This window comes from Streptomyces sp. NPDC001599 (genome assembly GCF_042893535.1).
Taxonomy (GTDB): Bacteria; Actinomycetota; Actinomycetes; order Streptomycetales; family Streptomycetaceae; genus Streptomyces.
Genome location: NZ_JBIAVA010000013.1, coordinates 57,672 through 114,492 on the forward strand (window position 1 = coordinate 57,672; position 56,821 = coordinate 114,492).

The window sequence follows — 56,821 nt, forward strand, 5'->3', positions numbered from 1 at the left end:
CCCCGCGCTCCCGGTCGTGGCGGAACGCAGTTCGAGGACCACGGCCGCCGTTCCGAGCACCGGTACGTCGACCGGTATCGCACCGTCCGGTTCCGGGCCGATCTCCCGCAGGGGCTGGCCCAGGTAGGTGGTGCGGACGGCGCTGACCACGGCGAAGGGTGTGGTCAGGCGACAGGTGACGGGGACGTCGGACAGGGACTGCAGACGCACGAGGAGTTTGCCGCCGTCGGGGACCGTGACTCCGACGAGCCGCACCCGGGGATCGTCCAGGGCCAGGAATCGCGCCTGCGCCGGGGATGCGGCCCCTGCTCCGGCGCGGGCGCGCACCGGCACGAGGGGGTGGCCGGTGACGGCGGCGACGCGTACGGCGAGTTCGTCGGCCCGGGCCCTGTCGTTCTCCTCGGTCGTGGTGAAGCCGACGCTGTAGCGGAAGACGTGGTCGAAGGCCTGCTGGGCGGGGAAGTTGGTGTCCCAGATGTTGTTGTGCACCCAGGAGAAGACGGTGGCCGGCTCCGTCCGGGGCAGCGACTGGGGGTAGGGGACGTAGGGGATCGCGATCCCGCCGAGCTGGACGAGCGGCGCGTCGGCCGTCGCCAGTGCCGCGTGGTGGGCGCCGTCGCTCAGGCTGATCCAACGCCGGACAGCGCGCATGTGGGTCGCGGAGCCCGGCACGGTCTCGCGGTCGGTGCCCAGGACGCCGCCCGTGGCCTCCGTGTGCACGGCGGGTTCGTCGAGGGCGAAGGGGAAGGCGAAGAAGGCACTCTCCTTGGTGAGGGTCGCGTTCTTGTCGATACGGTTCTCGATGTCGATGCGGGCCGCGCGGTGCGGCAGGTGCACGCGCACCCGCAGCCGACGGGTACCGGCCGGGGCGCATTCGTAGACCAGGGTCTGCCCGGTGGCGTCCGTGGTGCGGTCGACGAGTGCGGCGGGCGGCGCGGTGCTGCGGGAGGCGAGCAGGTGCATCGAGTCGTCGGCCACGGTCTTGCTGGACTGGTGGTTGAACGCGCCGGCCGTGGCGTACTCGTCGTAGACGTAGCCGTTGAAGCCGACCACGGCGTCCTGGCGGACCATCTCGCGTCCGGTCGCCTTGTCGACGATGGACGAGATGCACGCCCCGTGCAGGTCGACCGTCACGCGCAGGTGGTCGTTCTCCAGGACGGTGGCATCGGCGGGCGGGTTCGCCCCGTCGGCCGGTGCGGGGGAGTCGTCGCCGGTGACGACGTCCAGGCGCACGGCTCCGCAGGCCGGTACGTCCGCGACCGGCACGTGCAGGAACCGCCCGGCCGCGCGGTGGCGTTCGTTGCTCTGTGCCTCCTCCGCGAAGGGCAGGGGCTCGCCGGTACGCCCGTCGAGGACCCGTACCGCGTCGCCGAGCGCGACCGTGCTCTCCGGCAGGAAGAGGCGTGCGGTCTCGGTGCGCGGCCAGCTGCACGTGTTCACGACGTAGAACGAGGCCGGCGCGTCGTCGGACGGGGCGAAGGCTTCACCGAGCAGGGCGGAAGCGGCGTCCAGGAGCGTCTCGGCGTCGTCGTGTGCGCGCATGGCCTGGGAGTACTTCCAGTGCCACTGCTTCTCGCCGGAGCCGTGGCCGTGGTCGCCGTGGGTCCAGGGGTCGCCCGCGCCCCACGTGTGCTCGTTGAACAGGGACGCGGACCGGTAGACGTCCGGTGCGGCCGAGGTGACGGCCGTGCTGCCGGGTACGCCCATCAGGTGGGCGTACCCGGCCACGGTCTGTGCCTCGGCGAGGGCCGCCTGCCCGCGCCGGGTGGCCGCCAGCGGTACGGCGCCCGCGCCGACGCCGTCCACCCACCAGTCGCTCCAGTCACCCCGGTAGATCTCCAGGCGGTCTCCGACGCGCTTCTCGGCGTCCTCGAAGAAGTCCTGGTTGCGTGAGGCGCGCAGCCGCGGGTAGGCCCACTGTTCGTTCCAGCGGCGCACGGTGTCGGAGATGATGCGGCGCGGCGGGCCGTTGTCCGCGAACTTGCCCAGCACCCGCAGGTGCAGCACGTCCCAGGGGTAGGGGTCGGCGGTGCCGGGCAGGTCGAGGGCGGGGAAGCCGGGGATCCCGCGCCCCTGGTGGGGGTAGGGGAAGCTGGCCAGGGCGCCGAGGTAGGCGGGCAGCAGGTCGTCGACGTGGTCGTAGGACTCGTCGAAGCCGAGGATCGAGCCCTCCATGTAGGCCAGGCCGTGCGGTGTGTCCGTCCGCCAGACCAGGACGCTGTTCCCGCTCGGCGCCTGCCAGCGGAACAGGCGGGGCAGGTGTTCCCCGCCGACGAGGTGGGGCACGGCGCGGCCGGCCCAGTTGTGCGCCACGGACAGGTAGCGGATGCCGTGGTCCGCGAGCACATCGGGCAGTCCCACCACCTGGCCGGGCACGTCCGTCTGCATGGCGGTCGTGATGCCGATGCCGTGCCGGTCGCGCAACGCGGTCACCGGGCGCAGCAGTTCGTGCAGTTCGTCGGTGGAGCAGGTCTCGGTGTGCAGGTTGAACGGCATGGCCGTGAGTTCGACGCGTCCCTCGCGCACCCGCTCCAGGAAACTCTCCACCTGGCGGCGGGGCCGGTTGGCCCGCCAGTCCTGGAAGGAGTGGAAGCCTTCGACGGCCCAGCGGAAGCGGGCCGCTTCCGGCCAGTCGTCGGTGTCGCGGCACAGTTCGAGGAGCGAGTCGAGGTAGGCGCGGCTCTCGGCCATCACCCGGCCCTGCGGGTCGGTGTAGCCGATGTCCAGGTGGGAGTGCTGCACCAGGTGCAGCGTCCAGTGGCGCTGCGGCCGGGCCTCGAAGGCGACCTGGGTCCCCTCTTCGAGTTCCGGGAGCTCGATCAGGAGCGGGGTGGGTGCGTCCACTTCCGGGACCAGGAGACGGGTGTCGTCTCCCGGTCCCGGCATGACCTCGCAGCGGACGGGGGTGCCCCCGGCGGTGCTCACGCGGGCCCGGGTGACGCGCTGTCGCAGGTGCGCGCCGCCGGGGTGACGTACCCCGACCCGGATGGACTGCAGCAGTCCGCCCGTCCCGTCGTGACGCAGCAGCGGCTCTCCCGACAGCCGCACCTGGCGGCCGCCGAGGCCGACGGTGGTGGCCACGCGCTCCTTCAGGAGGTCGCGCGCGATGTCGGAGTCCCACCAGGACGGCCGGGTCAGCGGTGGCTTGGGCATGGTGCGTGAATGTCCTTTGCGTCGAGGGGAGCGGGGGCGCGGTCCGCCGCGTCAGGAAGTCCGGTCGTGCGGTGGGTGGCGTCGGCGAGGGTGGCGAAGATCTGGACCATGGCCGACTGGTTGAGGGTCGCGGCCGGCGCGCCGGGGTCGTAGTCGCCGCCGTTGGAGGGCTGGAAGCGGAACAGGCCGGTGGAGGCGTCCCGGTTGGACTTGTAGGTGCTGTCCGCGTATGTGCTCATGGCCTTCAGATAGGCGGGGTCCGGGCGGACGGAGTCCAGGTCGAGGAGGTCCTTGAAGTAGAAGGCGTTGAAGACGGCCGGCTGGTCGTGCAGGCGGGTGCCCCCGGTCCAGTACGCCAGGGAGCCGCGGGCGTCCGCCACCGCCTTCTTCAGGTACCGTGCGTCACCGGTGCCGCGGTAGAGCGCGGTGGCGGTGCCGATCATGGCGCCCGAGTTGTAGGTCCACAGCGTCTCGTTGGTGCTGCCGTCGTCGCCGCGGTCGTTGGCGTACAGGCCGGGTGCCTTGCGCATGCACGAGTACACCCAGCCGTACCACCGCTCCGCCTTGTCGAGGTAGACCCGGTCGCGGGTGTGTTCGTAGAGCCGGGCGGCGAGCTGGGCCGACAGGGCGGTGACGTTGGTGGCACGGATGGTGTTGCCGGGCGCGTCGTACCAGTCCATGCCGCCCGGGCACGTCTTGGTGGCGTCGCCGTCCCAGGCCCGGGAGACGACGGGCACGACCCGCTCGGCCCGCTTCAGGTACCGCGCGTCACCGGTCTCCTCGTACTGGTCGAGCTGGCTCAGGGCGACGACGGCGTTGTCGTCGTAGTACACGTCGCCGCCCGTGCCGAGGGGAGCGGGCAGGTACGACTGGTAGCCCGGGCGCTCGCCGCCGGTGTGGTACAGCTCGGCCGTGTCGAACCGCTCGGCCGCGTCATGTCGGTAGGCGGCCCCGGTGCGCGGCAGTCGCTGCATGTCGACGGCTGCCTGGGCGGCCTCGCGGAACGGCCACAGATAGGAGTGCTCGGGGTCGGCGGCCTGCCGGGGTGTGTGCTCCAGGTACAGCCCGTGGGCGCCGGGGCCCTCGTACAGGTGCCGTTGCAGGGCGCGGTAGGTACCGGTGGCGCGGTCGGCCCAGGTGTCGGAGGAGACCGGACGGGCGTGTCCGGGGCTCTGGGCGTGTGCGGGGGCGGCGGTCCAGAGCAGGCCGGCGCAGACGACGGGGGCGGTGGCGCGGACGAGCAGCGATCGCAGCACGGGTGTTTCCCTTCGCGACGGTGACGGGGGAGGCGCGGGCGCGCGGGCTCAGCGGTGGATCTTGAGGCTGCTGACGAAGAAGCGCTGGGCGGAGAAGAACAGCACCACGGTCGGCAGCGACACCAGGAGGGCGCCGGCCAGGACGATGGGCGGGCCGACGTTGGAGTAGTTGCCCTGGAGGTCGGCGAGCGCGGCCATGACGGGCCGGATGTTGCGGCTCGTGACCATGGTGATGCCGAACATCAGGTCGTTCCAGACGGCCACGAACTGGAACACGAACACGGCGATCATGGCGGAGCGGGTCAGCGGAACGTGGATCTGCCAGAACACCCGCCACCACGACGCACCGTCCATGCGGGCGGCCTCCACGACCTCCCGCGGCAGCGTCAGGGCGTAGTTGCGCATGACGAAGAACGCGAACGGGACCGCGATCGCCGTGTAGATCAGCATCAGGCCGGTCTGGGTGTCGTAGAGCGAGGTGTGTGCGTAGGACAGGAACAGGGGCCTGATGAAGACCTGAAGGGGCAGCAAAGTGCCGGCGTAGATCACCCAGAACCACAGAGCCTGTCGTTTGACGGGCATGACGATCGTGGCGAAGGCGGCGAAACCGGCGATCACCGCGGCCGCCGCGGCGCTGACCACGGAGTACAGGAGGCTGTTGCCGAGAGCCGGGCCCAGGTTGGCCTTGTCCCAGGCCTGGGACATGTTGTCGAACAACCCGAAGTCCTGCGGCAGCCAGTGCGGACTGCCCGAGTAACTCCCCGAGGGCACCAGCGCGTTGACGACGAGGAGCCAGGTGGGCACCAGCCACAGCAGGGCCATTACCGCGATGACGGCGTTGCGCAGAACTCGGCCGAGGGACATCGTCACACGCCTTTCACGTCGAGCTGGCGGCGCAGGTAGAGCCAGGAGGCGGCCAGCACGATCACGGTGAGCACGACCGCGATCGCCGCTCCCGCGCCGGGCCGCAGTTCGAGGAAGGTCTCGTTGTACATGGACACGGCGAGTGTTTCGGTGGCCCGTCCGGGGCCGCCTTGCGTGAGCACCCAGATCAGGTCGAAGGACTTCAGGCCGTTGACCAGGCTCATACCGATCACGATGATCGACACCGGGCGGAGCTGGGGCAGCACGATGTGGCGGAACTGCTGCCAGCCGCTCGCCCCGTCCAGGGCACCGGCCTCCAGGGTCTCGGGCGGGATGGACTGAAGTCCGACCAGGAAGAGGATGACGGCCACGCCCGTGGCCTGCCAGGCGTTGGCGAGGATCATCACCACGGTGTTGCCCGGCCAGGTCAGCAACCAGCCCTGGGCCAGCGAGTCGAGCCCCAGGCCGGTCAGGACCTGGTTGACGGCGCCGTCGGTGGTGAGCATGAAGTTCCACACCACCGCCACCGCGGACCCCGAGAGCGCGTAGGGCAGTACGACGCACAGCCGCGCGAGGCGGGAGAGGCGTCCGGCGTTGGTCATGCAGGCGATGGCGAGTCCGAGCACGAACGGCAGCGCGACCGTGCCCACCACCCACATCAGGGTGTTCTGGATGGAGCGGGACAGGGCCGGGTCGGACGCGAACAGCGAGTAGTTGTCGAACCAGCTGAACGGCGAGGTCCGCGTGTCGCTGAAGAAGCTGCGGTAGACGGTCCACACGAAGGGGGCCAGCAGGAACAGCGTGACGAGGAGGACGGCCGGAGCCATGAACCCGCCGGCCGTCAGACGTTCACGCGCGGTGGCCCACGTACGCGTCGAGGGGGGCCGCCGCATCGTGCGCCGGGGCGCTCCCGGTCCGCCGGCCGGGGTCGGCGGGCGCCGGTCGGTCACTGAGGTGCTCATGCTTCGTCTCGCTTCCAGGCCGCCCATTCGTCGTGTGCGCGCTCCTGCATCCGGCGCAGTGTGGTGGCCGGCGAGGTCTGTCCGGCCATGAAACCGCCGAGGTCGTTGGTGTTGCCCTGAATGAGGCTCGGCGGGCTTGCCTCCCAGTAGCGGACCAGCGCCGTCCGGCGGTTGCGGGCGACGTCCCGCTGGAGCCCGGCCACCACCGGATTACTGGCGCGCACCTTCGGGTTGGCGGAGCTGTCCTGGAGGAAGTCGCTCCACACTCGCTGGACGGACGGGTCGAGCCAGGCCGCCACGTTCGCCATCGCCGCCTTGTGCGAAGAGGCGCGGCCGGGCACGGCGAAGACCCCGGACTCGGCGATCACGCTCTTCGGGGTGGAGGGGCGCACCGTCGGCAGGATGAAGGCGCCGTAGTCGGTGCCGGGCTTCATCCCGGCCGCGGACATGCCCGACGCCTGCCAGGTGCCGTGCAGGAACATGCCCACCGTGCCCTCCTTCAGCGCGCCGGGGCCGCGCGCCTGGTCGAAGTCGGGCGAGGTCATCCAGCCCTTGCGCATGAAGTCGTGCCAGATGTCCATGGCCCGGAGGGCACGGTCGTCGGTGTAGGAGGCTTCACCGGCGACCAGCTGCTGGTAGAAGCCGGGGTCGACCTTGCTGACCAGCTCCTGGAACCACTCGATCGCCGGCCAGCCCCCCACCTGGCTGGCGAGGAAAGGCGTGATCTTGTTGCGCTTGAGGACCTCGGCGCAGTGCAGCAGTTCGTCCCAGCTGCTCGGCGCGGACAGACCCAGCTTCCCGAACACCGGCTTGCTGTAGAAGAGCACGTAGTACGACTCGTACAGCGGGATCCCGAAGACCTTGCCCCGGTAGGACACGGACTCCCGCGACGTGCCGCGCACCCACCCTTTGGCCCCGTACCCCTCCCAGACGCGCGTCAGGTCGGTGAGCCCGCCGGCGCGCGCCAGACGCTTGAGCTGGTAGCCGGACGCCCACTTGACGAGGTCGGGGGACTTCGAGGTCTGCAGGGTCATCTGCACGACCTGTTGGTAGGAGGTGACCGACGGATTCGACAGCGGCCTGAGCGTGTATCCGGTGATCCTCTTCAGTTCGCGGCCGGCCGCGCGGTAGCCGTCGTCCCAGGTGGCGTTGTCGTTGGAAATGCTCGTGGTCCCCGGCTGCGCGGACGTGCCGGCTCCCCGCGCGCAGCCCCCTGCCGTCAGAGCGGCCGCGCCGGCGGCCACCCCGGTGAGGAAGCGGCGCCGAGCAAGCGGCAAGGCCGCACTGCTGGTCCTGCCCGATGCTGACATTGATCACCTTCACGGAATCGGGCCACCTGCATGGCCGGATGTGAATCACAGGACGTGTGCGGCGTCGGAAGACCCCGGAGCAGCCCCGGTGCGTGTTGCGTGGAGGTTAACGACACCATTCCGTCGGTAGCAAGGGTGTGAAGGGAAAAGAATCTCCATTACCGGAAAGGGGTTAGAGAAATGCCAGGTCAAAGGCCCGTGTGTCGCTTCGGGGGATGACGGATCGGTCGTGGACACCTCCAGCCAAGGACTGTTATCGTTAACATATCCGTGGAGCCGAGTAAGGAGCAGCTGTGCCCGCGTCTCGTTCGTACGACCCCCTCCCCAGCTACCCGCCGGTTGACGGCACGGTGGCCGTCGGCTGGCCGGCCCTGACCGCGGAGCTGCCGCCGGGTCCGCTCGTCCTGGCCGTCGACGGGCCCGCGGCCCTCGACTGGACCGCGCTGGCCGACGGCCTTGCGGGAGCCGTACGCGCCACGGGTCGCGACGTCGATCCAATCGATGTGCGCGACCACTACGCGGCGGCGGCCGGCGAGCGGATCGCGGCCCCGCCCGCACCCGCCGACGACCCGTTCTTCACCCCGCTGTCCCAGGCGCAGGTCGCGGACCTGTTCGACTCTCCGCCACGGCCCGAGCGGCCCGTGCGGGACGGAGTGGTCCTGGTCCATGGTCCGGGCGCGTCGCTGTGCGAGCCGGATCTGCTGTGGTACGCGGACCTGCCGAAGCGGTACGCCGAGGCGGCCGTGTCCAAGGGCGAGCTGCCGGTGGGCGTCAACCTCGGGCGCTCCGCCGCGCCCGGCGATCTGGTGCGCCTGTTCTACACCGACTGGCCGGTGCTCGACCGGCACCGCGACGCGATCGCGGGACGAATAGACCGCTGGATCGACGTGCAGGACGCCACCGGCCCGGCCTCACTCGACGCCGCCGCACTGCGCGGCACACTGGCCCACCTGGCCCGCGGCCCGGTACGCACCCGTCCGTACTTCAACTCCACCCCGTGGGGCGGTCAGTGGGCGGCGAGCGAACTCGGCTTCACCCCGCGGGCGGGAAACACGGCCCTGGGCTACGAGCTGATCGCGCCCGAAGCGGGAATCCTGATCGGTGCCAAGGGCGCGGCCCAGGTCGAGGTCCCCTTCCAACTGCTGTGCGCCGCACACCCCGAGGACATGCTCGGTCAGGACGTGCACCGCGAGTTCGGCACCTCCTTCCCGATCCGGTTCGACTACCTGGACACCATGGGCGGCGGCAACCTGTCCCTGCACCTCCACCCGCGGGAGCGGTACATGCGGGAGGTGTTCGGCTGGCCGTACACCCAGCACGAGACGTACTACGTCACCGCGAGCGAGGACGGCGCCCGGGTGCTGCTCGGCCTCACCGAGGAGGCGGACCTCGACGTCATGCGGAGCCAGGTCGAGGACGCCATCCACCACGGCACCCCGATGCCCGTCGAGGAACACATCCAGTCGCACCCCGCGACGGTGGGCCAGCTGTTCATGATTCCGGCGGGCACACCGCACGCCTCCGGCGCGGGCAACCTGGTGCTGGAAGTGAGCGCGACCCCCTACCTGTACTCCCTGCGGCTCTACGACTGGCTGCGCAAGGACGCCGCCGGGGCGTCCAGGCCCCTGCCCTACGAGCACGGCTTCGCCAATCTGGACACGGCCCGGCGCGGTGACGACGTCACGAAGGACCTCATCCAGCAGCCGCGAACGCTGCGTTCCGGTGAGGGCTGGCGCGAGGAAGTCGTCGGCGCACTGCCCGAGATGTTCTACGCCGTGCACCGCCTCGTCGTGTCGCAGGGCTGCGACATGCCCGACGACACCGCCGGCCGCTTCCACATCCTCAACGTGGCCGCGGGCGAAGGCGCCGTCATCGAGACCCACGACGGCCGCACCCACACGCTGGCCTTCGCGGAGACCATCACCGTCCCCGCCGCGGTCGGCCGGTATCGCGTCCGCGCCCTGGGCGGCGACGAGGTGCGCATCGTCAAGGCGCTGGTGGTCGAACCATGACCGCGGCCGCCGCGAGGCAGTCCTCGCCGCCGGTCCCGGTGCTCGACATCGGCGGCACGCACGTCACCGCGGCCCTCGTCGACCCCACCGCGAGCCGAGCCGTGCCCTCCCCGGTGATCCGCAGGCCGCTGAGGGCGCACGCGGAAGCCGACGACATCCTCGACGCCGTCGCCCGGGCCGCCCTGGCGCTCCCGGCCGGTCACGACCCGCGCTGGGGTGTGGCGATGCCCGGCCCCTTCGACTACGCCACCGGCGTCGGCCGCTTCGCCGACGTCGGCAAGTTCGAAGCCCTGAACGGCGTCGACGTCGGCGCGGGACTGCGCGAGCGGCTGGCCGGCCGGTGCGAGCGGCTGCGCTTCCTCAACGACGCCGACGCGTTCGCCGTCGGCGAGTACGGTGCCGGTGCCGCCGCGGGACACGAGCGCGTGATCTGCCTGACGCTGGGCACGGGTGTGGGGTCCTCGTTCCTGTCCCGCGGCCGCCCTGTCCACACGGGTGCCCTCGTCCCGCCCCGCGGACACGCGTACCGCCTGACGGTGCACGGACGGCCACTGGAGGACACGGTCTCGCGCCGCGGCATCCGCAGGCACTACGCCCGTCTCACCGCCGCGACGGGGGATCAGCACCTCCCCGACGTCCGCGACATGGCCGCACGCGCCAGGAAGGGCGACGCCGCCGCGGTGGAAGCCTTCCGCTACGCTTTCGACGCACTCGGCCAGGCTCTGGCTCCATGGATCGACCGCTTCGACGCCACCGCGGTGGTCATCGGTGGTTCCATGGCCCGGTCGTGGGACTTGATCCACCCTGCGCTCACCACAGGGTTGGCGCCGGCCCGCCGACCGGACGTACCCGTTGTGCCGGCCCGGCAGCCCGAGGAGGCCCCCCTGCTCGGGGCCGCGCACTGGGCACAGGGCACGCCGGAGACGTCGTGAGGACGGCGCACCGGTGCAGGACGGCAGAGGAAGGGGCAGGAGCATGACCGCTCGCCGGGGCAGCGGGCCGACCATGCACGACGTCGGCAAGCTCGCGCAGGTCAGCGCCATGACCGTCTCACGTGTGCTCAAGAACGACCCGGGCGTCTCGGAAGCGACTCGCGAGCGCGTCTTCGCGGCGGTCGACCGACTGGGGTACCGCCGCAACCAGACCGCACGCAGCCTCCGCCTCGGGGGCAGCGGGATGATCGGCCTCGTCGTCACCAACCTCGCCAACCCGTTCTACTCACGCCTCGCCCTCGGCGTCCAGGAAGTCGCGACCGAGTACGGCCTGCGCGTGCTGCTCAGCAACTCCGGAGAACAGGCCGACCGAGAACCCGGGCTCATCGACGGACTCGTGGACCACCAGGTGGAAGGGCTGATCGTGGTCCCGGCCGGCAGCCGGCAGCAGCATCTCGCCCGTGCCATGCGGCACGTCCCCGTCGTTCTCGCCGCACGCCCGCCCGCCGGACTCGACACCGACTGCGTCCTGGTCGAGGACTTCCACGGCGCACGCGAAGCCACCGCATGCCTCCTCGCCGACGGACAGACCCGCATCGCCTTCCTCGGCAACCCGCCGGCCCTGTACACCGGTGCCGAACGCCTGCGCGGATTCTGGGCGGCACACGAAGAAGTCGGCATCGAACCGGACAACGTCCTCATCCGCCAGGGCCTGGTCGACTCAGCGACGGCGGAGCGCGCCACCCTCGACCTGCTCGGGCTGGCCGAACGCCCCACCGCGCTGTTCTGCGCCAACAACCGCATCAGCCAGGGCGCCATCCGGGCCCTGTACAAATCCGGCACCAGCCTGCCCGTCGCCGGTTTCGACGACTTCGAGCTGTCCGACGTGCTCGGTCTGCCGCTGACCCTCGTCTCCTACGACGCCGACGAGATCGGCCGCCAGGCCGCGCGGCTGCTGATCGACCGACTCGAACAGGACGACGACGCGGCGCCGCGGGCCTCCCGCCGCGTCACCGTCCCCACCCGCGTCGTCCGCCACGGCGCACCCTCCGGCTCGGACGGGCCGGGGGGCCGCCCGCCCGCCAGCGCCTGACGCGCCGTCAGGGAACCTCCGCCCGCAGCCGGTAGCCCGCAGCCGGTCGCCCCCGCAGTCCTCCGTCCGCCGAAAGGCCGCCCCATGGGCTTTCCCACCAGCATCAAGGACCACCCGATCGTCCAAGAGGCCGTCCACCGGCTGGACACCCTCGGTGACCCGCGCTTCGGCCGGACGCTGACCCGCAGCCTGGACGACACCCTGGCCCGCACCATCCGGCGGATGGCCGACGGCACCGCCTTCGTCGTGACCGGTGACATCCCCGCCATGTGGCTGCGCGACTCCTCCACGCAGATGATGCCGTACCTGGCTCTCCTGAAGGAGGACGGCGGCCTGCAGGACCTCCTGCTCGCCGTACTGCGCCGCCAGTTCCAGCAGATCGCACACGATCCCTACGCCAACGCCTTCAACGCGGAACCCTCCGGGCGGGCCCACGACCCCGCCGACCTGTGCGAGGACCCCTGGGTGTGGGAGGAGAAGTACGAAGTCGACTCCCTCGCCTTCCCCCTGCTCCTGGCCCACCGATTCTGGGCGGCGAGCGGGCGGACCGACCACGTCGCCGGGGCGCTGCGGACCGCGCGCACCGCCATCTCGGTGTGGCGCACCGAGCAGGACCACGAACGCCTCTCCACCTACCGCTTCCGCCGCGAGAACGGCCCACCGGGCGACACGTTGCCGAACGCGGGACGGGGAACGCACGTCACCCGGACCGGGATGACCTGGAGCGGCTTCCGGCCCAGCGACGACGCGTGCGCCTTCGGCTACAACATCCCGGCGAACCTGTGCGCCGCCGCCGCCCTCGACGGCACCGCCGAACTGGCCCACCACGCACACGACACGGAACTCGCCGAGAACGCCGACCAACTGGCGGCAGAGCTGCGAGCGGCCGCCGTACGGCACGGCACCGTGCGGCACCCCGACTTCGGCATGATGTACGCCTACGAGGTGGACGGCAACGGCAACGCGCTACTGATGGACGACGCCAACATGCCCGGACTGCTCTCACTGCCCCTCGTCGCGAACATCCCCACCACCGACCCGGTGTACCTCGCGACCCGGAGGTTCGTCCTCTCACCGGCCAACCCCACCTGGCACCGGGGAACAGCGGCCGAAGGCATCGGCAGCCCGCACACGCCCGACGGGCACATCTGGCCCATCGCCCTCGCCGTACAGGGGCTGACCAGCAACGACACCACAGAACGCCTGAGGGCTCTGACGACCCTCCTGTCGACCGACGCGGGCACCGGCCAGATGCACGAATCGTTCCACAAGGACGATCCCCGCCGGTTCACCCGCCCCTGGTTCTCCTGGGCCAACGCGATGTACGCCGAACTCGCCCTGGACACCGTCGGACTCGGCACCCGGCCCCTGTGGCAGGCGGGGACCTGATCCCGGCACGGAACGACGGCCGGGCCAACCCGCTCATGGTGTCGGTCCGGGCTCCTCATGGAAATCGGCCGGCACCACCGCGATGCCGCGGGCGGTGAACGGTGCCACGTCGGCGTCCGTCGCCGAGGCGTCGGTGACCAGGGTCCAGCCGGGCGGGAGCGTGGCCCACGCGTGGAAGGGCGCACGGCCCAGCTTCGCCGCGTGAGCCAGGACGTACGTGCGGGCGGCGCGGCGGGCCATCAGCTCCTTGAGCCGGGTCTGACGCAGATCCGCCTCGCAGAGACCGCCCTCGGCCGTCACACCGCCCGCGGACAGGAAGACCCGGTCGAACGTCATCCGCTCCAGCGCCGCCTCCGTCAGCGGGCCCACGAAGGCCTGGCTGAGCGGGCGCAGTGTCCCGCCGAGGCACTCCACGCGCACGGTGTCGACGTCCGCCAGTTCGTGCAGTGCCGTCAGACCGGTGGTGGCGACCGTCAGGTCCTTGGCGGTACGCGTACTGGACGAGCCCGCCGTCCACGGCGCGGCACTCGTCCCCACCGCCGAGGCGAAGGGGCCTTCGTCGAACCGTCCTGGGAAGCCGAGGACGCCTGGAGCGCCACCCTGGCCGAACACACCCCCGACCACGCCTGGTTCCACGCCGAATGCACCCCCGGCTACTACAACGCCGAGGGGCGCGGCAGGCCGAACGGCCCCACCGCCTGCCCCCATGGCGCCGCCGCCTTCCACCAGCTCTCCGGCGGTGGCGCGAGGAGTCCATGGACGAGCTCCTGATCCCCAGGACGGACGCCTGGGCGGGCTCGGGTTCCTGATCGGCGCACCGGGCCTCTCCGTAGCGGCAGAGCCCTGCTAGTGGCCGATCTTGTCCAACTCGGTGAGTTCCTCGTCGGAGAGCGCGAGCCCCGCGCCGGTCACGTTCTCGCGCAGGTGCGCCACCGACGAGGTGCCGGGAATGAGCAGGATGTTCGGCGACCGCCGCAGCAGCCAGGCCAGGGCGACGGACATCGGCGTCGCACCCAGCCGGGTGGCCACGGCGGACAGGGCCGTGGACTGCAGCGGGGTGAAGCCGCCCAGCGGGAAGAAGGGCACGTAGGCGATGCCCTTGTCGGCGAGTTCGTCGATCAGCTCGTCGTCCTGACGGTAGGCGAGGTTGTACATGTTCTGGACGCACACGATCGGCGCGATCGCCTGTGCCTCGGCGACCTGCTCCGCGGTCGCGTTGCTCACTCCGAGGTGCCGGATCAGGCCCTGGTCCTGGAGTTCGACGAGGGTCTCGAAGGGCTCGGCGAGCGAGCCGGGCCGGGGGCCCCGAGCGTCGCCGAGCCGGAGGTTGACCACGTCGAGCGAATCGAGTCCGAGGTCCTCGAGGTTCTCGCGGACGGCAAGGCGCAAATCCTCGGGCCGACGGGCAGGGGGCCAGCCGCCCTGCTGATCGCGGACCGCGCCGACCTTGGTCACGACGTGCACCGACGCGGAGCCGGGGCGCAGCGCTTCACGGATCAGCCGGTTGGTGACACGAGGTCCGTATGCGCCGGCTGTGTCGATGTGGGTGATCCCCAGGGCGGCGGCCTCGCGCAGGACGGCGAGCGCGCCCTCCTGGTCGGCGGGCGGGCCCATGACCCCGGGGCCGGCGAGCTGCATGGCGCCGTAGCCGAATCGGGTGACGGTCAGGTCGCCCAGGGCCCAGGTGCCGCCGGGCAGTGAGGCGGAGGGTGTGTTCACGGTTTCGCTCATGCAGAACATGCTCGCTCGCCGAGCGGCTGCGCATCCAATACCGATGCGGTGCTCTGTCATACCCGGCAGGTATCACCGAGGTACGCTGTGGCCGTGGACGACGCCCTGGAGACCCGCGAGCTGAGGTACTTCGTGGCCGTCGCGGAGGAACTGCACTTCGGTCGTGCCGCCGAGCGCCTCGGCATGGCCCAGCCACCGCTGTCCCGGGCGATCCAGCAGCTCGAACGGCGCCTCGGCGTACGTCTGCTGAAACGCAACCGCCGCGGTGTCGCCCTGACCGGCGCCGGAGAGATGCTGCTGCACGAGGGCCGCGCCGCCCTCGACGCGACCACCGCGGCCGCTCGCCGCACCCGTCGCGCCGGCGGCGCCGACAGCCCGGACGGCGGCCCCCGCAACCGCCTGGTGCTGGCGGTGAAGGCCGGTGCGTCCCACGAACTGCTGCACAAGCTCCTCGGCGCCTACGCGGCCGAGCCCGACGCTGCCGAGATCGAAGTGCTGCCGAGCGGCACGTGTGAGCAGGAAGGGATGCTGCGCGACGGCCGCGCCGATGTGGCGCTCATGCACGCGCCGTTCAACTCCCTCGCCGGGTTCGACAGCGAGGAGCTGATGACCGAGGGCCAGATCGCCGTGCTGCCCGCCGGGCACCCTCTCGCCGCCCGGACGACCCTGTCACTCGCCGACGTCAGCGACATCCCCGGTCTCCCGCTCGCCCGCTGGTCCCGCCACGGCACGTACCCGCCCGGCCCGGGCCCGGAGATTCACGACCAGACGCAGCTGGCCCAGCTGATCGCCCTCGGACGCACGGTGGCCGTCTACCCCGACTCGGCCCGCGCCTGGCTGTGGGCCGAGCACGCCGCCGTCCCCCTGACCGATGCGCCCTGCGTCGTCACCCACATCGCCTGGCCCGCGCACAGCAGTTCCCCCGCCCTCGCCGGGCTCATCCGGACGGCCACACGGCTGTGACTGCCCGGCGCGGGCGGCCGGGACCGCCCGCGCCGGGAGTCGCGTCGGCCGCATCCCGGACCGTCAGACTCCGATCAGGCTGTACGTGCCCGTACCGTCCTGCCTGCCGCTGGCGTACTGACGTATGAACTCCCCGTCCGCGTACCGGTCGTGGCCCATCATGGAGCCGGTGTACTTGTTTTGCACACCGATCTGCGAGCTGCCGGGGACGTCGCGGTAGATGTAGAACCGCTGGAGGTCGTCCTCCGCGCAGGGGACCGTCATCAGGATCGCCCGATCGGTGGCCGCGTTCTCCTCGGCGATGGTCGCGCATCCACCGTTGCCCCAGTTCCACAGGGACGCCTCGAGGACCCCGTCGCGCTCCGTCACGTTGCACAGGCGCCAGTTGTCCAGGTGGGCGCTGAAGATCGACGAGGGCCGCAGCCGGACACCGTCGTCCGCCAGGAGCGGTGCGCCCCAGGACAGGGGCTTGCCGGGTACGGCGATCTTGTAGGCCTCGGCCGAGCAGTCGAGGGCGGCCCGCGCGCTGTGCCCGGTGGACCTGGGCCGTGCGCCGGCGGCGCCGCTCGTGGGGGCCGGGCGCTGCGCGAGCGGCGCCGCCGGCTGCTGCCGCGCGGTCGGGGCCACCGCACCCGCCGGGTGGTCGGCCCGGGCGGCCGAGCCGCAGTCGAGGAGGGTTTGGGCCTTGGCCATGATGCTGTCGGCGGGGACGCTGTCCTGGCAGCGCACCGCGCCTTCCTCAAGGGTGGTGAAGGTGGTGAAGCTGCCGCTGCCCGGCCCCTCGGTCCACTCCAGCGCCCAGCCCCCGTCGTCCTGTTGGGCGCGGTTGCAGTTGAGGCTGCCGTACGTGCCGGTGACCTTCTTCGTGCCCTTGTAGAAGCCGTAATAGCCCGGCTGGGTCAGGTTCCAGGTGACCGAGTTCGACTCTTCACTGGTGGAGGTGTACTCGAGCTTCACGTCCAGACCGACGGTCGCCTTGACGTTGCTGAGCGCCTCGACTTCGAAACTGGTCTCGATCGTGTCGTTGAGGCCGACGGAGACCGCGATGACCGTCGTGGTGTCGGTGCTGACGGTCTGCTGGCCGGTGGTGCCCTCGGTGACGTACCAGCCCTTGAAATGGGTGATCGTCGGCGACACTTCGGTGGTCTTGATGTACGGGTGGCGGGTGCCGAGGTCGGCCGCCGTACAGGTGTCGCCGGGCCGGGGCGCCGTCGTGTCGGTGGGCGCCGCGGCAGCCGGCGGGGCGGCGAGGCCCAGGGCGGCAGCCGCCCCGGCGGCCGTCGCGGCGGTCACCGCCATGAGTGATCTGCCGATGCGACTGACGGGTCCTGTGGAGCGCATCGTTGCCTGTTCCCCCCTGGTCGAGTGGGTTCGGTCGGGGTGAATGTATCGGCCGCACGGGGTGGCGGTGTGAGGCCCGAACTAGCCACAAATGATCACGGAGGGGCCTGTTCCGCCCCTGCCGCGGACCGTCGCCGGGGGGCGCACGGACTAGGTTTCCGTGTCCCCCAGCAGCCGGTCGACCAGCCCGTCGACGTAGTCGGGGGCGAGCGGCACCACGCCGAACAGGACGCGGATGTACATCGGGGCGAGGACGTGGTCCAGCACGTCGAGCGCGTCGGGTGCGGGCTCGCCGCGGTCGCGGGCGCGATCGAGCATGGACTGCAGTTGCCGGGTGCGTTCGGCCCGCAGGTCTGCCCCCGCCTGCCGGCCCTGCCGGCCGCTGCCGGACAGGGCGACCGCCAGATGCAGCACCGCCGGACCGTCGGGCCCGGTGATCTCCCGGGCCACTTGGGCCGCGTACGTACGCAGGTCCCCGGCGAGGCTCCCGGTGTCCGGCATCGGGGACTGCGCATTGAGGCGGGTGAGCGCCACGTCGGTGAGCAGGGTCTCGAGGCTGCCCCACCGGCGGTAGACGCTGCTGTCGGCCACGCCCGCGCGGTCGGCGACGTCGCCGACGGTGAACTTGCCGTAGCCGCGCTCACTGATCAGATCGGTGACGGCCTGGTGTACCTGCGCGCCGACACGGGCACTGCGGCCGCCGGGTCGCCGGACTCGCTGTTGCTCGTTCATGCCCTCCAGCTTAACGCAGTCGAGACTTGCGTTTGTGGAGGAGCCTCTCTATAGTCACCTAACGCAGTCGATGACTGCTTTAGGAGTGCTCGGATGTCCGGGCGCAGCCAACGACGGAGGGGGATCCCATGGCCGCACCGCATGCGACCGCAGGCAGTCGGTCGGACCGGGCCGTGCTGCTCGCGGTGACCTGCCTGGGGCAGTTCATGGTGCTGCTCGACAACACGATCGTCGGAGCGGCCCTGCCCGACATGCAGGAGGGCCTGCACACGCAGCTGACCGGACTGCAATGGATCGTGGACGCGTACGTACTGCTGGTCGCCATGCTGCTGCTGTCCGGCGGGGTCTTCGCCGACCGGTTCGGCCGCAAGCGGGTGTACCTGACCGGTGTGGCCGTGTTCACCGTCGCGTCGTTGCTGTGCAGCCTCGCGCCTTCACTGGGCTGGCTGGTCGCCGGCCGGGTGTTGCAGGGCATCGGGGCCGCGGCGCTGAGCCCGGCCTCGCTGGCCCTGCTCGCCGCCGCCCACCCCGTGCCGCAAGAACGGATCCGGGCGATCGGGCTGTGGGCCGGAATCAGTGGAATCGGTCTGGCCGCAGGCCCCGTGGCCGGGGGCGTACTGACGGACGCCTTCGGCTGGCCCGCCATCTTCCTCGTCAATCTGCCCGTCGGAGTGGTCCTGGTGCTGGTCGGCCTGCGTCACCTCGGCGAGTCCCGCAACGCCGGCGCGCCCGCGATCGACGTCCCGGGCACGGCGCTGTCCGTGCTGGCAGTGGGGGTACTGACCTACGGGCTGATCGAGGGAGGCGCCCGCGGCTGGACCTCACCGGTCATCCTGGGCAGCTTCGCCACCGCGGTGATCCTCCTCGCCGCCTTCGTCGCCGTCGAAGCCCGTCGCGACGCTCCGATGCTGCCGCTGCGGCTGTTGCGGCAGCGCCTGTTCACCGTGTCCAACACCGCCATGGTCGTGGTGGGGTTCGCGCTCATGGGTTCGTCGTTCTTCTTCTCCCAGTTCTTCGTGTACGTCCAGGGCAGCTCGATCCTGCGCGCCGGCCTCCAGACCCTGCCGGTGTCCGTGGCCATGGTGATCGTCAGCCCGTACGCGGGCCGGCTCGCCGCCCGGTACGGCTTCCGTGTCGTGGTCACCGCCGGCCTCGCCCTGGCCGCCCTGGGACTGCTGGCGCTCGGTACGGTGCACGCCGACACCGGCTACGCGAACGTGTGGTGGCGGCTGGGACTCGCCGGCGCCGGCTTCGCCCTGGCCATGTCCCCGCTGACGGGCGCCGCCATCCAAGCGGTCAGCCCGCAGGAGGGCGGCCTCGCGTCGGGCATCAGCAGCACCACCCGGCAGATCGGCGCGGTGCTCGGCGTCGCGGTGCTCGGAGCCGTCGTCCGCACCCGGCAGTCGGGCGGCGCCTCCTTCGAGACCGGCCTCAACAGCGCCTTCCTCGTGGCCGGCACCGTCACCGCGGCCACCGCCGTGTTCACCGGCCTGTGGCTGACGAGGTCCAGGCCCGCGAAGGACTCCACGACCCCCGCACCCGCCACCGGCGCCGAACCGGTCACCTCCCCGAACGGGGCTTCCACGCACAGCGGTTGACCACGGACAATCGCCCCGTTCGACAACTACGCAAAGGACCCCGATCTTGTCCCCCGACCCGACCACCCTGCACCCGCTGCCCGCCCACGACCGCGTGGTGTTCCTCAACCCACTGGTCACCTCTCCGAACATCACCGTGGGCGAGTACACCTACTACGACGACCCCGACGGCGCCACGGACTTCGAGCACCGCAACGTCCTCTACGCCTACGGGCCGGAGCGCCTCACCATCGGCAAGTACTGCGCGATCGCCACCGGCACCACCTTCCTGATGGCCGGCGCCGAGCACCCGACGATGGGGGTGTCGACGTACCCGTTCACCATGTTCGGCGGCCGGTGGGCCGAGCAGACGCTGGACATCGTCACCGCCATGCCCAGCCGCGGCGACACCGTGGTCGGCAACGACGTCTGGTTCGGCTACCGGGCGACCGTCATGCCGGGCGTACGGATCGGCGACGGCGCCATCATCGCGGCCGGCGCCGTAGTGACCGCCGACGTCCCGCCCTACACGGTCGTCGGCGGCAACCCGGCCAGACCGATCAGGCAGCGCTTCGACGACGCCGACGTCGAGCGGCTGCGCCACGCGGCCTGGTGGGACTGGCCCGCCGACCTGGTCACCGCACACGCCCGCACCATCATGGCCGGAACCCCGGCCGACATCGCGCGCATCGCCGCCGAGCTCGGACGGACGGCCCCTTGAACCTCGGGTGAGGAACCACGGGTGAGCCGATGGCCGGGCCGGCACCTCGGCCACGCGAGGCTCGCCCCACCACCGGCGCCGCGGCCGAGCGCCGGGGGGTGCGGCTCGCTCGGCTCAGGCACGGGCAGCCGGCTCCTGCTCGACCACGGAGCGCAGGCGCCGGGTGTGGTCCAGGTGGCGTTCGACTCCGGTCAGCGTGACCCTGGCGGTCAGGCGTGGGTCCGCGCTGGAGGCGGCCAGCCTCAACTCCAGCTCGCCCGGTTCGACCACACGCCGTCCGTCGCGTCCGGTGAACGAGGCGAGATCGGCCGGGACAGTGACACGCAGGCGCCGGGCCTCACCGGGCTCCAGGTCGACCCGGGCGTAGCCGACGAGGCGCTGCACCGGCTGGACGACGGAGGCGACCGGGTCGTGCAGATAGAGCTGGACGACTTCGGTCCCGGACCGACCGCCGGTGTTGCGGACGGTGAAGGCGAGGGTGAACTCGCCGTCCGTCGGTGCCTCCCGGACGTCCACGCTCAGGTCCGTCCAGTCGAACCGGGTGTAGGACAGGCCGTGACCGAAGGCGAACGCCGGTGTCGGGTCGACGGCGGACACCTCTCCGGCGTGGGCGAGCCTCGCTCCGAGGTAGGTGGCCGGCTGGGAGCCAGGCCCGCGCGGCACCCCGACCGGGAGCCGGCCGGACGGGTTGACGCGGCCGCTGAGCACACCGGCGATCGCACGGGTGCCTTCCTCGCCGGGGAAGAAGGACTGCACGATCGCCGCGGACTCCTCGACCGCGCGACCGAGGGAGTACGGTCGTCCCGCGAGCAGCACGGTGACCAACGGCGTCTCCAGGTCCAGCAGGGTGTCGAGCAACCGCTGCTGTGCCCCGGGCAGTGCCAGCGACTCGACGTCGCATCCCTCACCACTGGTGCCCCGCCCGAAGAGCCCGGCACGGTCGCCGAGCACCACCAGGGCGATGTCGGCCTCGCGTGCCACCCGGGCGGCCTCGGGGAGGCCGGTGAGATCCCCGTCGTCGACGCCGGTGCCGCGGGCGACCGTGATCCGGGCGTCGGGGAACTCGGCGGCGAGGGCGAGGCGCAGCGTGGGCAACTCGATGCCGTGCGGGGTCCCGGGGTGCCGGACGCCGATGTGCTGGGGGAAGGAGTAGCAGCCCAGTACGGCGACGGCCTCGTCGGCGTTGGGGCCGAGCAGGGCGATACGGCGCGGCCTCGCGAGCGGTAGCGTGCCGTCGTTGCTCAACAGCACTACGGCTTCCTCGGCGACCGTGCGGGCCAGTGCGCGGTTCTCCGGACTGTCCAGGTCGATCCGGCCGCGCAGGGCGGCGGGATCGTCGAGGTCGGCCTCTTCGAGCGCGGCCGGCAGGGGGTTCCAGTCCGGATCGAGCAGGCCGAGCCGCGCCTTCTGGGTGAGTATCCGGCGAAGGGCCCGGTCGACCAGCTTCTCCGGGACACGGCCGTCGGCGACGGCCTCGGCCAGGGGCGCGCCGTACGTCTTGACGTTGGGCAGTTCGACGTCGATGCCCGCCCGCAGCGCCAGGCCGGCGGCGTCGGCCCAGTCGGCCGCCACGCCGTGCAGGGTCTTCAGGAAGGCGATGGCGAAGTAGTCGGCGACGACGGTGCCGTCGAAGCCCCACGTGTCGCGCAGCAGGCCGGTGAGCAGCTCCTCGTCGGCCGCGGAGGGTACGCCGTCGGTGTCGGTGTAGGCGTTCATCACCGACCGCGCGCCGCCTTCACGGACCGCCATCTCGAAGGGGGGCAGCAGGACGTCGGCGCGCTCACGCGGGCCCATGGAGGAGGGAGCCAGGTTGCGCCCGGCGCGAGAGGCCGAGTACCCGACGAAGTGCTTGAGGGTGGCGACGATCCCGGCCGACTCGAGACCCCGCACGTACGCCGTCCCGATGGTGCCGACGAGGTACGGGTCCTCACCGATGGTCTCCTCGACCCGGCCCCAGCGGGCGTCGCGGACGACGTCCAGGACGGGCGCGAGCCCCTGGTGCACGCCGACGGCACGCATGTCCCGCCCGATGGCGGAGGCCATGCGCCCCACCGTGTCGGGGTCGAAGGTGGCGCCCCAGGACAGCGGGACGGGGTAGGCCGTCGCACCCCAGGCGGCGAAGCCGGCCAGACACTCGTCGTGGGCGAGAGCGGGGATGCCGAACCGGTTCGTGGCGGCGATCCGGGCCTGGGTGCGGGCCAGGGAGAGCGCACCCAGGGCGGGGTCGACCGGGACCGTGCCGAAGGGCCGGGTCAGCTGGCCCAGTCCGGTGGGCAGGAGCGCGTCGAGATCGACGGCCTCCTCCATGTCGTGCTGGTGGGGAGCCACTTCACCGCCCACGTTGGAGGCGCCCACCCAGACTCCGTACAGCTGGGCGGTCTTCTCCCGCAGGGTCATCGCGTCGATCAGCGCGTCGACTCTCGCGGTGACGGAAGCAGTGGTGTCGTTCCAGCGGGAGACTCCGGCGGTGTTGTCTACGGCCACGTTGGCGTTCACTTTCCCTCCCACGGCCCGCGGATCCCCGACCGGGGCGTGACGGGCGAACAGGTGGACGAGCAGGAATCGATGCGGGACGGGGCGCGTCCGGGTTCCGGCCGGCGTCGGCGTCGGTCAACGGCTGAATCCGGCGGTCAGACCGCTCAGCAGTTGGCGGCGGCCGAACGCGTAAAGGATCAGGACGGGCAGTGTGGTGAGGACGACGGCGGCGAGAACGGCGGGGACGTTGACCCCGTACTGGCCCTGGAAGGTCCACAGCGCGAGCGGCAGTGTCCGGCGCTCCGGACTCTGAGTGAGCACCAGCGGCAGCAGGAAACCGTTCCATATGGTCAGGGCGTTGAAGATGGTCACGGTCAGGATGGCCGGCCGGGTGAGCGGTGCCGCCAGCCGCCACATCGTCGTCCATTCGGTGGCGCCGTCGACCCGCATCGAGTCGAACAGCTCTTTGGGCACGTCGCGGACGAAGTTGGCGAGCACCAGGACCGACAGCGGGATGGCAAAGGCGATGGACGGGAGGATCAGCGCCAGCAGGCTGTCGTACAGCTGCAGTTTGATGATGATGAGGTAGACCGGGATGACCGTGGCCTGCAGCGGGATGGCCAGGCCCATGAGGAACAGTCCGTTCGTCGCGCGCAGCACCCGCAGCTGCCGGCCCCGGACGATCGCGTAGGCCGCCATGAACGAGAAGACGACCGCCGGTACCACGGCGCCCGCGGTGACCGCGACGCTGTTGAGGAAGTAGCGGAGGAAGTCGGACTCGACGACCAGCCGGTAGTTGTCCAGTGTCGGCTCACCCGGGGGCACCAGCGGGTTGCTCGCGTAGTAGCGGCTCTGGGCCTTGAGGCTGGTGATGAGCGTCCAGTACAGAGGTACGGCGACGACGACGAGCCAGAGCCATCCGGCCAGCCCGCCGGCCCAGTTGCGACGGCGGCCCGGCCGGGAGGGGCGGCGTTGCCGCTCGCGGGGAGCGGTCCTGGACGGTCGTCGTGCCTCGGGCAGTGTGGTGGTCACCTCAGGCCCCCTCGAGCTGGCTCGCACCGGCGTCCCGGCCGCCGAGCCGGCGCAGCAACAGGGCGAGGGCCAGGCCCACCAGGACCAGGATGACCGCGATGACGCTGGCCGGTCCCATCAGGCTGGCCTGGAAACCCCGCTTGTACATGTCCAGGGCCAGGACCCGCGTGGCGTCGCCGGGGCCGCCCTCGGTCAGGACGAAGATGAGGTCGAAGAAGGTCAGGGACCCGACCACCATCAGCGTGGACGAGGTGATGATGGTGTACCTCAGCTGGGGCAGCGTGATGCTGAAGAACTGCCGGATCCGTCCGGCCCCGTCCATCTGGGCCGCTTCGTACAGGGACTTGGGTATCTGCTGGACACCGCCCTGGTAGATCAGGGAGTGGAACGGCACGAACTGCCAGGAGACGACGAAGACGACGACCCCGAAGGCGAGTCCGGGCCGCCCCAGCCAGTCCTGGCTGAGCAGGGGGAGCTTCAGCCCGGCCCCGAGCCCGAAGTTGGGGTCCAGCAGGGCCTTGTACGCGATCGCGATGGCCGCGGAGCTGAGCATCAGAGGGACGAAGTACACCACGCCCAGCACCGCACGGTAGCGTTGGCGGCCGGCGAGGAACGTACCGAGCAGAATACTCAGCGGTGTCTGGACGGCCCACGACACCGCCATCACCATGAAGGTCACCCAGAGGGCGTGCGGCAGCCCCGGGTCGGTGAGCACGGCACGCCAACTGGTCAGCCCCGACGGTTGGATGGCGCCGATCCCGTCCCAGGTGGTGAAGCTCAGTGCGAAGACACCGACGAGCGGGACCACGGCGAAGCCGACGAAGAGCACCAGCGCCGGTGCCGCCAGCCAGGGCAGGATGCTGCGCTGTCGGCGATGTGGTGGACGACCGGTGAGTGAGCTCATTTGCCGATGACCGCGTTGAGGCTTCCGGCGAACTGCTCGGGTGAGATGGACAGTTGGAACAACTTGACGACGCTGTCCAGCAGAGTCTCGGCGGCCGTCGGACTGAGTGCCTGGTCCCAGGACTGCACGAACGTCTTGGCCTTGCTGGCGATGCCGTAGTTGAACTGGAGGAAATCGGCGCTCTTGGAGGCGGCCAGGAGCTTCTCCGTGCCGACCCGGACCGGTACGGACCCGTTGTCGATCCACGCCTGCACCTCGGCGTCCTGCAGGACGCCGGTCGCGAAGAACTCCTTGGCGATCTTCTTCTCCTCCTCGGTGGCCTTGGAGGAGAGGGAGAGGTACTGGGCGGGGTTGCCCACCGCGTTGCTCGGATCGCCCTTGCCGCCGTCGACGGGCGGGAAGTTCATGTAGCCGAGGCCGCCGCTGGAGACGAAGTCGCCGCCGTCGGCCTGCTGGATGCCGTACGACCACGCGCCGTGCAGCATCATGGCGGCCTTGTCGGTGTAGAGCAGCGCCTGGTCCGCGTTGGAGTCGGCGGTGATGGACGAGAAGCCCTTGATGAACGCGTCGGCCCTGACCAGTTCCTGCACCCTGGTCAGCGCGGTGATGGCGTCCGGGTGCGACCAGGCGTCCTTCTGGCCCTCGATGACGGCCTGGAACACCTCGGGACCGCCGATGCGGTCGAACAGGAACTCCAGCCACATCATGTTCGTCCACCGGGACTGACCACCGAGGGAGAACGGCGCTATGCCCTTCGCGTTGAACCGGGGCACCAGCGCCATGATGTCTTCCCAGGACTCCGGCGGCTCCGCGCCGACCTTCTCGAAGACCCTCTTGTTGTAGTAGAGAACAATCGGCTGCACGGCGTCGCACGGGACCGCGTAGATCTTGCCGTTCACGGTCGCCGCGCCGAAGGACGACGGGAACCGCGCCTTCTTGACCTCGGGATGCTGGTCGAACCACGAGGTGAGGTCATCGACCTGGCCGGCTTCCGCGTAGGTGCGCAGTGTCCCGCCGCCCCAGCCGAAGATGACGGTGGGCGCCTGCCCCGCGCCGATGGCCGTCTTGATCTTGGTCTTGTAGGCGTCGTTCTGGAACGTGGTGTCCTTGATCCGGCCGTCCGGGTGGGCCTTGTTGAAGGCGTCCACCGCACCGGCCCGGACGCCTTCCTGCGGTTGGCCGTTCAGGTACCAGTACGTGGCCCCACCGTCACTCTTGCCGGGGCCGGACGAGCCGCAGGCCGCCAGTGCCGCGGAGACCGGCACGGTGGCGGCCAGGCCGAGGAGGGTACGTCGGGAGAGCGCCATGTCTTTTCTCCGCACTCGAGAGCCGCCGGCTTCTCGTGAGTCGTGGTGAAAGATTTTCGAAACAGCCTTCTCCGAGCTCTGTTCGTGCAAATTAGGTTTCGGGCTGATGGCCTGTCAAGGCCAGTGACAGCGCCCGACAGGTTCTCGGAAGCTTCGAAATTGTTTCGAAAACGCTTGACCAGGGGTAGGCAGGTCAGGCGGTGATCCCCCCTCGAGCGGCGTCGTGGCCGGTCGGGGCTCGTGGTGGGGGTGCCGTACTGTTGACCGGTTCCACCCGCGTCGCCGACCCGACGGCGACTCACCACACCGGTGGACGTATACGGGAGGGGACCGATGCGACCGAGCGCGAGACGCACCACTTTGGCGGACATCGCCCAAGCGGCCGGGGTCTCCGTGGCGACCGTGTCCAAAGTGGTGAACGGCCGCGGTGACGTGGCGCCGCGGACCCGCGCCCGGGTGCAGGAGCTGTTGCGCCACCACGACTACCTCGCCCCCGTGTTCCGCCACAGCGAGCTGGTCGAGAGCCCGACCATCGAGGTGCAGTTCAAGGGCAGCCTGAAGTCGTACGTCGCCGAGACCCTGGAAGGGATCATCGACTCCGCCTCCGAACTGGGGGCTTCGGTCGTGATCAGCAAGGCGTCCCGTGCCCCGCACTGGGCCCGGGACCTGGTCTCCGCCGGGCGTCGTGCCGTCATCGCGGTCACCAGCGTGTACACCTCGGCGCACCTGAACGAACTGGCCAGGTCCGGGCTGCCGCTGGTCGTGCTGGACCCCTTGCACCTGCCGGACAGCCGGGTGAACAGCGTGGGGGCCACCAACTTCGCCGGCGGTCTGGCCGCGACGCAGCACCTGCTCTCCCTGGGCCACCGCCGAGTGGCCTATCTCGGCGGACCCGCCATGGCCGTGTGCAACCAGGCGCGCATGCACGGCTACCGCGCAGCCATGGAAGCCGGAGGGGCCCAGGTGCCCGAGGCCTACGTCCGGCCGGGAGAGTTCACCTACGAGACGGGACTGCTCGGCGCCACGGCGCTGTTGGGCCTGCGAGAGCCGCCGACGGCGATCTTCGCAGGCAACGACGAGATCGCCGTCGGGGTCGTCGAGACCGCCCGGCGCCGGGGCCTGCGCGTCCCGGAAGACCTGAGCGTGGTCGGTTTCGACGACACGAGCCTCGCCCGGATGGCCTCACCGCCCCTCACCACCGTGCGCCAGCCGCTGCGGGAGATGGGCGGCGCCGCCCTGCGCACCGCGCTCCGACTCGCCAACGGAGAGAAGGTCGAGTCCCACCACATCGAGCTCGCCACCGAACTCGTGGTACGCGCCTCGACGGCGCCGCCACCCGAGGAGTCCGCGGAGCGCAGGTGACTGCGGACAGGTCAGTCCGCGAACGCGGCGACGTACGACGCCACGCACGACTCGGGTGTCGCCAGTGAGGTGACGACGTGGCTGTCGACGGTCGCCGGCGGATCGAACGGTACATGGAGCAACCGCTCGGAACGGAACCCGGCGAGTTGCTCGGCCGGCATCAGAGTCCAGGCCTCGGGATCGCGGCCGACCTCGAACAGCACGTTGGACAGGTCTCCGGCGGGCCGGCGGAGTGGGGCCACGGGCACGGCGGCGAGGAGCGCGTCGTGCAGCGGCGGGTCGCTCTCCCGCGCGGGAAGCCTCAGTCCCGGCGGATCAAGATGACGCAGGCCGACCGCCGGCTCACCGGCAGCCGCGTGGTCGCGCGCGAGTACGGCGTGTACCGGCTCGGACCACGCACGCGCCACCGTCACCGCCGACGAGGCGATCACTCCTCGTACCAGCGCCACATCCAGCTCGCCGTCCCGGACGGCGGCCAGTCGTGCGGCCACCGGGAGGTCGACCAGCTCCGGTTCGGCAGGGCGCTCACTCACACGCAGGCGCTCCAGTGCGCGGTCGAGCCGCCACATGGCACACGACGCCGTCCCGATGCGCAGCGCCGCGGCCGGTTCCCCGGCGACCACCCGGACCCTCGCCGCCGTGGCAAGGGTCTCGCGGGCCGCGTCGAGGACCCGTGCACCGGCCGGAGTGAGACGCACCCGCCGTGAGGTGCGTTGCAGCAACTGCACTCCGAGTTCGCGCTCGAGTCGGCTGATCTGCTGGCTCACCGCCGACTGCACGATGTTCAGCCGTTGCGCCGCCCGCCCGAAGTGCAGTTCCTCGGCAACAGTCACGAAGTAGTGCAGCGCTCTGAGCTCCATCTCTCTGATCTATCACATGATGTGATCGCTGCTGGAGGGTGCTGGTTCTTGTTCGCCCGGGACGTCGCGGCTGTGATGGGTCCGAGGCCGCCGCAGAGGCCGAGGAGTCGGCTGCGGCAAGGCGGCAAGACCCTGAACGGAGAACGCAAGTGAGCGGAACGACCTTGGGAATCATCGGCACCGGCATGGTCGGCGTCGCAGTGGCCCGCCGCGCAGCCGAAGCGGGTGTGCGCGTCGTCCTCAGCAATTCCCGCGGCCCCGAGACGCTGGCCGGGCTGGTCGCGGACATCGGTCCCCGTGCCCGCGCGGCCACCCCTGCCGAGGCCGCGGCGGCCGGTGATCTGGTCCTGGCCGCCGTACCGCTGGCGGCGCGCGAGCGGCTGCCCCGAGCGGCGCTGTCCGGCAAGACCGTCATCGACCCGATGAACTACGCGTTGTATCCGGGCTTCTCGATTCCGCAGCTCGACGGCAACGAGCTGACCTCCAGCGAGCTGGTGCAGAGCCACCTCGCGGACAGCAGGGTGGTCAAGGCCCTGCACAGCATCGGCCCCAAGCAACTGCTGGAGCTCTTCCGCCCTGCCGGAGCGGACGACCGCACAGCGATACCGCTCTCCGGTGACGACGGGACCGCCAAGAAGGAGGTGGCCGACCTGCTGGACGTCCTCGGCTTCGACGCCGTGGACCTCGGCACGCTGGCGGAAAGCTGGCGCAGCGAACCCAATACGCCGCTGTACGCCCTGCCGTACGTCGGGCAGCCGCCGGCCGGCCTCGGCCCCGAAGAGTTCGTGGCCTGGGTCCAGCAGGCCGCCGGCATTCCCGCATCCACCGCCCGGATAAGGGACCTTGCTGCTGCCGCAGTGCGCGGTCCCGCCGGATTCCGCATGTAGTGCTCCTGCCCCGCGGGGGAGTGGGCCCGGCCGGGTGGCGGCCGCCACCCGGCCGCCGTGCCGGAGCCTGGTTCGCCCTCAGAGCGGGAACGACAGGCTGAGGGCGGAGGTCATGGACGAGCAGGACCGGCGCAGGAGTCCGGGCAGTTCGGCCGGTGCGCAGTCGGGCAGCCATTCGTCCAGAGTGCAGCGCCAGGACGCCACGAAGAACTCGATGAGGAGCCGCAGTTCGAGGCAGTCGTGTCCGTCGAGCCTGCGGGCGATCTCGGTCTGGACCTCGGCGCAGTGCCGCAGTGTGTGCCCGTCGAGTGCGGGCGAGTCGGCGATCAGCCGCAGGGTGAGCGGGAATCGCCGGTACCAGTCCTCGTCCATGCGTTCGAGGGTGGTCAGCATGGCGCCGAGGAAGACGTCGGCCAGCGGGCCCGGCTTCTCGATGCCGTCCAGGACGTCCAGGTAGACGTCCCAGAGCTGTTTGACGGCGGTGAGTGCGACGTCCTCCTTGGAGCGGTAGTTGCGGAAGAAGGTGCGCCGGGACACCTCCACCCGCTCCAGCAGCGCATCCAGCGGAGTGCTGTCGAATCCGCGTTCGCCGAAGAGCGTGACGGCGGTGTCGGCGAGAGCCTGGCGGGTGCGGCGGAACCGTCCTCGGCTGGGACGCGGCCGGGGTGGTCGTCCAAGCGGCTGCCGACGGCTCCGGGCCGGCCGAGGGGGAGAGGGTCGTCACGCTCGGCGAAGCCGGCTGGGCCGAACTGCGCGCCGTACCCGCCAACCGGATCGGAACCGCACCGTACGACGCCGACTCCGGGGCACTGAGTACGGTGCCCGTCGCCGGGCTGAGCGCCCTGCACGTGCTGCGCCGGATGGGACCGGTGCTCGGTCGCCGCGTGATGGTGACCGGTGCGTCCGGCGGCGTCGGCCGCTACGCCGTCCAGTTGGCCGCCCGCGCGGGCGCCCACGTCGTGGCGATCAGCCGGAACCCCGCCCAGGCGGACGGGCTGCGCGCCCTGGGCGCCCACGAAGTCCTCCCCGAGCCGGCCGCCGCGCGCCAGTCCGTGTCCGCCGTTCTCGACAACGTCGGCGGACAGTACCTCGTCGACGCCTTCGCCGCCCTGTCGGCCGGCGGTGTCCTCTACAGCGTGGGCCGTTCCTCCGAGGCCGACGTGGTGCTGTCACCGGAGGCCCTGCTGGGTGACGGAGGACGGCATGAGCGTTCGATCCGCACCTTCTTCCTCCTCGGTGACCCCACCGCCGACTTTTCCGGTGATCTGACCTGGCTGGCTGGAGAGATCGCCGCAGGCCGCCTCGATCCGGGCATCAGCTGGCGCGGTCCCTGGACGCGTCACTCCGAGGCCGTACAGGCTCTGCTCGACCGGCGCCTCCACGGCAAGGCCGTCCTCGATCTCACGAGGTAAGGACCAGCCACCGGCGTCCGTCGATCAGCTCACGGGCGGCGTCGAGGTGGCCGGCGTGGCACGCGGTCTCGGTGATGACATGCAGCAGGACGTCGCGCAGGGTGTGCAGGTGCGGTGCACCGAACAGGTCGTGGGGCCACCAGGCCAACGGGGCGTCGGCGGGCGTGGCGGTGATGACGGCATCGGCGAGTTCCGCCTCCCGCCGATATCGGTCGAGCACGTCGACGGCCGGCGCCTGCGTAGCCACCCGCCATGCTTCGTCGCCGCTCGTCAGACCGTGGATGACCTCCTCGTTCCCCGCGACGACCGCTCGGAACCAGAACCGCTCCACACCGAGCGCCAAGTGCTGGACCAGCCCCAGGCAGTGCCATCCGGAAGGCAGTACGGACCGTCGGAGATCCTTCGCGTCGAGCCCGTCGAGGATGCCGAGAACGTGCCGTCGCTGTCCGTCCAGGACCCGGAGAAGCGCTTTCGTCTCACTGTCCGAAGTGGTGTCGCTCAAATGTTCTGTCACGGTCACCCAGGATCCCTGAATCCCACCTGCCGCGCAGGGAGTTGTCGTCCTTCACCCGGAGGGGCGGGAGTGGTTCTGGTCGCGCCAGGCCCGAGGCGAGAGCCCGTACGCCTGTTTGAACACCTTGCTGAAGTGGGTCGCGTTCACGAAGCCCCACCTTCGTCCGATCGCCGCGATGGTCCGCAGCCGGCCGTTCGGCCCGGACAACTCTCGCCTGCACTCCGCCAACCGGTGGGTACGGATCCAGTCGCCCAGGCTGATGCCCAACCCGGACAGTACTGCGTAGAGATGACGTACGGAGATGTCGTGTGCGGCAGCGATCCGGGCCGCCGACAGATCGGGCTCGGCCAGGTGTGCCCGGATGTACTGAGTGATCCGCAGGCCGAGCGTTGACTCCAACGGGCCTTTGGCAAGGCCTGAGTTGCCGTGCTGGGTCGTCAGGACGGCGCGAAGGAGTTCGACGCTGGGCTCCACGACGGCGTCCGCGTGCACACCCTGGTGCAACGCGTCGCTGGCGGCCAGTTGGGAGAAGTAGGTGAAGGCGAGACGCGCAAGGGGATTGTCGGGCCCCAGGGCGACCGAGCTGGTGTCCCGCAGCAGCCGGTCGGGGAGCGCGAGTGCCGCGCGGGGGAAGCGCAGGAAGTGGTGGTCGACTCCCTCGTCGAAGAGAAGCGTGTAGGGAGCGATCGATTCGTAGACGGCGAATTCGCCCGGTCCCAGTACACACTCGCGTCCGTTCTGCGCCACGAGGCTGCTTCCCGTCACCTGCAGGCCGAGGAAGACGGCGGGCTCCTCGTCCTCCCGGGCCAGCCGTTCCGTACGACGGATCGTGACCGCGGTCGCCCGTGCCGAACAGATTCTGAGAGGTCCGACGGTGCCGAGCCCGATACGGACGGACAGGTCCTCAGCGGGAGGACGGTGATCGATGTCGACCGCCACCACGGATTCCCACACGGCGTTCCGGACCACTTCCTCCCGGTCGCGCGGCGGTATGAACGCGGTGTCCAGAACCGGGCTCATGAGTCAGACATCCGTCTGCGCCGGTCGTACAGCCGGCCTGACCGTCCCTCGGCCCGTTCCCTCACAAGCGCCCTCCCCGACACGGACAGCTCCCCCCGTCAGCTTGGCAGGATCCGATCTCGCCGCGCAACGGCTTCGCCGGGCGGACGCCGTCGACCGATACGGCGTCAACGCGCGGCGGTGCGCCACTGACACATTGCCCTGCACGGACGACAAAGTCCGAAGCTCACGATGACTCTAAGGTCCATGGACGAGGCCGTCACCGAGACGCCATCACCGACCGGGAGGATTGCATCGTGCAACGAGTACCGACGACGCTCCGCGTGCGGATCGGAGTGCTGGGAGCTTTGGCTCTCCTCTTCGCCGCAGGCCTGACGGCCAGCCCGATGATGACCGCGCCCGCTCATGCCGCCTACGGTCCGTGCAACACGACGGTGAAGCGCACCGACGGGCTGGGAAGTGGCGGCGTACCCGGCAATCACTACAAGATCCCCGCCCGCACCGGTAACGGCCTGAGCTGCTACATGGAATATCAGACGGGCAGCTCGAACGCCGTAACGGCGCTGCAGAGAGCCATCCTTTCGTGCTACAGCGGCACCTACGCCGCCAACCGGATCAACGCCACCGGCGGGGCGGACGGATCCTACGGCACCGGCACGGAAGATGCCGTCCGGTGGCTCCAGGCCAACCGACTCGGCGTGAGCGCAGACGGCGACTACGGTCCGGCGACCCGTGGCGAGATGCGGTGGCCGCTCTACACCGCGGGCGGATCCTTCATCGCCTGCCTCAACCCCCCGTTCTAGTCACCACCACGTCTTGTCGACGCCGACCTCGGTTCCTGAGGTCGGCGTCCGACGTCTGCCCCACGGGCCAGTACCGGTGGGCACCCACCCGACCCGCCCCGGATCACCCGGCCAGCGCACGCTGCCGGGCCAGCTCCACAGCCCGCGTGAGCGCGGCGATGTCGTAGGCCCCGTGATGGCGGCGCCCGTTGATGAAGAACGTGGGCGTCCCGGACACCCTGCTCAGATCCGCCGAGTCGACGTCCTCCGCCACCCGCCGGGCACCGTGATGGTCCTTGAGGTCCTGCCGGAAGCGCTCGACGTTCAGACCGAGCTCACCGGCGTAGCGCAGCAGGTCCGGTGGACTGAGGGCGTTCTGCCGTTCGAGCAGCAGGTCGTGCATCTCCCAGAAGCGGCCCTGCCGGGCAGCGGCCTCGGAGGCCTCCGCGGCCAGCTGGGCCCTGGGATGAACGTCCCTCAGCGGCAAGTGCCGCCACACATAGCGAACGTCGCTCTCCTGGCCGAGGAGGTGCCGCACCACTGGTTCGGCCTGCCCGCAGTACGGGCACTCGAAGTCCCCGTACTCCAGCACCGTCACCATCGCGCTCTCCGGCCCGCGGATGCGGTCGTGTCGCCTGTCGACGGGCACGGCCAGGTCCGTCAGCGGGTCGACGTCGCCCAGCAGGGCCCGCGCCCGGCGTCTCTCCGGCAGCAGACCGATCACCGCGGTCACCGCCCAACTGGTCAGGAACGCGCCGGCCAACGTGACCAGGATGCCGATCCGTGCCTCTTCGAGTTGTGCACCCTCGAATGCCAGGGACGCGATGAGCAGCGACACGGTGAACGCCGACCCGGCGATCGCCCCGCCGACGGTCACCGATCCCCAGCCCACGTTCGGGCGCAGCCGTCCACCCGAGAGCAGGCGAGCGGCCGCCATGGACCCGACCGTGCCGACGACCTTGCCCACCACGCAGCCGAAGACGATACCCAGCGTGATGGGCGAGGCGAAGGCGTCGGCAAGGACGGAGCCGGAGAGTTCGATACCGGCGTTGGCCAGGGCGAACAGCGGGACGATGCCGAAACTCACCCACGGCAGGAACCGCTGCTCCAGCCGCTCGTTCGGCGAGATCGCCGCATCCAACCCCTGGACGGCGCTGCGGTGCAGTGCGGGCGTCGGCTGCTCGCGAAAGAGCCGGAACAGCCGGCTCGCCCGTTCCAGATCCCCGCGGGGCGCGGGGTAGGCCGCCACCAGGGCACCCACGGCCAGACCCGCGACGACCGGGTCGACCCCCGCCTCGTGCAGCGCCACCCACACCACCACCGACAGCACCGCGCAGTACGGGGCCCTGCGGAAGCCTGCCAGGCGCAGCAAGGCGATGGCCAGCAGCGTGCAGACGGCGACCACCAAGGCGGGCGGGCGGATGTCGTCGCTGTAGAAGACGGCGATGACCAGCAGTGCGACCAGATCGTCGACGACGGAGATCGACAGCAGGAACGCGCGCAACGAGGCGGGCAGCCGGGACCCGAACACTGCCAGGACGCCCAGCGCGAACGCGGTGTCGGTGGACATGGCGGTGCCCCAGCCGTGCACCGATTCCCGCCCCGCGTTGACGACGACGAAGACCAGGGCCGGGACGATCATGCTGCCCAGACCGGCGATCGCGCTGAGCAGCAGCCAGCGTCGGTCGCGCAGCTCTCCCACGTCGAAGTCCCGCCGCGCCTCCAGGCCCACCACGAAGAAGAAGAGGCTCATCAGCCCCGAGTTGATCCACTCATGCACGGTGAGCGACAGGTGGTGCGTGTCGAATCCCACGGTGAACCGGGCCTGCCACACCGCGTCGTAGGAGTGCGGACCCACATTCGCCCAGACCAGGGCGGCGGCGACCGCCGCCAGCAGGAACACCGCACTGCTCGTCTCGGTCTGCACGAAGGTCCGCCATCGCACCGTGCTCCGAGCAGAGAGGCTCGGCGTCGCTTCCTCGGGCTCCTGACCGCTCACGACGCCGATTATCACTGCCTTGGCCCCATTCGCCCGGAGCCCTCTCCCTCCCGCCACGGAAGACCGCTGAGTGGCACCAACCGGAACGGTCCGACCGTAGGACTTTCTGCCTGGGCCGGCAGCGGCGGGACCGGCGCCCGGCTCCGTCCGAGGGCGGCTCAGGTGCAGGTGACCCGCAGGTCCGCCCATGATTGATTCTGGGCGCCGTTTCGGACTGTGTTCCACAAGAGCGCAGACCGGTCACTTTGAGGCGAGACGCTTCGTCTTGCTATGGTGAAGGCATGGCCTTCCTCTTCTTCGTCTGAGTCCGGGCACGGCACTGCCGTCGTTTCTGCTGCCCGTAGACCCTTCGTTTGCACAGGGAAGCCCCATGCGCGATCGCGCCCATACCGCCCTGCCCACCACCGCTGTGGCACAGCTGTCCGTCAGGTCCGTCACCAAGTCGTACGGCACCCGGATCGTCCTCGACCAGGTCTCCTTCACCGTCCGGCCGGGTGAGAAGGTCGCCGTCATCGGGGAGAACGGCTCCGGCAAGTCCACCTTGCTGCGGCTGCTCGCCTCGGTCGAGACGCCGGACGCCGGGGAGGTCACCGTCCGCTTCCCCGGCGGAACCGGCCACCTCGCCCAGACCCTCGGCCTGGAGGCGGACCGCACCGTACAGGACGCCGTCGACCTCGCGCTGAGCGACCTGCGCGACATGGAGCGCAGGCTCCGTGCGGCAGAGCAGTCCCTCGCCGACGCGTCGGAGGAGGAACTCGCCACTTACGGCGAACTGTTGACCGCCTTCGAGGAGCGCGGCGGATACGAGGCGGACGCCCGGGTGGCTGCCGCCACGCACGGACTCGGGCTGGCCCGGATCACCCGCGAGCGTCTGCTCGGCTCCCTGTCCGGCGGCGAGCAGTCGCGCCTCGCCCTCGCCTGCACCCTGGCAGCCGCACCCGAACTGCTGCTCCTGGACGAGCCGACGAACCACCTCGACGCGGCGGCCGTGCGCTGGCTGGAGGAACACCTGCGCGCCCACCGCGGCACCGTCGTCGCGGTCACGCACGACCGCGGCTTCCTGGAGCGCATCGCCACCACGATCCTCGAGGTCGACCGGGACGAGCGCACCGTCCGCCGCTACGGCGACGGGTGGGCCGGCTACCGCGCCGCGAGGGCCGCCGCCCGGCGCGGAGCGGAGCAGCGGTACGCGGACTGGACCGAGGAGGTGGCCGCCGCGGAGGAACTGCTGGAGGCCGCCGCCCGGCGGCTGAACACCACCGGCCGCGACCCGAAGCAGGGCTTCGGCAAGCACCGCCGCTCCAGCGAGGCGAAGCTCGGCGGGCAGGTGCGCTCGGTGCGGGAGCACCTGGACCGGCTGCGGCGCAACCCGGTGGCGAAGCCGCCGGAACCGCTCCGGTTCACGACGGCACTGCCCTCGGCAGCCGACGGCCCGGCGCAGGGCACACTCGCCGAGCTTGCCGACGTACGGGTCGGGCAACGGCTGCGCCTGGACGGGCTCCTGGCGATCGAGCCCGGAGGGCGCCTCCTTGTCACGGGCGAGAACGGCGCGGGCAAGACGACGCTGCTCCGCGTGCTGGCGGGCGACCTGCGGCCGGACGCGGGCACGGTGCGCCGCCCGGCCCGGATCGGCTACCTCGCCCAGGAACTGCCCGCGCACGCCATACGGTTGCCGCTGCTGACCGCGTTCGCCGCCGGGCGACCCGGGCTGCCGGACGAGTACGCCGGACAGCTCCTGTCACTGGGCCTGTTCCGCGAGCAGGATCTGCACGTTCCGGTCGCCGCCCTGTCCGTCGGGCAGCGGCGGCGGCTTCAGATCGCGACCCTGGTCACCCGGCCCGCAGACCTCCTCGTCCTCGACGAGCCGACCAACCACATCGCACTCGACCTGGTCGAGGACCTCCAGGCGGCGCTCGCCGCCTACCAGGGAGCGGTGGTCGCGGTCTCCCACGACCGCGACTTCCGGTCGCGCTTCGAAGCCGAGCGGCTGGAACTGCACGCCGGTCGCAGACGCTGACCCGGCCGGGTCCACCCGCTCGGCCTCAACGGCCCGGCATCGCCTGACAGGGCGCCGCGCGCGGCGCCCGTCTCACGCGCGGCCCGGACCGGTGTACAGCTCCAGTTCGCCGTCGAGTTCGAGGGCGAGGACGCTGCCGTGCGGGGCGAGGTCCGCCGGTGCGGGCGCCTCGATCCAGAGGTCTCCGGGGACGTCGTGCAGACCGCCGGTGCGCCGGTGGGCGAGTTCCCTCCCGGTGCCCAGGACGCTGACCCGGCGTACGGCGTTGCGCAGGCCACGCACGCAGACGGTCTCGCTCGGCGGGTCGAAGCAGACGAGGTAGAGCGTACGGCGGTCGGGGGAGAGGGTGCTCGGACCGTAGTGGTGTCCCGGCGGCAGGCCCCGCCCGGTGCCGTGGACGGCCGCCGAGTGGCGCCGTATCCAGTCGCCCAGCCCCTCGAGCCGTTGAGCCTGTTCCGGAGTGATGGTGCCGTCCGCGCGCGGGCCAACGTTGAGCAGGAGGTTGCCTCCCATGCCGATCGTCTCCGCGAAGTACCGCACGAGTTGCCCCACGGTCTTGTGGTTCACATCCTGGGGCCGGTACCCCCAGGAGTCGTTGACCGTCAGGCACAACTCCCAGTCGGTCTCCGGCGCCGAGATCGGCAGGCCCTGTTCGGGCGTGGCGTAGTCGCCGTGGCCGAGCAGCCGGGAGTTGCACACCGTGTCCGGTGCCAGATCACGGATCACCCGGGCCAGTTCCGACATCCGCCACTGCTGGGCCGAGCGCTCCCACTCGCCGTCGAACCAGAGCAGATCCGGCCCGAACCGGGTGAGCAGCTCGCGCACCTGGCCGTCCCGGTAGTCGTGGTAGCGCTCCCAGGCACGTGGGTCCTCGGCACCCGGGGCGGGGGAGACGTAGGGGCTGTCGACCAGTTCGGGATGCGGTGGCCGGGGGTGCCGTACCGATGCGTAGTCCGGATGGTTCCAGTCGGAGTGCGAGTAGTACAGACCGGCCCTGAGGCCCCGCTCGCGCATCGCGCTCACGTACTCGGCGACCAGGTCGCGTCCCGCGGGGGTGCGCCCGACCACGCTCAGGTCGCTCAACCGCGTGTCCCACAGGGCCACTCCGTCGTGGTGCCGTGCCGTCAGCACGGCGTAGCCGGCCCCGGCACGCGCGAAGAGCCCGGCCCAGGCGGTGGGATCGAAGGCGGAGGCGGTGAAGCCGTCGAGTTGGCGCATGTACTGCTCGTGCGGCACCACCCGGTCGAAAAGGGCCCAGGACTCGGGCACTCCCTCGACCGAGTAGATGCCGTAGTGCACGAAAATGCCCAGCTTGGCCTCGTTGAACCAGGGTTGCATGGTCATGATGGACCGTCCTCGCAGGACTCGTGGTGGACACGTGCCGACAGACAAACAGCCGCCGCTCTCGAGCAGAGGACAGGAAGACCAGCCGGCCCCCGGGGCATCGCACGGCGTCGGCGATCAACGTGTCCTGCGGGGCCACCAACACGGAGGAAAGCGAATCAGGGCAGGGGCCGGGACGGTGTCACCTCCTGCGTGTGGACGACGACGTCGAACCAGCTCGCGAGTGACCCGCCCGACATGTGGTAGGACGCATCATCCCGGGGGTCGTAGAACGGGCCGATCAGCCGCGTGCGCGTCGGGACGTCCAGGAGGCGGCGGATCGGCTGGGGTTGCGACGTGCCCAGATCCAGGAGGTATCCCGCCCTGTTCTCGGCGGCCGCATGCAGCAGGCTGTCGACGAAGTCCGGGCGTGGCGCGGGCAGTGGCTGGCCGATGGACCCATGCGCCATGGTCAGGCCCACGGACCGGTAGTCCGGTCCCAGACGTTCCCGCAGGTATCCGCCCATATTCTGGTGCGACTCCAGGGGCTCGGAGGGGGACACGGTTCGAGGGGCGCCGACGGCGGTGTGCGCCATACCGCCCCAGTAGACGACCTTGTCGCCGGTGAGCTGTTGCCACCAGTCCACACCGTCGGCCAGCGTGCGTTCCAGTTCGGCCAGACCATCGAGCCGTGTGGTGTGCCGCACCGGTTCGGCAGGGAACTGCGCGAAACGTACCGGGTCGGCCGGGTGACGCTTGTTGTAGGACCGCATCCAGTGGACGAGATCGAGAATCTCGGAGGTCTGCCAGAACGGCCGTGCCTTTCCCAGCATCGCACGGGGGTCTCCCTCACCGGTGGCGACATGGACGTCCAGGCCGAGGCGGCCAGGGTCGTCGCCCTCCAGAGCGAGGGAGCGGAACCCCTCTTCTTCCACCAGCAGCCGCACGATGCGATGCGCCACGGCCGACAACTCGTGTGTCTGCCGGGCAGCTGCTCCAAGCGCCACGATCCTGGCGTCCCGCACCAGCGGGGCGAGCGGCCGCAGATCGTCCAGTGGCTCGTCAGGCGTCCTGTTCACGAGCACATGGGAGTTCTTCCTGATCCATTCGGTCACTGTCGCCATTGGCCTGCCCCTCATCCCCGAGCTCCGCTTCTTGCGGACCATTTCAGGAGATCGTCTGACCTCAAGCTTGGTTGGGGTCAAGATCCTGTGGCGTCGAGTTGGCGCTCGGCCACGCCGTCGAGCGGTGCGGCCTTCTCCGGATGGTCAGCTTCCACCCCCGGCGGGCTGGTGCTGCTCGAAGTGGCGGACGATCGCCGGGTCGAGTGGGGGAACGTCGACCGGTGTGCTGCCGGAGCGCAGCGAGGTCGTGGCGGCGACCGCGGCGGCGACCGCTTCTCGGGCGGCCACGGGTGAGGTCTCGGTCGGGCCTCCGGCGGCGGCGAAGCGCAGGAACTCCTCGACGAGCGCCCGGTCCGCGCCGCCGTGCGTCTCCTCGTCGGACGCCACGACGGGAACGGAGAGGTCGGCGTCGGCACGGTAGCCGGAGCGGCGCCGGTTCCAGACGTCGATCCGCGCGCAGTCGCCGTCGATGCCGTCGCCGAAGTTCTCCAGGCGGCCCTCGTCGCCGATGACGGTGTAGTTGCGCCAGTAGTCCGGCGTGAAATGGCACTGCTGGTAGCTGGCGAGGACGCCGTTGTCGAGGCGGGCCAGCATCATGCTGATGTCCTCGACGTCGACGACGGGATTGAGGTCGCGCAGGGCGGACGGCGGCCAGACGTCCGGGTCGAACCAGTCGGGCATGCGCTGACCGGGCGGCACGGTCTCCTGCGTGGCCCGGCGCGGGTTGTCGCCGTAGACGGCCAGCGCACCCTGGGCGACCACGTTGCGGGAGTAGCCCCCGGCGAGCCAGTGGACGACGTCGAGGTCGTGGGCGCCCTTCTGCAGCAGCAGCCCGGTGGTGTTGGCCCGCTGGGCGTGCCAGTCCTTGAAGTAGAAGTCCCCGCCGTGGCCGACGAAGTGGCGGCACCACACCGCACGGACGCGGCCGACCGCGCCGTCGTCGATCAGCTCGCGCATCCGGCGCAGCACGGGAAGGTGACGCAGGTTGTGGCCCACGTAGAGCCGGGTGCGGGAGCGGAACGCGGCCAGGAGCAGCGCGTCGCAGTCGGCGACGGTGATGGTCAGCGGCTTCTCCACGAACACCGCCACGCCCGCCGCGAGGAAGAACAGCGCGGGTTCGGTGTGCAGATGGTCGGGGGTGAGGACGAACACGGCGTCCAGCTCGTCGTCGAGCATCCGCTCGTACCGGTCGTGCACCACGACGTCCGCGCCGAACAGGCGCCTGGCGTCTTCCTGGCCCCGCGGGTCCGGGTCGGCGCAGGACACGATCCGGGCGGCACCGGAGCGGTTCACCAGCGCGGCCATGTCCGCGCGCTGTCCGACGCCGACGACGCCGACGCGCAAGGACCGGTCCGGTATCTGATCACGGGTGCTCACTGGGCTGTCCCTTCGTTCCTGTTGGGTGTTGCGTACGGGCGCCGGGCGCCGGGCGCCGGGCGTAGGGCGCGTGCCCGAGGCCCCGCCGTCAGCGTCGGGGCGCGGTCGGCGCCGCCAGACCGTCGCTCAGCAGCCGGCTGTCGACCTCGTCCAGGGCCAGCCGCACCGCCCCCAGCGCCACGCTCTCGTCGCCGAGCGTCGAGGCGCGCAGCTCCGGCATCCGCAGACAGTGCTTGGTCAGCTCGCGGCGCAGGGGATCGAGAACCACGTCGGCGGACCGGGAGAACCCGCCGCCGTAGACGACGACCTGGGGGTCCAGGGCGAGCACCAGGGCGGCCACCCCCACCGCGAGGTCGCGGGTGTAGCGCCGGACGGCCGTCCGGGCGTCCCGGTCGCCGTCCCGGGCGGCCTGGAAGACCCAGGCCGCGGCCTCGCCCTCCGCGGCGGTCGCCGGCATGCCGGGGCAGGTCTGCAGGTGGTCGGGCGCCGTGAGCCACCGTACGGCCTTGAGCGCGCCGATCTCTCCCGCGGCGCCGCCGTGGCCCCGGCGCAGGGTGCCGTCGAGGATGAGACCGGCGCCGGTGCGCAGACCGGCGAGGAGGTACACGATGTCGTCGGCGTCCTGCGCGACGCCCCGCCACCGTTCGGCGACGGCGGCCAGCTTGCAGTCGTTCTCCACCTGCACGGGGCAGGAGAACCGGCCGCCGAGGTGGGCGGCCGGGTCGGCCTCGCTCCAGCCGGGCAGCGGACTGGAGAGCGAGGTCCGGCCGCTGCCGTCGACCGGACCGGTCACCCCGACGGTCACCGCCCAGATGTCGGCCGGTGCCATGCCCGCGCTTGCCAGCACCTCGTCGACGACCCGGTCCACCGCCGCCAGCCGCTGCGCGGGCGCCGCCTCCGGGGCGGCCGGATGGCGCACGGTGCGCACCAGGTTCCCCTCGAGATCGCTGAGGATCACGAGGATCTTGTGCACGCCGATGTCGATGCCCAGCACGTGCCCGGCGGTGGCCCTGAACCGGTACCGGCGGGCGGGACGTCCCACCACGCTGCTGGCCCCCGGCTCCTCCACCTCCGCCCAGCCGTCGGCGACCAGGGCCTGCACCAGCACGTCCACCGCGGGACGGGACAGGCCGGAGCGGGACGCCAGCTCGGTGACCGTGGACGGCGGGTTGCCGCGCAGTGCTCCCACGATGGACAGCTGGTTCATCTCGCGCATCCGGGACATGTCCGTTCCGGTCGTCGCCATGTTGGTGCTCCCTGGAGGCGTTGCGGTGGCCACCGCCGAATATTGCTGAAGAGTTTACTAATTCATGGCGGTGGCCGCGTGCGGGTACGAGGTCAGCCGATGGGGTAGCGCTGCTCGTCGCCGGGTGCCACGGCCGCGCCGAAGTCCACCTCCCGGCCGTCGAGCGCGAAGCGGTAGCGCCCGAGCCGGCGTACCTCAGGGCGGCCGGTCAAGTACGTTTCCATCGCCCGCAGTTCCTCCGGGCGCAGCCACCCCGGCGGATCGGAGACGGCCCGGAACCCGCAGACGTCGGCCAGGTCACGCAGCAGACCCTGCTGCTGGTCGGACAGCAGGTTCAGGCGGCTGCGGAAGTACACGACGTCCGGGTCGACCTCCAGCAGCGGTGACTGCCACAACCGGTGCACCGTGTTGACGACGGCGTTGCGGGCCAGTGCGTCGGACGGGTCCTGCGTGGCGTAGTGCTCCCACATCGGCGCGACGTCGGGGCCGCTGCGGATGGCGTCGACCAACCCCAGCGAGGGCAGCAGCGGGGCGCCGCTGCCGAGGAGGTAGGCGTCCGGGCCCGCAGCCTCCCGGACGATCGAGAGGCCGGTGCGGTAGGCCTCCTCGCGGCCCACGTCGGCGAAGCGCACGCCGGACACGGCGCCGGCGCCGACGAAGTCGAGCTTGAGGTAGGTGAACCCCCACTCCCGGACGACCCGGTGGATCGTCTCGCGCAGGTGCTCCTGCGCCGCGGGCAGCGTGAGGTCGAGCGCCCAGTAGCCGGCGCCCCAGTTGTGCCCGGCGACCACCGGCTCGCCGCGCCGGTCGCGCAGCAGCAGCTCCGGCCGTTGCCGGGCGGTACGGGAGTCGGGCAGGACGATGAACGGGGCGATCCACAGTCCGGGCCGCAGCCCGGCGTCCGTGATCCGCTCGGCCAGCGCCCGCATCCCGGACGGGAACTGGTCGTTGGCCTCCCAGTCGCCCACCGCCCGCTCCCAGCCGTCGTCGACCTGGACGACGTCGAAGGGCAGGCCGCGCAGCGCGCTGACGTCCTTGGTGAGCTGCTCCTCGGTGATGTTCTCGTAGTACGCGTACCAACTGCACCACACGTTCCCGGCCCGCTTGTCGCTGCGCCCGAGCCGGTCGCCCAGGTGCCGTGCGTAGGCGGCGAAGACCTCCTCCTCGCTGCCGAGGGCCAGGAACCAGGGCGCTCCGTCACGTTCGTACCACCCGGCGAGGGTGTCCCGGTCGGCGGTCAGGCGGGGGACGTCGAGGCCGAGCGCACCGAGCAGCAGCACCCGCCCGTCCGGCCCCTCCAGAGCGGCGACGGCGGACGAGTGGTGTCGGGCGGGATCGTCCCACACGGTGTCGTCGGCGGTCAGACGGCGTTCGGCGCTCTCGATCCGCAGGGGCGCCTCGGAGAGCCGGCGCCAGCCGCACGGGCTCCACGAGTTGTGGCCGTGACGGTAGAAGAGCGCGTCCCCGAGACCGTGGAGCACGGCCGTCCGGCCGGGTGGCAGCAGCAGGCCGCCTTCCACGGCTCGGGGCGGTGCGTCGCCTTCGAGCTCGACGGCGAGGGTGCGCCCGCCGAGTTCTACGAGCTGGGCCATGGGTCTCCTTGCGTTGCGATACGTGCGGTACGAGTGGGGCATGCGGTACGGGGAGGTCAGCACCGGCGCCTAGTCGAAGAGGTCGTTCACCTTGCCGTTGACCGACTCCAGGGCGTCGGCGGCGTCCTCCTGCCCGAGGATCGCCGACTGGATGGCGTCCTGCACGAGGGGGCTGATCTCGGTGCCGTGCTCGGTGACGGGAAGCTGGAAGGTGACGCCCTTCGTCCCGACGGCATCGGTGAAGGCGCGCACGTCGTCACCGTCGGCCTCGTGTGCGGCGAGGGCCTTCTCGGTGGAGCTCTTCAGCGCGGGGAAGACGACACCGTGCGCGGCGACCCGGTCCTGGCAGTCGGCCGACGCGAGGTACTTGACCCACTTCCACGCCTCCTCCTTGTGGTCCGTGCCGGCCCAGACGGAGTCCGCGAGGCCGTTGAGGGCGCTCTTGCGGCCCGCCGGGCCGACCGGCATCGCCGCGAACCCGAACTCCTGCTTGACCTTGGGACCGGTGAAGCTGGAGACGGTGAAGGAACCCGCGAGCGACATGGCGCCCTTCCCGGCGATGAGCAGTTCGGTCCTGGCCACGCTCGACTGCTGGTCCAGGCGGGGCGCGTAGCCCTTGTCGATCAGGTGCCGGAACCACGAGACGGTCTCGGCGAGTCTGGGATCGTCGAACTTGTAGTGCGTGCCCCAGGGGTTCTTGTCGAGGTACTCGAACCCGTTGGCGGCGGCGAAGTTGCCCCAGCCGTTCTGGCCCTGGGCACCGTCGGCCCATTCGGGCAGGAAGCCGTAGACCTCCACGTGGTTCTTGTCGAAGGCGGGGTCGAGACCGTTGCGGCCCTCGTTGTCCACGGTGGCCTTGGCGATCACCTGCTCCAGGGTGCCGCCGTCCGCCGGGTTCCACGTCAGGTCGTTCAGGGCGGCGGGATCCACGCCCTGCCTCTTCAGCATGTCGGTGTTGTAGACGACGGCCATGGTGTCCCAGTCCTTGGGCAGGCCGTAGCGCTTGTCGTCCTTCACCCAGGTGTCGGCAAGGCCCGCCTGGTAGGCGGAGACGTCGAGCCCGTCCCGCTCCACGTAGGGCTGGAGGTCCAGGAGCTGGTTGCCGGCGGCGAACTGCGGATAGTAGGTGGCCTGGTTGGTCCACACGTCGGGCGCCTCGCCGGAGACGAGTTGTGTGGTGAGGTTCTGCCAGTACTGGTTCCACGCGGTCTGCGTGATCCTGACGGCGATGTCCGGGTTGGCCTTCTCGAAGGCGGTCGCGCACTCCTGGTAGGCGGGGAGCTGGAGGTCGTCCCACAGCCAGTAGTCGACGGTGGTCCGCCCGTCGCCCGCCTCGTCCGAGCTGCCGCAGGAGACGAGGGTGGTGAGGGCGGCCAGACACAGCAGGGCCGCGCCGGCGCGCAGATGTCGGGGTCTCATCGCGAGGGGCCTTCCTGGCTCGTACGGGATCCGTGGGTGCGGTGGGGGCAGCCGGTGCCTCCGCTGGGGCGGGTCACTTCATGCCGGTGAAGTTCAGGGACTCGACGAGCCGGCGGCCGAGGAGAACCAGGAGGACGAGCACGGGCAGTACGGAGAGGGCGGACCCGGCCATCAGCCCGGTCCAGTCGGGCTGGGTGTTGGGCGACTGCTGCTGGAAGATGCCGAGGGCGACGGTGAGTACCCGCGTCTCCTCGTCCCGGCCGGACAGCAGCGGCCACAGGTAGTCCTTCCAGGCCCACACCGTGGTGGTGAGTCCGACGGTGAGCAGCGGGCCGCGGGTCATGGGCATCACCACCCGCCAGAAGATCCCCCACGGACCCACGCCGTCCAGGATCGCGGCCTCCTCCACCTCGCGGGGGACGGACAGGAAGAACTGCCGCAGGAAGAAGACCGCGAACGGCGTCATCAGTACGCTCGGCGCGACCATGCCGACGAAGGTGTTCAGCCAGCCCAGGTCCTTCACCAGCACGAAGTTGGGCAGCACGGTGAAGATCGGGGGCACCATCAGCGCGGCGATGAGCACCCCGAAGACCACGTCGCGGCCGGGGAAGCGCAGCCGGGCGAAGGCGTACCCCGCCATCGCGCAGAACAGCGTTTGCAGCACGGCGATCAACCCGCTGTAGACCACCGAGTTGAGCAGGTACCGCAGGAAGTCGACCTGCGCACCGGAGCCACCGGCCGCCACGGCCTCCTCCTGGCTGGTCAGCCCCAGCACCCGAAGGAAGTTGATCATTGTGGGGTGGTCCGGGACCAGCCCGGTGGAGTCGGTGTACAGGTCGGCCGCCGGCGTCAGAGCGGTACGGACCATCCAGTAGAAGGGGAAGACGGTCGCGAACAGCGCGACGACGAGCACGGCCCACGCGGCGATCCGGCCGGGGGAGACCTTGGTCCTGATGCGTGTCATGGTCTGCTCCTCAGGCCAGGTCCGAGCGGGAAGCGCGCAGCAGGCGCATCTGTACGGCGGTCAGCACGCCGAGGATGAGCGCGAGCACCACGGCCACGGCGGAGGCGTAGCCCATGTGGAAGTTGGTGAAGGCCTGTTCGTAGATGTAGTAGTAGATGACCCGCGTGGCGCTGACCGGGCCGCCCTTGGTGGTCACCGCGATCGTGTCGAAGATCTGGAACGAGCCGATCAGCGACACCACCAGCACCAGCGAGAGCACCGGCCGCAGCAGCGGCAGCGTGATCCTCGTGAACATCCGCCACTCACCGGCGCCGTCCAGCGAGGCGCTCTCGTAGAGGTACTGCGGGACCTGAAGCATGCCGGCGTAGAGCAGCAGCGCCGTGTAGCCCGTGTAGGCCCAGGTGTTGACCGCGGCCACGCTCGGCATCGCCCAGTCGGGGGAGGTGAAGAAGCCCGTGGTGCCCATGCCCAGGGAGTTCAGTACGTGGTTGACCAGGCCGAGGTTGGTGTCGAGCATCCACATCCACAGCAGGCCCACGGTCACGTTGGGCACCAGCCAGGGAACCAGCAGCATCGCCCGCAGCGCCACCGACCGGGTCAGACGGTGCATCAGCGTCGCCAGGACCAGCGCCAGCAGGGTCTGCGACACGATGTTCACCAGCACGTAGTAGCCGGTGACCTGCAGCGCGTTCCAGAACTGCTCGTCGCCGACCAGGCGGCCGTAGTTGTCCCCGCCGACGAAGTCGGGCGTGGCTATGAGGCTGTAGTCGGTGAGCGAGTAGTAGATGCCCCGCACGGTCGGATACGCGTAGAAGAGCGCGAAGCCGAGCAGGGCCGGCGCCAGGAACAGCCACGCCGCCTTCCGGTCGTCGCGGGGCCGGCGAGGCCGGCGCGGCGCCGAGGCCTCGCCCGGCGCGGTGCCGGCACCTGCGTGCGGTGGCGCCACCGCCGTGTGTGCGCCCATGGTTCCCCTCCGAAGGGATCTGCGCCGCACCTCTTGCCAGTGGGGCACCCTGGAGAACATATTGATGAGCAAGAGCGAAACTTTGTCAATGCTGCCGCATAAAGGCGGGGCCGGTCGGCAGGCCCGGCACCGTCGGGCGGCCGACTGCCCATCCGTTCTAGGAGGTTGACCGCATGCACACCCTCACAACGCGACGCGGCAGACTGCTGCTTACTGCCACCGCGGGGGCAGCCCGTCTCCGGTGTCACGCTGCCGCGGTCCCTTGACGGAGCCCCGGCCCCCTGGGTCCTGCCACGCTTCGTTGCGCCGGTCGAACTGGTGCACGGCCCCGGCCCAACCGTGGCACAGCGCGTGGTCGTCGATGCCCCAGGCCGACCGGGGGAGGAGGACCGGCAGCCGCTCCACCGAGGCGCGGGCGAGGTCGGAGAAGTCCGCCCGGCCGAGCGCCCGTCCGGCCAGTTGCAGGGCGCGGGAACTCCGGGGAGCCCCGTAGCGCCAGGCCGGCCACTTCGCGGTGCCGTCGTAGGCGGCAGGTCCCCGTTGCCACTGGGCGAAGGGGAGGTAGCCGGGCCAGAAGAGACCGCACCGGTCCGCGACCGCCCAGGTCCGCAGCAGCCCGGCCGTCGCCTCCATGGCCTCCTGCTGCCGCGGCACCCGCACGCCCTGCTCCCGGGCCAGGGCCGGCAGGGCCAGCGGCCCGGCGACGCCGTGCGAGAGGCCCAGGTTCAGGTGGCCGCCGGGGAATGCCGCCTCGGAGCCGATCCGGGGCGCGTCCAGGGCCCACCAGCGCGGTACGTCCACGCCTCGGTGGTCCACGGTGCCGAGCGACAGGCGCACGAGGTAGTCGAGCACCGCAGTCGGCGGCTCCTCTTGTGCCGCATGTGCAGCAGCGACAGCAGGGCCTCGCGGCGGTCGGCCTCCGCCGCGGACAGGATCACACCGATCCTGGGTGTGCCCGGTGGGCCTGTCATCGGCGAGTCGGCCGAGGTGGCAGGCGGCGGAGACCGGTACCAGAGTCTGAACTCCCCCTCGACGTCACCGGAGCCCGCCACGTGACCAGCTACCGCGTGGGCTGCCCCGGCCGCCGAGCCCAGGCGGTCATCCCGCGGTCGGAGCCAGCACCACGAAGTCCGCCTTCGACGGATCGAGGCACACGGCCAGACGGCCGACGCCCTCCGCGTCCGCCGGCCCCATCTGCACACTGCCGCCGTGCGCCGTGACCGCCGAGACCGCGGCGTCGCAGTCGGTGACGGCGAACACCGGGTGCCAGTACGCCCGGCCGTCCGTCAGGGTGAGATCCCGCTCGTCGAGCTGCATCAGACCGCCGTGCATGCGGTCCTCGGACAGGCCGGACGGAGTGATGAGGGAGTACGTGCCCTCGCCGCCCGGCACTGCCATGTCGCCGAACTGCCAGCCGAGGACCCCGCCGTAGAACTCCTTGGCCGCCGCGGCGTCGCTCGTGTACAGCTCGGTCCAGCACAGCGTGCCTGGCTGGTCCACGAGCTCGACGCCCTTGGTCCGGCCCGGCTGCCACACGGCGAACTGACCACCGGACGGGTCACTGTACTGGGCCATCCGGCCCCAGTCGTCCAGGTCCGTCGGCGCCACCCGCACCGTGCCGCCGGCGCGCTGCACTGCCTGAGTGGTGGCGTCCGCGTCGGTGACGGAGTAGTAGATCATCCAGGCGGAGCGCGCGCCTTCTTCGGTGAGCCTGCCGAGACCGGCGACGACCTTGCCGTCCTTGCGGAACATGCCGCCTTCCGCGCCTTCCCCCATGGCCTCGTACGTCCAGCCGAACACGCCGCCGTAGAAGGCCGCCGTACCGGCGACGTCCGGGGACCCGAGGTCGAGCCAGCAAGGGGAGCCGGGGACGAAGTCATTGGTGATCATGGAGTTCCTTTCGCCGTTCCTGTGTGCTGCATCGTGACACTCCGTGGTGACTCTCGCCCGTCGCCCGCGACCGGGGCGAAGGAGGCGAAGGAGGCGGCGGAGGCGGCGGAGGCGGCGCTCTCGGCGCACGGCCAGGGCGCTCGGTGGCGTCGTTGTGACCCCTCGCGCTCTCACACGCCGTTGGGGGGCCGACGCACGCGGACAGCATCCATTCAGTACCGCGAGAGAAGGGGCTTGTGATGGCCAGTGAGTTTCAGCGGACCAAGCTGCAGGACATGTTCGACGCCTTCGACGTGAACGGCGACGGCTGCCTGGAGGAGGAGGACTTCGCGGCCCTCGCGACCCGGTGGAGCCGGCTGCCCCGGGTGCGGTCGGACGGGGAACTGGCCGCGCGGGTGGAAGACGTGCTGCTGGGGTGGTGGCAGCACCTCTCGCAGGCCGTCGACACGGACAACGACGGCAGGATCGACATGAACGACCTCCTCGCCATGGTCGACCGGCTGCCCACCATGCGGGACGCGGTGGCCGCCACGGCCGACACGGTCTTCGACGCGGTGGACGAGAACGGTGACGGCCGCATCTCGAGGAACGAGCACCAGCGGCTGATCGACCTGTGGCACGGGCAGGGCATCGAGACCGGCGACGTGTTCGACCGTCTCGACCAGGATGCCGACGGTCACCTCAGCCGGTCCGAGTTCGCCGCGCTGTGGATGCAGTTCTGGATCAGCGACGACCCCGCCGAGCCGGGCAACTACGTGTGCGGGCCCATCGCAGGCCACTCGGTCCGTTGACCCGCGGCCCCGACGGGGTCCCCCGGCCGGGCGGGCGGCAGACGTCGCCGTCCGCCGCCCGTCAGCCGTTCTCCGGAGGAGCGATCAGCCACGCCACGAGGGTGCGCCACCGCTCGGGCCGGTCGGTGTCGCGCGGCCCCACGAGGTAGACCTCCTCGACGAGGTCCTGCGAGCGCAGGGCGTTGCGGGCGGTGAAGGAGCCCACGGCGCCGTAGGTCAGGTCGAGGTCGTCGTGCCGCCCCTGATGGGTGGCGACCGCGGCCGTCCGGCGCGGCAGGTGCAGCTCGTGCACTGTGCCCGGCACGTCCGGTGGCAGCGGTGCTTCGAGGGGGAGGTACACGGTGGCGCGGCCATGGCCTTCGGTGAACAGCGTGTGCTCGTACCGACCGCCCGGTGGGAGGACGGAGCGCTCTCCGGCTGCCGCGTCCAGCTCCCGCATGGCTGCGTCGTACCAGTCGAGGCCGGCTCCCTCCGGTACGTCGAGGGACACCGCCAGGACACGCTGAGCGGGGAGTTCCCCCAGCGTCACCGCCCGCTCAGCCTCCGGGTCGAGGAGTTCCCGGAGCGCTTCGACGGCCCGCTGGGTGCGGCCGAGCCGGTCCTCGAGCCGTCGGAGATGGGCCACGACGACCTGCTGCGCGGCGCCGTCGTCCGGCCCGTCGGCGGACTCCGCGGCGAGGAATCGACGCAGGTCCGCCAGCGGGAGGTCCAGGTCGCGCAGGCGCCTGACGGTCAGCGCCGGCCGGATCTGCGTGGGGGAGTAGTAGCGGTAGCCGGTGTCCGGGTCGACCTCGGCGGGGACGAGCAGGTCCTGCTCGTGGTACCGGCGGAGCATGCGGATGCTCAGGTGCGTGATGCGGGAGAACTCTCCGATCGTCAGTCTCTCCGCCATGGTGCGCTCCTCCTCGTGGGCGGCCCGTCGTCCGGCCGCGCGTGGTCAGGGGGTGATGGTCAGCACGGTGATCTTCCCCCGCGCGTCGCGCTCGAAGGCGAAGCGGAGGGTGACCGGGCTGCCGGGGAAGTCCCCGGAGACCTGCGCGACGGCTCGGCAGCCGGTAGCACTGCCGTTCACTTCCAGCCGGTCGTAGTCGACGTTCGGCGTCTCCTCGCGCCAGCGGCGCACTTCCGCGAGCCCTCTCAGGCTGCGCCCGTCGTCGTGCACGGCGGCGTCGTCGTGGAACAGAGCGAGGTAGCGCTCGCGGTCGGGACCCGTCGCCGCGGCGACGTACTCCTCGACGAAGGCACGGATGTCCTGCACAGCTGTCTCCCATGTCGTGACGGTTGAGGTTCTACACGGTGCGGATGGTGCCGCCGTCGACCACGTGCTCGGATCCGGTGATGCCACTGGCCCGGTCCGAGACCAGGAACGCGATCGTTTCGGCGACCTCCTCGGGCTCCGCGGGCCGTCCCAGCGGGATGCCGCCCAGTACTCGCATCAGCTCGCCGAGCGCGGCCTCGCGGGTGATGCCGCCCTCACTCATCCGCCGTGCCAGTAGACCCTCGGCGCCGTCGGTGCGGATGAAGCCGGGAGCGACCGAGTTGACCCGGACACCAGCCGGGGCCACCTCGTTGGCGAGCCCCTTGCTGTACGTGGTCAGAGCACTCTTGGCCGCGGCGTAGGCCAGGGTCGAGTCGTGCAGCGGCATCCGGCGCTGGATGGAGGTCACGTGCACGACCGCGCCCGAACCACGAGCCACCATGCCGGGGACGATCGCGCGGTCGAGGCGGACCGCGGGCAGAAGGTTGAGTGACAGTTCCTGCGCCCACCGCTCGTCGTCGAGCGCCACGTACCCACCGGCCGGAGAGCGGGACCCGCCCACGACATGCACCAGGATGTCCGGCACGCCCACCAGCTCGGCCACGGCTTCGGACGACGTCGCGACGCCCTCGGGTGTGCTCAGGTCGGCGGGCACGAAGGCCACGTCGGCCGCCTCCGGAGCCGTGCGGGCGATGGTGACGACCCTCGCCCCCGCCGCCCGCAGCAACCGTGCCGTCGCCAGCCCGGCTCCCTTGGTGCCGCCCGCCACCACGGCGACGCGTTCGTCGAGATCATTGCTGTTCATGTCCGCCAGCGTGGGCCCTCTCCCGGGGGGAGACTCAAGCCCGCCGCGGCATCCGCTCGCGCTGCTGGTCGCCGCGTTTGCACAACGGGAGGCGGCGGAGAGGCGCGCCAAGCGGATCGAGAGGGCGGTTCGGACCTGCCCGGGGCGTCACGTGGTGGGCTTCTCCCCGAGTTTTCGGGAGAACGCCGTAGCGGACGCTCGCGACGCCTGCTCCACGATGCTGATGCCGACCTCCTGGGTGCTGCAGCCGTTGAGAAGTACCGCCATCAGATAGACGTGGCCCTCGTGCTGTATTCGACCGATGCTGTTGACGTCCCATTTCCTGGTCTGAGTCCGCTTGAGCCACCCGTTCTTCAGTGCGGTCGTGCCCGAGTCGGCCGCTGCGGACACGCCCCAGGTCTGGCTTCCCACGACGTGCCGCATCAGATCCTGGATGTAGGCACGCGACGCCTCGCTCAGCGGCGACTTGTCGCCGAACACGGACTGGAGCAGACGTATCTGATCTGCCGCCGTGGTCTGGGTGATGCCCCAGACGGTCCCTTCACCGCCCTGTGTCTGGGACAGGCCGAGGCGTTCGTTGGCCGCGTCGAGCCCCGGGGCACTGCCTATCCGGGTCCACAGGGCACTGGTGGAGTCGTTGTCGCTCTTCTGGATCATGGCAGCGGACTGGGCGCGCTCCTCGGTGCTCAACCTCCGCCCCTGGTCCTGGGCTTGGAGCAGCAGGGTCGCCAGGATGTCCACCTTCACGATGCTGGCGGTGTCGAAGGCGTCGTGTCCGTACGTCGCCATGGCGCCGGTTTCGACGTCCAGCATCGCCACGGACATCCGGTTGTCGCCGAAGAGCGCGGTCACGGGGGCCAGGGCCGGTTCGAGGTCGAACGACTTCTGTGCCGGGGCGGGCGACGGCAGCGGTGTCGGAGCGTCCGCAGGCGCGTCGCCTGCCTTCGCCCGGGCCGAGACCGCCGGTGGGGACGGAGCCTTCGCCCGGGCGGGCGCGGAAGAGTCACCGGAGTCGCTCCCGGTGATGGCATAGGTCGCGCCGCCGCCGACCAGGATCACGACCGACGTCACGGCCCACGTTATGCGCCGTCGCCTGGCCCTGCGGCGACGTCGTTGCTCCCGGCGGGAGCGGGCGCGTCGCCGAACACGTGGGTTCTCATGCACGGGGGAGATGGTAATCGAATCAAGGTTCGAGATCGCTGGGTGCCTCGGCGGTGTGCCCCGACGCAGGCGGACCGGCGCTCCTTGTTTCAGACGACGAGACGCTGGCCGGTGACTGGATCATGCAGACGAAGGTCGTCGACCGTGGCTGGAACCCGGGCGGCGGCATCGCCGCCGCCCCGCAGGAAGCGGCCGTCGGCATCCCGCCCCCGCCCCCGGCCGCCAAGCACGTCAACAACGAACGAAGCTGCCAACAAGGCATACGACTACCCGGACAACGCTGCCCGTGCCACCCGTGACGGGCTGCCTCGTTCGCCGCACCACGCAGGACACGGTCCTGCTGACAAGGCGATGCCGTTGCGGCGCCGGCAACCACAGGGCCGGTGCTCGGACGCCGGTCACGGCGCCGAACGCCTCCGCTGCAGCAACCAGGTGCCCCCTGTGACTGTCCCCGTCACCAAAAGGCCCACTGTCAGCGACCTTCTGAACTCCTCCGTCCTGCTGCCGTCGTCCGCGACGACCACCGACAGCACCGCGATGACGACCGTGATCACCAGCCCGATGGCCAGGTTCTTCCTCACTCGCGATTTCAGCAACTGCTCCTCCTTCCCGACGGGTGTGGCGCCGCATCGACCTCGACGCGGCGCCACACCCGGTTGCCGTCCGACCCCCGTGAACATCCACCCCACACATCTAGCGCCCGGTGGACTGTGCTCCGCCGACGGCCGACAGGGACGGCGGCTCATAGTCGTACAGGTATCCCTGCGCCCGTTCGAAGAAGGGGAGGAGCGCGCGCATCTTCGCCGCGTTGATCTGTCGCTTCACGGCGCCGGGCCGCTTGCTCTCACGGGCGTTGTGCCCGTGCTTGAGCAGCTTGTCAATGCGCGGGCGGCGTGCCTCGTCGTAGGCCTTGAGCGCCGCTGGGACGGTCGGGGCGCTGCTCAGCGCCGCCGCGAGCTCCAGTGCGTCCTCGATGCACATCGAGGCGCCGTGCCCGACGCCGACAGGGTGCGCGGCGTCGCCGACCAGGACCATGCGCCCACTGTGCCATTTCTGGATCGGGTCGCAGACGTTCAGGCAGCCGGACGCGGCTATCGAGGTCGCTGCTGCGAGGAGGGCCCTCGGCATTGCCTCCGGAAACAGTTCGGTGACCCGCCGTAGCCATTGCGCGTCGTCGACGCCGCGCAGGTCGGGCTTGACCGGATCCCCGATCTGCGCCGTCCACCACTGGGTTCGTTCGTCGATGCTGGTGTACACAAAGGCACCGTTGCGCGTGTAGGTGAGGTTCCAGACACCGGGCTCGACACCCGGGAGGGTGGAGATTCCGGCGACCCCGTAGAGCCCCGCGTACTCTGCACGCGGCGCGGACGAGTCGATCAGCCCGCGCACGGTTGACCAGATGCCGTCGGCTCCCACGAGCAGTTCCGCGGTGTCGCGCCGGCCGGAGGCGAATTCGGCCACCACGCTGTTCGCCGACTCCGTCGCGCCCACCAGGCGTTCGCCGGTGACGATCTCCACGCCCGCGTCGAGCGCCGCGCGCCGCAGGACTGCCACGAGCCGTCCGCGCTGGAGCGAGACGCTGCGCATCGAGTCGGCATCGCGCCGAAGGCGTGGTACGTCGCCCAGGAGGTGGCCGCCCGCCGTGTAGAACCGCATCCGGTCGATGGGGAATCCGACCGCCTGTACGTCGCGCAGGCAGCCCAGCTTGTCCAGTGCGCGCAGGCCGTTGACCGCCAGGCTGAAGTGGGCGCCGACGTCCTCGACCGGAACCTCGTACGCCTCGTAGACGGTCACGTCGTGGCCGGTCTGCCGGAGCGCAAGGGCGATGGCGGGTCCGGCTATCCCGCCACCGATCACGATCGTCCGCATGATGTCTCCCTGAATCGTTGTTCACTGAATCTCGTTTCGGTGAAAGTGTGTTCCGATACGCTGGTGTCTGTCAACAGCCGATGGAGGACGACATGCCGCAGGCGAGTACCACCAGCCGAAAGGTCCGGGCGGCCCAGACCCGTGCCGCGCTGCTGGACGCGGCGCGGGGGCTGTTCAACGATCGCGGCTACCTCAATACGAAGATCACCGACATCACCGCCGCGGCAGGACGCTCGACCGGCTCGTTCTACGAACACTTCGCCGGCAAGGACGAGCTGCTCCAGGCGCTCCTCGCCGAGATGGAGGGTGCGATAGACGAGGGCATGGTTGGCCTGGAGCACCCCCGCGATCACGACCTGACCGACCGCGACCAGCTGCGCGACCACGTCGGTGTCGCGTGGACGGTGATGCGGCAGAACCGCCCGGTCACGCTCGCACTGTTTCAGGCGATGGTGGCCGACGACCCAGGCACGGGCCGGGCCTGGCGCGACCTGCGCGAGCAGACGGAAACCATTCGGGAGCATCTGGAGTACCTGGTCGAGCGCGGACACCAGCTGCCCGGCGACCCCGAGTTCATCGCGGCGGCGATCGGCGCGATGCTCGTCACCCTCAACTACGCCGTGCTCACGCCCCCTGGTGTCGAAGACGACCAGCACGTCATCGACACCCTCACGGACCTGCTGTTGTACGGGCTGACCGGACCGGCGTCACGACCAGCGGATGAACCCTGAAAAGACCAACTGCCCGTAGCCGTCGGTCCGGTCGTTCACGGCGCACGGGTCGGGCCCCGAGAGCCGCACGGGAGGGTGGTTCTGGGTCCACCCCCCGTGGGGGTGCTGGACCGCTGGTGGGGCGAACGGGCCGTTCATAGCGTTGTGTTCATGATGAATCACACGAACGAAGAACGAGAAGGTGCCACCCGGCGGACGGCGCTGCGCGGGCTGGGACTCGCAGTGGGGGGCATGGCACTGGCCACCGGGCTCGGAACCTCGCCGGCCGCGGCGGCCCCGGGTCGTGGGCTCGTGACGTACGTGCTGGTGCACGGTACCCACAGCGCCGGCGCGTTCTGGATTCCGATCGCGCGGGAACTGGTGCTGCGCGGCCACCGCGTCGTCATGGTGGACCAGCCCCGGCACGGCGCGGAGGCCTTCGTGGCGGAGTCGTACCAGCGGCAGGACCTCAAGGCGATGGCGGTCGAGCCCTCCCCGCTGAAGGGCCTCGGGCTGGACGACTACGAGGCGCGCGTCACGGGCATCGTGCGGCAGGCCGCACGGAACGGTCCGGTGGTGCTGGTCGGGCACAGCCTGGGTGGTGTGTCGGTCAGCCGCGTCGGCGACGCCGTTCCGCACCTGCTCCACCACATCTGCTACATGGCGGCCTTCTGTCCCAGCCGCGTCCTGCCCACGGCGGACGCCTGCACGGCGGCACCCGAGAACGCGAACGCCGTCAGCCCGGTGGAGCTGACGGTGGGTGACCCCGACCGGCTCGGGGTGTTGCGGCTGAACTTCCGTACGGGTGTCAGCGGTGAGTTGGCCCTCCTGAAGGAGATGATCTGCGCGGACTACCCCGACGCCGACTTCCGCCGGATACTGGCCGGCATGCAGACCGACGAGCCCGTCGCCGCCTATGCGGGCCGAGCGGTCGGCCGGGCCCGCACCTGGGGGAGCATTCCCCGCACGTACCTGCGTTTCGGCAGGGACCGTACGATAGCCACCGCGCTCCAGGACAGAATGATCGCGGAAGCCGACGCGTCCACACCCGGCAACAGGTTCCGCGTGCACAATTTCCCCGGGGCGTCACACGTCGGCCCTCTGGATCCCACCCCGGTCGCGGACGTCCTGGACAGGCTCGCAGGACGGAGGGACTAGGTTCACCCGCCCCCGCCGGGTGGTCGGGGAGCCGGTGGAGTGACCACCGTCCGGTGGTGTACGGCATCCTGTTCCGGGTCCGGACCGGAGATCCGTAGCGTGATCCGCCGGAACGCCACGAACCGACCCGGCGCTAGGGGGCACTCGCCCAGTGCCCCGTCCGGTCCGGCGTCCACGCGTCGTGCGGGGTGCGCGGGGCTGTGGTGCGCAGATGGTCGCGTAGCGCGGTCAGTACGGGGTGCTGATCTCCGGTGCGGAACAGCAGCACGTGCGGGTAGACCGGGGTCGGGTCGTGCAACGGGATGCGCCGCAGGTCGTGGTTTCGGGGCCACAGGTACCGGTCTCCACGCCCGACGAGGGTGGCCAGTGAGGCCGAGTCGGCCAGCGCGTCCATCAGGGCCTCGTCACCGAAGTTGGGGCCGAGCGCGTCGATGCTCAGGCCGAAGGCCTCGGACAGTGCCTGATAGAACGCGGCCCACTCCGTGCCCTGCCTGATCCCGGGGATCCAGATGCGGTGGCCGGCCAGGTCCACAGGGCTGATCCGGGGCGCGTCGGCCAGCGGG

General features: G+C 70.8%; 49 protein-coding genes and 3 pseudogenes (2 of these 52 only partly in view). 17 read left to right on the forward strand and 35 right to left on the reverse strand.

Annotated features, from left to right (window positions below):
- The 5 genes in view from ACFYZ3_RS28560 to ACFYZ3_RS28580 are tightly spaced (at most 48 nt apart) and all read right to left on the reverse strand, a layout consistent with a single transcriptional unit that may run on beyond the window.
- On the reverse strand, positions 1–3,153 hold the 5' portion of the coding sequence (locus ACFYZ3_RS28560; RefSeq protein ID WP_388523391.1) for a glycoside hydrolase family 38 C-terminal domain-containing protein. Its footprint begins 27 nt before the window's first position; only the first 3,153 of its 3,180 coding nucleotides appear in the window; it begins with the start codon at positions 3,151–3,153; the stop codon falls past the left edge of the window.
- On the reverse strand, positions 3,135–4,409 hold the full coding sequence (locus ACFYZ3_RS28565) for a glycoside hydrolase family 76 protein (protein WP_388523394.1): 1,275 nt from the start codon (positions 4,407–4,409) through the stop codon (positions 3,135–3,137). The genes ACFYZ3_RS28560 and ACFYZ3_RS28565 overlap by 19 nt, the downstream gene beginning before the upstream one ends.
- A gap of 48 nt (positions 4,410–4,457) precedes the next feature.
- Positions 4,458–5,273 carry a carbohydrate ABC transporter permease gene (locus tag ACFYZ3_RS28570; protein WP_388523397.1) on the reverse strand — a complete coding sequence of 272 codons (816 nt, stop codon included), beginning with the start codon at positions 5,271–5,273 and terminating at the stop codon, positions 4,458–4,460.
- A 2-nt stretch (positions 5,274–5,275) separates the two neighbouring features.
- Positions 5,276–6,235 (reverse strand): carbohydrate ABC transporter permease, encoded by a 960-nt coding sequence (locus tag ACFYZ3_RS28575; protein WP_388523400.1) that lies wholly within the window; start codon positions 6,233–6,235, stop codon positions 5,276–5,278.
- Positions 6,232–7,545, reverse strand: a complete 1,314-nt coding sequence (locus tag ACFYZ3_RS28580; protein WP_388523403.1) for an ABC transporter substrate-binding protein — start codon at positions 7,543–7,545, stop codon at positions 6,232–6,234. Before ACFYZ3_RS28580 ends, ACFYZ3_RS28575 begins: the two co-directional genes overlap by 4 nt.
- A gap of 293 nt (positions 7,546–7,838) precedes the next feature.
- Here ACFYZ3_RS28580 and ACFYZ3_RS28585 point away from each other — a divergent pair, with 293 nt between their 5' ends.
- The 4 genes from ACFYZ3_RS28585 (at position 7,839) to ACFYZ3_RS28600 (ending at position 12,971) form a co-directional block, all read left to right on the forward strand.
- Positions 7,839–9,557, forward strand: coding sequence for a class I mannose-6-phosphate isomerase (locus ACFYZ3_RS28585; RefSeq protein ID WP_388523406.1), 1,719 nt, complete (start codon positions 7,839–7,841; stop codon positions 9,555–9,557).
- Positions 9,554–10,489 (forward strand): ROK family protein, encoded by a 936-nt coding sequence (locus tag ACFYZ3_RS28590; RefSeq protein ID WP_388523409.1) that lies wholly within the window; start codon positions 9,554–9,556, stop codon positions 10,487–10,489. Before ACFYZ3_RS28585 ends, ACFYZ3_RS28590 begins: the two co-directional genes overlap by 4 nt.
- Before the next feature lie 43 nt (positions 10,490–10,532).
- Positions 10,533–11,582 (forward strand): LacI family DNA-binding transcriptional regulator, encoded by a 1,050-nt coding sequence (locus ACFYZ3_RS28595; protein ID WP_388523412.1) that lies wholly within the window; start codon positions 10,533–10,535, stop codon positions 11,580–11,582.
- Positions 11,583–11,666: 84 nt separating this feature from the next.
- Positions 11,667–12,971, forward strand: a complete 1,305-nt coding sequence (locus tag ACFYZ3_RS28600; protein WP_388523416.1) for a glycoside hydrolase family 125 protein — start codon at positions 11,667–11,669, stop codon at positions 12,969–12,971.
- Positions 12,972–13,004: 33 nt separating this feature from the next.
- Here ACFYZ3_RS28600 and ACFYZ3_RS28605 read toward each other — a convergent pair whose 3' ends face one another.
- Positions 13,005–13,508 (reverse strand): DeoR/GlpR family DNA-binding transcription regulator, encoded by a 504-nt coding sequence (locus ACFYZ3_RS28605; RefSeq protein WP_388523418.1) that lies wholly within the window; start codon positions 13,506–13,508, stop codon positions 13,005–13,007.
- Between ACFYZ3_RS28605 and ACFYZ3_RS28610 the strand changes: the two are divergent.
- Positions 13,465–13,780 (forward strand): annotated as a pseudogene (locus ACFYZ3_RS28610) (monooxygenase); the annotation flags it as partial. The gene ACFYZ3_RS28605 and the pseudogene ACFYZ3_RS28610 sit on opposite strands and share 44 nt — an antisense overlap.
- A gap of 37 nt (positions 13,781–13,817) precedes the next feature.
- On the opposite strand, the gene ACFYZ3_RS28615 reads toward ACFYZ3_RS28610, so the two are convergent.
- Positions 13,818–14,702, reverse strand: coding sequence for an aldo/keto reductase family oxidoreductase (locus ACFYZ3_RS28615; protein WP_388523420.1), 885 nt, complete (start codon positions 14,700–14,702; stop codon positions 13,818–13,820).
- Positions 14,703–14,795: 93 nt separating this feature from the next.
- Between ACFYZ3_RS28615 and ACFYZ3_RS28620 the strand changes: the two genes are divergently transcribed.
- Entirely contained in the window at positions 14,796–15,665 is an 870-nt protein-coding gene (locus ACFYZ3_RS28620; protein WP_388523423.1) for a LysR family transcriptional regulator, read from the forward strand.
- Positions 15,666–15,728: 63 nt separating this feature from the next.
- On the opposite strand, the gene ACFYZ3_RS28625 is transcribed toward ACFYZ3_RS28620, so the two are convergent.
- Complete coding sequence (locus ACFYZ3_RS28625) at positions 15,729–17,006, reverse strand: hypothetical protein (protein ID WP_388523426.1); 1,278 nt, start codon at positions 17,004–17,006, stop codon at positions 15,729–15,731.
- Positions 17,007–17,156: 150 nt separating this feature from the next.
- A complete protein-coding gene (locus ACFYZ3_RS28630; RefSeq protein ID WP_388523429.1) occupies positions 17,157–17,738 on the reverse strand; it encodes a TetR/AcrR family transcriptional regulator in 582 nt (193 codons plus the stop codon).
- 128 nt (positions 17,739–17,866) lie between these two features.
- On the opposite strand from ACFYZ3_RS28630, the gene ACFYZ3_RS28635 reads away from it, so the two are divergent.
- Both ACFYZ3_RS28635 and ACFYZ3_RS28640 read left to right on the forward strand, forming a co-directional pair.
- Positions 17,867–19,336, forward strand: coding sequence for an MFS transporter (locus ACFYZ3_RS28635; RefSeq protein WP_388523432.1), 1,470 nt, complete (start codon positions 17,867–17,869; stop codon positions 19,334–19,336).
- A gap of 46 nt (positions 19,337–19,382) precedes the next feature.
- Positions 19,383–20,036 carry a CatB-related O-acetyltransferase gene (locus tag ACFYZ3_RS28640; protein WP_388523435.1) on the forward strand — a complete coding sequence of 218 codons (654 nt, stop codon included), beginning with the start codon at positions 19,383–19,385 and terminating at the stop codon, positions 20,034–20,036.
- A 114-nt stretch (positions 20,037–20,150) separates the two neighbouring features.
- On the opposite strand, the gene ACFYZ3_RS28645 is transcribed toward ACFYZ3_RS28640, so the two are convergent.
- From ACFYZ3_RS28645 to ACFYZ3_RS28660, 4 genes are all read right to left on the reverse strand, one after another.
- Positions 20,151–22,532 (reverse strand): glycoside hydrolase family 3 N-terminal domain-containing protein, encoded by a 2,382-nt coding sequence (locus tag ACFYZ3_RS28645; protein WP_388523438.1) that lies wholly within the window; start codon positions 22,530–22,532, stop codon positions 20,151–20,153.
- Between the two features lie 114 nt (positions 22,533–22,646).
- Entirely contained in the window at positions 22,647–23,543 is an 897-nt protein-coding gene (locus ACFYZ3_RS28650; RefSeq protein WP_388523441.1) for a carbohydrate ABC transporter permease, read from the reverse strand.
- 1 nt (position 23,544) lies between these two features.
- On the reverse strand, positions 23,545–24,447 hold the full coding sequence (locus tag ACFYZ3_RS28655; protein ID WP_388523443.1) for a carbohydrate ABC transporter permease: 903 nt from the start codon (positions 24,445–24,447) through the stop codon (positions 23,545–23,547).
- Positions 24,444–25,754 (reverse strand): extracellular solute-binding protein, encoded by a 1,311-nt coding sequence (locus ACFYZ3_RS28660; RefSeq protein WP_388523446.1) that lies wholly within the window; start codon positions 25,752–25,754, stop codon positions 24,444–24,446. The genes ACFYZ3_RS28655 and ACFYZ3_RS28660 overlap by 4 nt, the downstream gene beginning before the upstream one ends.
- A gap of 333 nt (positions 25,755–26,087) precedes the next feature.
- Here ACFYZ3_RS28660 and ACFYZ3_RS28665 point away from each other — a divergent pair, with 333 nt between their 5' ends.
- Positions 26,088–27,116, forward strand: coding sequence for a LacI family DNA-binding transcriptional regulator (locus ACFYZ3_RS28665; RefSeq protein ID WP_388523449.1), 1,029 nt, complete (start codon positions 26,088–26,090; stop codon positions 27,114–27,116).
- A gap of 11 nt (positions 27,117–27,127) precedes the next feature.
- Here ACFYZ3_RS28665 and ACFYZ3_RS28670 read toward each other — a convergent pair whose 3' ends face one another.
- Positions 27,128–27,976, reverse strand: coding sequence for a LysR family transcriptional regulator (locus ACFYZ3_RS28670; protein ID WP_388523452.1), 849 nt, complete (start codon positions 27,974–27,976; stop codon positions 27,128–27,130).
- A gap of 38 nt (positions 27,977–28,014) precedes the next feature.
- Here ACFYZ3_RS28670 and ACFYZ3_RS28675 point away from each other — a divergent pair, with 38 nt between their 5' ends.
- Positions 28,015–28,863: an NADPH-dependent F420 reductase gene (locus tag ACFYZ3_RS28675; RefSeq protein WP_388523455.1), complete on the forward strand. Its 849-nt coding sequence runs from the start codon at positions 28,015–28,017 to the stop codon at positions 28,861–28,863.
- A gap of 78 nt (positions 28,864–28,941) precedes the next feature.
- On the opposite strand, the gene ACFYZ3_RS28680 is transcribed toward ACFYZ3_RS28675, so the two are convergent.
- On the reverse strand, positions 28,942–29,400 hold the full coding sequence (locus tag ACFYZ3_RS28680) for a TetR family transcriptional regulator (protein WP_388523458.1): 459 nt from the start codon (positions 29,398–29,400) through the stop codon (positions 28,942–28,944).
- Positions 29,401–29,528: 128 nt separating this feature from the next.
- Here ACFYZ3_RS28680 and ACFYZ3_RS28685 point away from each other — a divergent pair, with 128 nt between their 5' ends.
- The gene (locus tag ACFYZ3_RS28685) at positions 29,529–30,275 is read left to right on the forward strand and encodes a zinc-binding dehydrogenase (protein WP_388523461.1); all 747 of its coding nucleotides are present in this window, start codon (positions 29,529–29,531) and stop codon (positions 30,273–30,275) included.
- On the opposite strand, the gene ACFYZ3_RS28690 is transcribed toward ACFYZ3_RS28685, so the two are convergent.
- Together ACFYZ3_RS28690 and ACFYZ3_RS28695 are read right to left on the reverse strand one after the other, a co-directional pair.
- A complete protein-coding gene (locus ACFYZ3_RS28690; RefSeq protein WP_388523464.1) occupies positions 30,265–30,789 on the reverse strand; it encodes a DinB family protein in 525 nt (174 codons plus the stop codon). The two genes, ACFYZ3_RS28685 and ACFYZ3_RS28690, sit on opposite strands and share 11 nt — an antisense overlap.
- Positions 30,790–30,840: 51 nt before the next feature.
- A complete protein-coding gene (locus tag ACFYZ3_RS28695; RefSeq protein WP_388523467.1) occupies positions 30,841–31,809 on the reverse strand; it encodes a helix-turn-helix domain-containing protein in 969 nt (322 codons plus the stop codon).
- Positions 31,810–32,105: 296 nt separating this feature from the next.
- On the opposite strand from ACFYZ3_RS28695, the gene ACFYZ3_RS28700 reads away from it, so the two are divergent.
- On the forward strand, positions 32,106–32,612 hold the full coding sequence (locus ACFYZ3_RS28700; protein ID WP_282089401.1) for a peptidoglycan-binding protein: 507 nt from the start codon (positions 32,106–32,108) through the stop codon (positions 32,610–32,612).
- A gap of 103 nt (positions 32,613–32,715) precedes the next feature.
- Here the strand turns inward: ACFYZ3_RS28700 and ACFYZ3_RS28705 are convergent, their stop codons facing one another.
- On the reverse strand, positions 32,716–34,590 hold the full coding sequence (locus ACFYZ3_RS28705; RefSeq protein WP_388523469.1) for a Na+/H+ antiporter NhaA: 1,875 nt from the start codon (positions 34,588–34,590) through the stop codon (positions 32,716–32,718).
- A gap of 370 nt (positions 34,591–34,960) precedes the next feature.
- Between ACFYZ3_RS28705 and abc-f the strand changes: the two genes are divergently transcribed.
- The gene (gene abc-f, locus ACFYZ3_RS28710; protein WP_388523472.1) at positions 34,961–36,607 is read left to right on the forward strand and encodes a ribosomal protection-like ABC-F family protein; all 1,647 of its coding nucleotides are present in this window, start codon (positions 34,961–34,963) and stop codon (positions 36,605–36,607) included.
- A gap of 72 nt (positions 36,608–36,679) precedes the next feature.
- On the opposite strand, the gene ACFYZ3_RS28715 is transcribed toward abc-f, so the two are convergent.
- From ACFYZ3_RS28715 to ACFYZ3_RS28760, 10 genes and pseudogenes are all read right to left on the reverse strand, one after another.
- A complete protein-coding gene (locus tag ACFYZ3_RS28715; protein WP_388523475.1) occupies positions 36,680–37,951 on the reverse strand; it encodes an alpha-L-fucosidase in 1,272 nt (423 codons plus the stop codon).
- Positions 37,952–38,109: 158 nt separating this feature from the next.
- Positions 38,110–39,054 carry an erythromycin esterase family protein gene (locus tag ACFYZ3_RS28720; RefSeq protein WP_388523478.1) on the reverse strand — a complete coding sequence of 315 codons (945 nt, stop codon included), beginning with the start codon at positions 39,052–39,054 and terminating at the stop codon, positions 38,110–38,112.
- Between the two features lie 144 nt (positions 39,055–39,198).
- Positions 39,199–40,431: a Gfo/Idh/MocA family protein gene (locus tag ACFYZ3_RS28725; protein WP_388523481.1), complete on the reverse strand. Its 1,233-nt coding sequence runs from the start codon at positions 40,429–40,431 to the stop codon at positions 39,199–39,201.
- 88 nt (positions 40,432–40,519) lie between these two features.
- Positions 40,520–41,677 carry an ROK family transcriptional regulator gene (locus ACFYZ3_RS28730; RefSeq protein WP_388523484.1) on the reverse strand — a complete coding sequence of 386 codons (1,158 nt, stop codon included), beginning with the start codon at positions 41,675–41,677 and terminating at the stop codon, positions 40,520–40,522.
- A gap of 92 nt (positions 41,678–41,769) precedes the next feature.
- Positions 41,770–43,269: a glycoside hydrolase family 36 protein gene (locus ACFYZ3_RS28735; protein WP_388523487.1), complete on the reverse strand. Its 1,500-nt coding sequence runs from the start codon at positions 43,267–43,269 to the stop codon at positions 41,770–41,772.
- A gap of 69 nt (positions 43,270–43,338) precedes the next feature.
- The gene (locus ACFYZ3_RS28740; protein WP_388523490.1) at positions 43,339–44,688 is read right to left on the reverse strand and encodes an ABC transporter substrate-binding protein; all 1,350 of its coding nucleotides are present in this window, start codon (positions 44,686–44,688) and stop codon (positions 43,339–43,341) included.
- Between the two features lie 73 nt (positions 44,689–44,761).
- Positions 44,762–45,652 carry a carbohydrate ABC transporter permease gene (locus ACFYZ3_RS28745; protein ID WP_388523493.1) on the reverse strand — a complete coding sequence of 297 codons (891 nt, stop codon included), beginning with the start codon at positions 45,650–45,652 and terminating at the stop codon, positions 44,762–44,764.
- A 10-nt stretch (positions 45,653–45,662) separates the two neighbouring features.
- Positions 45,663–46,616: a carbohydrate ABC transporter permease gene (locus tag ACFYZ3_RS28750; RefSeq protein ID WP_388523496.1), complete on the reverse strand. Its 954-nt coding sequence runs from the start codon at positions 46,614–46,616 to the stop codon at positions 45,663–45,665.
- 285 nt (positions 46,617–46,901) lie between these two features.
- Positions 46,902–47,486: pseudogene (locus ACFYZ3_RS28755) on the reverse strand (lanthionine synthetase LanC family protein); the annotation flags it as partial.
- Positions 47,487–47,714: 228 nt separating this feature from the next.
- On the reverse strand, positions 47,715–48,506 hold the full coding sequence (locus tag ACFYZ3_RS28760; RefSeq protein ID WP_388523499.1) for a VOC family protein: 792 nt from the start codon (positions 48,504–48,506) through the stop codon (positions 47,715–47,717).
- Between the two features lie 239 nt (positions 48,507–48,745).
- Here ACFYZ3_RS28760 and ACFYZ3_RS28765 point away from each other — a divergent pair, with 239 nt between their 5' ends.
- Positions 48,746–49,297 (forward strand): EF-hand domain-containing protein, encoded by a 552-nt coding sequence (locus tag ACFYZ3_RS28765; RefSeq protein WP_388523502.1) that lies wholly within the window; start codon positions 48,746–48,748, stop codon positions 49,295–49,297.
- A 61-nt stretch (positions 49,298–49,358) separates the two neighbouring features.
- Here ACFYZ3_RS28765 and ACFYZ3_RS28770 read toward each other — a convergent pair whose 3' ends face one another.
- The 6 genes from ACFYZ3_RS28770 to ACFYZ3_RS28795 all read right to left on the reverse strand — a co-directional run bounded on the left by ACFYZ3_RS28770 (position 49,359) and on the right by ACFYZ3_RS28795 (position 54,390).
- Positions 49,359–50,189: a MerR family transcriptional regulator gene (locus ACFYZ3_RS28770; protein WP_388523504.1), complete on the reverse strand. Its 831-nt coding sequence runs from the start codon at positions 50,187–50,189 to the stop codon at positions 49,359–49,361.
- A gap of 45 nt (positions 50,190–50,234) precedes the next feature.
- Positions 50,235–50,555 (reverse strand): nuclear transport factor 2 family protein, encoded by a 321-nt coding sequence (locus tag ACFYZ3_RS28775; RefSeq protein ID WP_388523507.1) that lies wholly within the window; start codon positions 50,553–50,555, stop codon positions 50,235–50,237.
- Between the two features lie 31 nt (positions 50,556–50,586).
- The gene (locus tag ACFYZ3_RS28780; RefSeq protein ID WP_388523509.1) at positions 50,587–51,360 is read right to left on the reverse strand and encodes an SDR family oxidoreductase; all 774 of its coding nucleotides are present in this window, start codon (positions 51,358–51,360) and stop codon (positions 50,587–50,589) included.
- 147 nt (positions 51,361–51,507) lie between these two features.
- Positions 51,508–52,524 carry a serine hydrolase gene (locus ACFYZ3_RS28785; RefSeq protein WP_388523512.1) on the reverse strand — a complete coding sequence of 339 codons (1,017 nt, stop codon included), beginning with the start codon at positions 52,522–52,524 and terminating at the stop codon, positions 51,508–51,510.
- Positions 52,525–52,919: 395 nt separating this feature from the next.
- Positions 52,920–53,117: a hypothetical protein gene (locus ACFYZ3_RS28790; protein WP_388523515.1), complete on the reverse strand. Its 198-nt coding sequence runs from the start codon at positions 53,115–53,117 to the stop codon at positions 52,920–52,922.
- Positions 53,118–53,214: 97 nt separating this feature from the next.
- Positions 53,215–54,390 (reverse strand): FAD-dependent oxidoreductase, encoded by a 1,176-nt coding sequence (locus tag ACFYZ3_RS28795; protein WP_388523518.1) that lies wholly within the window; start codon positions 54,388–54,390, stop codon positions 53,215–53,217.
- 80 nt (positions 54,391–54,470) lie between these two features.
- On the opposite strand from ACFYZ3_RS28795, the gene ACFYZ3_RS28800 reads away from it, so the two are divergent.
- From ACFYZ3_RS28800 to ACFYZ3_RS28810, 3 genes and pseudogenes are all read left to right on the forward strand, one after another.
- The gene (locus tag ACFYZ3_RS28800; RefSeq protein WP_388523521.1) at positions 54,471–55,121 is read left to right on the forward strand and encodes a TetR/AcrR family transcriptional regulator; all 651 of its coding nucleotides are present in this window, start codon (positions 54,471–54,473) and stop codon (positions 55,119–55,121) included.
- A 144-nt stretch (positions 55,122–55,265) separates the two neighbouring features.
- The gene (locus ACFYZ3_RS28805; protein WP_388523524.1) at positions 55,266–56,258 is read left to right on the forward strand and encodes an alpha/beta hydrolase; all 993 of its coding nucleotides are present in this window, start codon (positions 55,266–55,268) and stop codon (positions 56,256–56,258) included.
- 3 nt (positions 56,259–56,261) lie between these two features.
- Positions 56,262–56,353 (forward strand): annotated as a pseudogene (locus ACFYZ3_RS28810) (IS5/IS1182 family transposase); the annotation flags it as partial.
- Between the two features lie 38 nt (positions 56,354–56,391).
- Here ACFYZ3_RS28810 and ACFYZ3_RS28815 read toward each other — a convergent pair.
- Positions 56,392–56,821 carry the final stretch of a LysR family transcriptional regulator gene (locus tag ACFYZ3_RS28815; protein WP_388523527.1) on the reverse strand. It continues 515 nt past the right edge of the window, so the window shows 430 of its 945 coding nt (coding positions 516–945); the start codon falls outside the window, past its right edge; it ends in the stop codon at positions 56,392–56,394.

Coding starts and splice junctions, on each gene's coding strand:
- ACFYZ3_RS28635 (WP_388523432.1), top strand. CDS start 17,867: ATGGCCGCACCGCATGCGACCGCAGGCAGTCGGTCGGACCGGGCCGTG.
- ACFYZ3_RS28735 (WP_388523487.1), bottom strand. CDS start 43,269: ATGGCCCAGCTCGTAGAACTCGGCGGGCGCACCCTCGCCGTCGAGCTC.
- ACFYZ3_RS28580 (WP_388523403.1), bottom strand. CDS start 7,545: ATGTCAGCATCGGGCAGGACCAGCAGTGCGGCCTTGCCGCTTGCTCGG.
- ACFYZ3_RS28720 (WP_388523478.1), bottom strand. CDS start 39,054: ATGGCGACAGTGACCGAATGGATCAGGAAGAACTCCCATGTGCTCGTG.
- ACFYZ3_RS28670 (WP_388523452.1), bottom strand. CDS start 27,976: ATGGAGCTCAGAGCGCTGCACTACTTCGTGACTGTTGCCGAGGAACTG.
- ACFYZ3_RS28795 (WP_388523518.1), bottom strand. CDS start 54,390: ATGCGGACGATCGTGATCGGTGGCGGGATAGCCGGACCCGCCATCGCC.
- ACFYZ3_RS28745 (WP_388523493.1), bottom strand. CDS start 45,652: ATGACACGCATCAGGACCAAGGTCTCCCCCGGCCGGATCGCCGCGTGG.
- ACFYZ3_RS28760 (WP_388523499.1), bottom strand. CDS start 48,506: ATGATCACCAATGACTTCGTCCCCGGCTCCCCTTGCTGGCTCGACCTC.
- ACFYZ3_RS28715 (WP_388523475.1), bottom strand. CDS start 37,951: ATGACCATGCAACCCTGGTTCAACGAGGCCAAGCTGGGCATTTTCGTG.
- ACFYZ3_RS28750 (WP_388523496.1), bottom strand. CDS start 46,616: ATGGGCGCACACACGGCGGTGGCGCCACCGCACGCAGGTGCCGGCACC.
- abc-f (WP_388523472.1), top strand. CDS start 34,961: ATGCGCGATCGCGCCCATACCGCCCTGCCCACCACCGCTGTGGCACAG.
- ACFYZ3_RS28730 (WP_388523484.1), bottom strand. CDS start 41,677: ATGGCGACGACCGGAACGGACATGTCCCGGATGCGCGAGATGAACCAG.
- ACFYZ3_RS28615 (WP_388523420.1), bottom strand. CDS start 14,702: ATGAGCGAAACCGTGAACACACCCTCCGCCTCACTGCCCGGCGGCACC.
- ACFYZ3_RS28665 (WP_388523449.1), top strand. CDS start 26,088: ATGCGACCGAGCGCGAGACGCACCACTTTGGCGGACATCGCCCAAGCG.
- ACFYZ3_RS28570 (WP_388523397.1), bottom strand. CDS start 5,273: ATGTCCCTCGGCCGAGTTCTGCGCAACGCCGTCATCGCGGTAATGGCC.
- ACFYZ3_RS28780 (WP_388523509.1), bottom strand. CDS start 51,360: ATGAACAGCAATGATCTCGACGAACGCGTCGCCGTGGTGGCGGGCGGC.
- ACFYZ3_RS28740 (WP_388523490.1), bottom strand. CDS start 44,688: ATGAGACCCCGACATCTGCGCGCCGGCGCGGCCCTGCTGTGTCTGGCC.
- ACFYZ3_RS28625 (WP_388523426.1), bottom strand. CDS start 17,006: ATGCGCTCCACAGGACCCGTCAGTCGCATCGGCAGATCACTCATGGCG.
- ACFYZ3_RS28800 (WP_388523521.1), top strand. CDS start 54,471: ATGGAGGACGACATGCCGCAGGCGAGTACCACCAGCCGAAAGGTCCGG.
- ACFYZ3_RS28660 (WP_388523446.1), bottom strand. CDS start 25,754: ATGGCGCTCTCCCGACGTACCCTCCTCGGCCTGGCCGCCACCGTGCCG.
- ACFYZ3_RS28600 (WP_388523416.1), top strand. CDS start 11,667: ATGGGCTTTCCCACCAGCATCAAGGACCACCCGATCGTCCAAGAGGCC.
- ACFYZ3_RS28590 (WP_388523409.1), top strand. CDS start 9,554: ATGACCGCGGCCGCCGCGAGGCAGTCCTCGCCGCCGGTCCCGGTGCTC.
- ACFYZ3_RS28575 (WP_388523400.1), bottom strand. CDS start 6,235: ATGAGCACCTCAGTGACCGACCGGCGCCCGCCGACCCCGGCCGGCGGA.
- ACFYZ3_RS28630 (WP_388523429.1), bottom strand. CDS start 17,738: ATGAACGAGCAACAGCGAGTCCGGCGACCCGGCGGCCGCAGTGCCCGT.
- ACFYZ3_RS28655 (WP_388523443.1), bottom strand. CDS start 24,447: ATGAGCTCACTCACCGGTCGTCCACCACATCGCCGACAGCGCAGCATC.
- ACFYZ3_RS28765 (WP_388523502.1), top strand. CDS start 48,746: ATGGCCAGTGAGTTTCAGCGGACCAAGCTGCAGGACATGTTCGACGCC.
- ACFYZ3_RS28695 (WP_388523467.1), bottom strand. CDS start 31,809: ATGAGCCCGGTTCTGGACACCGCGTTCATACCGCCGCGCGACCGGGAG.
- ACFYZ3_RS28770 (WP_388523504.1), bottom strand. CDS start 50,189: ATGGCGGAGAGACTGACGATCGGAGAGTTCTCCCGCATCACGCACCTG.
- ACFYZ3_RS28595 (WP_388523412.1), top strand. CDS start 10,533: ATGACCGCTCGCCGGGGCAGCGGGCCGACCATGCACGACGTCGGCAAG.